This is a genomic window from Endozoicomonas sp. ALB091 (assembly GCF_049310265.1).
GTDB lineage: Bacteria > Pseudomonadota > Gammaproteobacteria > Pseudomonadales > Endozoicomonadaceae > Endozoicomonas.
In genome coordinates this window covers 115,343-173,013 of sequence record NZ_JBLYNQ010000003.1, presented here as the reverse complement: position 1 = coordinate 173,013, position 57,671 = coordinate 115,343, and the positions used below count along the sequence as shown (strand labels likewise).

Annotated in this window: 49 protein-coding genes, 4 tRNA genes and 1 pseudogene (2 of these 54 running past the window's edge); 31 read left to right on the top strand and 23 right to left on the bottom strand. The window is 48.5% G+C overall.

The window, feature by feature from the left end; all coding sequences use genetic code 11:
- Together ACO6UX_RS03715 and ppsR are read right to left on the bottom strand one after the other, a co-directional pair.
- Window positions 1–1,881: the 5' portion of a hypothetical protein gene (locus ACO6UX_RS03715; RefSeq protein ID WP_422444978.1), read on the bottom strand. The gene continues 1,482 nt to the left of window position 1, outside the view; 1,881 of the gene's 3,363 nt are visible here — the first part of the coding sequence; the start codon lies at window positions 1,879–1,881; its stop codon lies off the left edge, out of view.
- Between the two features lie 151 nt (window positions 1,882–2,032).
- Window positions 2,033–2,854, bottom strand: a complete 822-nt coding sequence (gene ppsR, locus ACO6UX_RS03710; protein ID WP_269674394.1) for a posphoenolpyruvate synthetase regulatory kinase/phosphorylase PpsR — start codon at window positions 2,852–2,854, stop codon at window positions 2,033–2,035.
- Window positions 2,855–3,144: 290 nt separating this feature from the next.
- On the opposite strand from ppsR, the gene ppsA reads away from it, so the two are divergent.
- Window positions 3,145–5,532 carry a phosphoenolpyruvate synthase gene (ppsA, locus tag ACO6UX_RS03705; protein ID WP_422444976.1) on the top strand — a complete coding sequence of 796 codons (2,388 nt, stop codon included), beginning with the start codon at window positions 3,145–3,147 and terminating at the stop codon, window positions 5,530–5,532.
- Here the strand turns inward: ppsA and ACO6UX_RS03700 are convergent.
- A complete protein-coding gene (locus tag ACO6UX_RS03700; RefSeq protein ID WP_422444974.1) occupies window positions 5,517–7,649 on the bottom strand; it encodes a hypothetical protein in 2,133 nt (710 codons plus the stop codon). The genes ppsA and ACO6UX_RS03700 overlap by 16 nt on opposite strands.
- A gap of 183 nt (window positions 7,650–7,832) precedes the next feature.
- On the bottom strand, window positions 7,833–9,923 hold the full coding sequence (locus tag ACO6UX_RS03695; RefSeq protein ID WP_422444972.1) for a WD40 repeat domain-containing protein: 2,091 nt from the start codon (window positions 9,921–9,923) through the stop codon (window positions 7,833–7,835).
- 331 nt (window positions 9,924–10,254) lie between these two features.
- On the opposite strand from ACO6UX_RS03695, the gene rraA reads away from it, so the two are divergent.
- Together rraA and pykF are read left to right on the top strand one after the other, a co-directional pair.
- Window positions 10,255–10,734: a ribonuclease E activity regulator RraA gene (gene rraA, locus ACO6UX_RS03690; protein WP_269674391.1), complete on the top strand. Its 480-nt coding sequence runs from the start codon at window positions 10,255–10,257 to the stop codon at window positions 10,732–10,734.
- Between the two features lie 315 nt (window positions 10,735–11,049).
- Window positions 11,050–12,489: a pyruvate kinase PykF gene (gene pykF, locus ACO6UX_RS03685; RefSeq protein ID WP_422444969.1), complete on the top strand. Its 1,440-nt coding sequence runs from the start codon at window positions 11,050–11,052 to the stop codon at window positions 12,487–12,489.
- Window positions 12,490–12,622: 133 nt separating this feature from the next.
- On the opposite strand, the gene ACO6UX_RS03680 is transcribed toward pykF, so the two are convergent.
- Complete coding sequence (locus ACO6UX_RS03680; protein ID WP_422444967.1) at window positions 12,623–13,624, bottom strand: threonine ammonia-lyase; 1,002 nt, start codon at window positions 13,622–13,624, stop codon at window positions 12,623–12,625.
- Between the two features lie 231 nt (window positions 13,625–13,855).
- Between ACO6UX_RS03680 and ACO6UX_RS03675 the strand changes: the two genes are divergently transcribed.
- A complete protein-coding gene (locus ACO6UX_RS03675; RefSeq protein ID WP_422444965.1) occupies window positions 13,856–14,611 on the top strand; it encodes a hypothetical protein in 756 nt (251 codons plus the stop codon).
- Window positions 14,612–14,653: 42 nt separating this feature from the next.
- Here ACO6UX_RS03675 and aceA read toward each other — a convergent pair whose 3' ends face one another.
- Window positions 14,654–15,970, bottom strand: coding sequence for an isocitrate lyase (gene aceA / locus ACO6UX_RS03670; protein ID WP_422444963.1), 1,317 nt, complete (start codon window positions 15,968–15,970; stop codon window positions 14,654–14,656).
- A gap of 138 nt (window positions 15,971–16,108) precedes the next feature.
- Between aceA and ACO6UX_RS03665 the strand changes: the two genes are divergently transcribed.
- The 4 genes from ACO6UX_RS03665 (at window position 16,109) to ACO6UX_RS03650 (ending at window position 21,047) form a co-directional block, all read left to right on the top strand.
- A complete protein-coding gene (locus ACO6UX_RS03665; RefSeq protein ID WP_422444961.1) occupies window positions 16,109–17,041 on the top strand; it encodes a LysR family transcriptional regulator in 933 nt (310 codons plus the stop codon).
- 185 nt (window positions 17,042–17,226) lie between these two features.
- Window positions 17,227–17,358, top strand: a complete 132-nt coding sequence (locus ACO6UX_RS03660) for a hypothetical protein (RefSeq protein ID WP_269674385.1) — start codon at window positions 17,227–17,229, stop codon at window positions 17,356–17,358.
- Window positions 17,359–17,529: 171 nt separating this feature from the next.
- Window positions 17,530–18,705 (top strand): alpha-hydroxy acid oxidase, encoded by a 1,176-nt coding sequence (locus ACO6UX_RS03655; protein ID WP_422444959.1) that lies wholly within the window; start codon window positions 17,530–17,532, stop codon window positions 18,703–18,705.
- Between the two features lie 158 nt (window positions 18,706–18,863).
- Entirely contained in the window at window positions 18,864–21,047 is a 2,184-nt protein-coding gene (locus tag ACO6UX_RS03650; RefSeq protein WP_422444957.1) for a malate synthase G, read from the top strand.
- Between the two features lie 133 nt (window positions 21,048–21,180).
- Here the strand turns inward: ACO6UX_RS03650 and purB are convergent, their stop codons facing one another.
- The 3 genes from purB to mnmA form a co-directional block, all read right to left on the bottom strand.
- Complete coding sequence (gene purB / locus ACO6UX_RS03645; protein ID WP_422444955.1) at window positions 21,181–22,551, bottom strand: adenylosuccinate lyase; 1,371 nt, start codon at window positions 22,549–22,551, stop codon at window positions 21,181–21,183.
- Between the two features lie 174 nt (window positions 22,552–22,725).
- Window positions 22,726–23,337, bottom strand: coding sequence for a high frequency lysogenization protein HflD (gene hflD, locus ACO6UX_RS03640; protein WP_422444953.1), 612 nt, complete (start codon window positions 23,335–23,337; stop codon window positions 22,726–22,728).
- Between the two features lie 57 nt (window positions 23,338–23,394).
- Window positions 23,395–24,513 carry a tRNA 2-thiouridine(34) synthase MnmA gene (mnmA, locus tag ACO6UX_RS03635; protein ID WP_422446127.1) on the bottom strand — a complete coding sequence of 373 codons (1,119 nt, stop codon included), beginning with the start codon at window positions 24,511–24,513 and terminating at the stop codon, window positions 23,395–23,397.
- 313 nt (window positions 24,514–24,826) lie between these two features.
- Between mnmA and icd the strand changes: the two genes are divergently transcribed.
- The 3 genes from icd (at window position 24,827) to clpA (ending at window position 29,158) form a co-directional block, all read left to right on the top strand.
- Window positions 24,827–26,083, top strand: coding sequence for an NADP-dependent isocitrate dehydrogenase (gene icd / locus ACO6UX_RS03630; protein ID WP_422444951.1), 1,257 nt, complete (start codon window positions 24,827–24,829; stop codon window positions 26,081–26,083).
- A 388-nt stretch (window positions 26,084–26,471) separates the two neighbouring features.
- The gene (gene clpS, locus ACO6UX_RS03625) at window positions 26,472–26,828 is read left to right on the top strand and encodes an ATP-dependent Clp protease adapter ClpS (RefSeq protein WP_101748546.1); all 357 of its coding nucleotides are present in this window, start codon (window positions 26,472–26,474) and stop codon (window positions 26,826–26,828) included.
- 20 nt (window positions 26,829–26,848) lie between these two features.
- On the top strand, window positions 26,849–29,158 hold the full coding sequence (gene clpA, locus ACO6UX_RS03620) for an ATP-dependent Clp protease ATP-binding subunit ClpA (protein ID WP_422444949.1): 2,310 nt from the start codon (window positions 26,849–26,851) through the stop codon (window positions 29,156–29,158).
- A 37-nt stretch (window positions 29,159–29,195) separates the two neighbouring features.
- On the opposite strand, the gene infA is transcribed toward clpA, so the two are convergent.
- From infA to aat, 3 genes are all read right to left on the bottom strand, one after another.
- A complete protein-coding gene (infA, locus tag ACO6UX_RS03615; protein ID WP_020583463.1) occupies window positions 29,196–29,414 on the bottom strand; it encodes a translation initiation factor IF-1 in 219 nt (72 codons plus the stop codon).
- Between the two features lie 102 nt (window positions 29,415–29,516).
- Window positions 29,517–30,224, bottom strand: a complete 708-nt coding sequence (locus ACO6UX_RS03610; protein ID WP_422444946.1) for an arginyltransferase — start codon at window positions 30,222–30,224, stop codon at window positions 29,517–29,519.
- A complete protein-coding gene (aat, locus tag ACO6UX_RS03605; RefSeq protein ID WP_422444944.1) occupies window positions 30,224–30,940 on the bottom strand; it encodes a leucyl/phenylalanyl-tRNA--protein transferase in 717 nt (238 codons plus the stop codon). Before aat ends, ACO6UX_RS03610 begins: the two co-directional genes overlap by 1 nt.
- Window positions 30,941–31,314: 374 nt before the next feature.
- Here aat and ACO6UX_RS03600 point away from each other — a divergent pair, with 374 nt between their 5' ends.
- Entirely contained in the window at window positions 31,315–31,710 is a 396-nt protein-coding gene (locus ACO6UX_RS03600; protein WP_066016598.1) for a hypothetical protein, read from the top strand.
- Between the two features lie 34 nt (window positions 31,711–31,744).
- Here the strand turns inward: ACO6UX_RS03600 and ACO6UX_RS03595 are convergent, their stop codons facing one another.
- Window positions 31,745–31,870, bottom strand: a complete 126-nt coding sequence (locus ACO6UX_RS03595) for a hypothetical protein (RefSeq protein WP_422444942.1) — start codon at window positions 31,868–31,870, stop codon at window positions 31,745–31,747.
- Window positions 31,871–31,955: 85 nt separating this feature from the next.
- On the opposite strand from ACO6UX_RS03595, the gene ACO6UX_RS03590 reads away from it, so the two are divergent.
- Window positions 31,956–32,234, top strand: a complete 279-nt coding sequence (locus ACO6UX_RS03590; RefSeq protein WP_422444940.1) for a 4a-hydroxytetrahydrobiopterin dehydratase — start codon at window positions 31,956–31,958, stop codon at window positions 32,232–32,234.
- A 528-nt stretch (window positions 32,235–32,762) separates the two neighbouring features.
- Here ACO6UX_RS03590 and ACO6UX_RS03585 read toward each other — a convergent pair.
- Window positions 32,763–33,698, bottom strand: a complete 936-nt coding sequence (locus ACO6UX_RS03585; RefSeq protein ID WP_422444938.1) for a YiiX/YebB-like N1pC/P60 family cysteine hydrolase — start codon at window positions 33,696–33,698, stop codon at window positions 32,763–32,765.
- 182 nt (window positions 33,699–33,880) lie between these two features.
- Between ACO6UX_RS03585 and ACO6UX_RS03580 the strand changes: the two genes are divergently transcribed.
- A complete protein-coding gene (locus ACO6UX_RS03580) occupies window positions 33,881–34,474 on the top strand; it encodes a DUF1285 domain-containing protein (protein WP_422444936.1) in 594 nt (197 codons plus the stop codon).
- A 22-nt stretch (window positions 34,475–34,496) separates the two neighbouring features.
- Here ACO6UX_RS03580 and ACO6UX_RS03575 read toward each other — a convergent pair whose 3' ends face one another.
- Window positions 34,497–36,155 (bottom strand): electron transfer flavoprotein-ubiquinone oxidoreductase, encoded by a 1,659-nt coding sequence (locus tag ACO6UX_RS03575; protein WP_422444934.1) that lies wholly within the window; start codon window positions 36,153–36,155, stop codon window positions 34,497–34,499.
- Between the two features lie 427 nt (window positions 36,156–36,582).
- On the opposite strand from ACO6UX_RS03575, the gene ACO6UX_RS03570 reads away from it, so the two are divergent.
- The 9 genes from ACO6UX_RS03570 (at window position 36,583) to ACO6UX_RS03530 (ending at window position 42,438) form a co-directional block, all read left to right on the top strand.
- A complete protein-coding gene (locus ACO6UX_RS03570) occupies window positions 36,583–37,332 on the top strand; it encodes an electron transfer flavoprotein subunit beta/FixA family protein (RefSeq protein ID WP_422444932.1) in 750 nt (249 codons plus the stop codon).
- Window positions 37,332–38,261 (top strand): electron transfer flavoprotein subunit alpha/FixB family protein, encoded by a 930-nt coding sequence (locus ACO6UX_RS03565; RefSeq protein ID WP_422444930.1) that lies wholly within the window; start codon window positions 37,332–37,334, stop codon window positions 38,259–38,261. Before ACO6UX_RS03570 ends, ACO6UX_RS03565 begins: the two co-directional genes overlap by 1 nt.
- Before the next feature lie 159 nt (window positions 38,262–38,420).
- The gene (uvrY, locus tag ACO6UX_RS03560; protein WP_422444928.1) at window positions 38,421–39,062 is read left to right on the top strand and encodes a UvrY/SirA/GacA family response regulator transcription factor; all 642 of its coding nucleotides are present in this window, start codon (window positions 38,421–38,423) and stop codon (window positions 39,060–39,062) included.
- Window positions 39,063–39,231: 169 nt separating this feature from the next.
- On the top strand, window positions 39,232–41,076 hold the full coding sequence (gene uvrC / locus ACO6UX_RS03555; protein WP_422444926.1) for an excinuclease ABC subunit UvrC: 1,845 nt from the start codon (window positions 39,232–39,234) through the stop codon (window positions 41,074–41,076).
- Window positions 41,077–41,231: 155 nt separating this feature from the next.
- On the top strand, window positions 41,232–41,795 hold the full coding sequence (gene pgsA, locus ACO6UX_RS03550; protein WP_422444924.1) for a CDP-diacylglycerol--glycerol-3-phosphate 3-phosphatidyltransferase: 564 nt from the start codon (window positions 41,232–41,234) through the stop codon (window positions 41,793–41,795).
- A gap of 141 nt (window positions 41,796–41,936) precedes the next feature.
- Window positions 41,937–42,012 (top strand) — tRNA-Gly (locus ACO6UX_RS03545).
- A 108-nt stretch (window positions 42,013–42,120) separates the two neighbouring features.
- A tRNA-Cys gene (locus ACO6UX_RS03540) sits at window positions 42,121–42,194 on the top strand.
- Window positions 42,195–42,254: 60 nt separating this feature from the next.
- Window positions 42,255–42,341 (top strand) — tRNA-Leu (locus ACO6UX_RS03535).
- Between the two features lie 23 nt (window positions 42,342–42,364).
- A tRNA-Cys gene (locus ACO6UX_RS03530) sits at window positions 42,365–42,438 on the top strand.
- Window positions 42,439–42,455: 17 nt separating this feature from the next.
- Here the strand turns inward: ACO6UX_RS03530 and ACO6UX_RS03525 are convergent.
- The 5 genes and pseudogenes from ACO6UX_RS03525 to ACO6UX_RS03505 all read right to left on the bottom strand — a co-directional run bounded on the left by ACO6UX_RS03525 (window position 42,456) and on the right by ACO6UX_RS03505 (window position 46,491).
- Complete coding sequence (locus ACO6UX_RS03525) at window positions 42,456–43,070, bottom strand: protein DA1 (RefSeq protein ID WP_422446125.1); 615 nt, start codon at window positions 43,068–43,070, stop codon at window positions 42,456–42,458.
- Window positions 43,071–43,283: 213 nt separating this feature from the next.
- Window positions 43,284–43,412: pseudogene (locus tag ACO6UX_RS03520) on the bottom strand (LIM domain-containing protein); the annotation flags it as partial.
- Window positions 43,413–43,584: 172 nt separating this feature from the next.
- Complete coding sequence (locus tag ACO6UX_RS03515; RefSeq protein ID WP_422444922.1) at window positions 43,585–44,697, bottom strand: tyrosine-type recombinase/integrase; 1,113 nt, start codon at window positions 44,695–44,697, stop codon at window positions 43,585–43,587.
- Window positions 44,694–45,773 carry a hypothetical protein gene (locus tag ACO6UX_RS03510; RefSeq protein WP_422444920.1) on the bottom strand — a complete coding sequence of 360 codons (1,080 nt, stop codon included), beginning with the start codon at window positions 45,771–45,773 and terminating at the stop codon, window positions 44,694–44,696. Before ACO6UX_RS03510 ends, ACO6UX_RS03515 begins: the two co-directional genes overlap by 4 nt.
- Before the next feature lie 388 nt (window positions 45,774–46,161).
- Window positions 46,162–46,491 carry a MarR family winged helix-turn-helix transcriptional regulator gene (locus ACO6UX_RS03505; protein WP_020583484.1) on the bottom strand — a complete coding sequence of 110 codons (330 nt, stop codon included), beginning with the start codon at window positions 46,489–46,491 and terminating at the stop codon, window positions 46,162–46,164.
- A 572-nt stretch (window positions 46,492–47,063) separates the two neighbouring features.
- Here ACO6UX_RS03505 and xthA point away from each other — a divergent pair.
- From xthA to ACO6UX_RS03475, 6 genes are all read left to right on the top strand, one after another.
- Window positions 47,064–47,882, top strand: a complete 819-nt coding sequence (xthA, locus tag ACO6UX_RS03500; RefSeq protein ID WP_422444918.1) for an exodeoxyribonuclease III — start codon at window positions 47,064–47,066, stop codon at window positions 47,880–47,882.
- 148 nt (window positions 47,883–48,030) lie between these two features.
- A complete protein-coding gene (locus ACO6UX_RS03495; RefSeq protein WP_422444916.1) occupies window positions 48,031–49,215 on the top strand; it encodes a hypothetical protein in 1,185 nt (394 codons plus the stop codon).
- Window positions 49,216–49,492: 277 nt separating this feature from the next.
- Window positions 49,493–50,602: an efflux RND transporter periplasmic adaptor subunit gene (locus ACO6UX_RS03490; protein WP_422444914.1), complete on the top strand. Its 1,110-nt coding sequence runs from the start codon at window positions 49,493–49,495 to the stop codon at window positions 50,600–50,602.
- A 6-nt stretch (window positions 50,603–50,608) separates the two neighbouring features.
- Entirely contained in the window at window positions 50,609–53,707 is a 3,099-nt protein-coding gene (locus ACO6UX_RS03485) for an efflux RND transporter permease subunit (protein WP_422444912.1), read from the top strand.
- A gap of 92 nt (window positions 53,708–53,799) precedes the next feature.
- Window positions 53,800–54,060 carry an AbrB/MazE/SpoVT family DNA-binding domain-containing protein gene (locus tag ACO6UX_RS03480; protein ID WP_269674359.1) on the top strand — a complete coding sequence of 87 codons (261 nt, stop codon included), beginning with the start codon at window positions 53,800–53,802 and terminating at the stop codon, window positions 54,058–54,060.
- Window positions 54,060–54,389: a type II toxin-antitoxin system PemK/MazF family toxin gene (locus tag ACO6UX_RS03475; RefSeq protein WP_269674358.1), complete on the top strand. Its 330-nt coding sequence runs from the start codon at window positions 54,060–54,062 to the stop codon at window positions 54,387–54,389. Before ACO6UX_RS03480 ends, ACO6UX_RS03475 begins: the two co-directional genes overlap by 1 nt.
- A 45-nt stretch (window positions 54,390–54,434) precedes the next feature.
- Here ACO6UX_RS03475 and ACO6UX_RS03470 read toward each other — a convergent pair whose 3' ends face one another.
- Complete coding sequence (locus ACO6UX_RS03470) at window positions 54,435–55,232, bottom strand: MOSC domain-containing protein (RefSeq protein ID WP_422444909.1); 798 nt, start codon at window positions 55,230–55,232, stop codon at window positions 54,435–54,437.
- Window positions 55,233–55,374: 142 nt separating this feature from the next.
- Between ACO6UX_RS03470 and ACO6UX_RS03465 the strand changes: the two genes are divergently transcribed.
- Window positions 55,375–56,205: a TatD family hydrolase gene (locus ACO6UX_RS03465; RefSeq protein ID WP_422444907.1), complete on the top strand. Its 831-nt coding sequence runs from the start codon at window positions 55,375–55,377 to the stop codon at window positions 56,203–56,205.
- Here the strand turns inward: ACO6UX_RS03465 and ACO6UX_RS03460 are convergent.
- The gene (locus ACO6UX_RS03460; RefSeq protein WP_422444905.1) at window positions 56,162–57,046 is read right to left on the bottom strand and encodes a cation diffusion facilitator family transporter; all 885 of its coding nucleotides are present in this window, start codon (window positions 57,044–57,046) and stop codon (window positions 56,162–56,164) included. The two genes, ACO6UX_RS03465 and ACO6UX_RS03460, sit on opposite strands and share 44 nt — an antisense overlap.
- Window positions 57,047–57,171: 125 nt before the next feature.
- The gene (locus ACO6UX_RS03455) at window positions 57,172–57,420 is read right to left on the bottom strand and encodes a glutaredoxin family protein (RefSeq protein WP_101748540.1); all 249 of its coding nucleotides are present in this window, start codon (window positions 57,418–57,420) and stop codon (window positions 57,172–57,174) included.
- A 137-nt stretch (window positions 57,421–57,557) separates the two neighbouring features.
- On the opposite strand from ACO6UX_RS03455, the gene ACO6UX_RS03450 reads away from it, so the two are divergent.
- Window positions 57,558–57,671, top strand: the 5' portion of a protein-coding gene (locus tag ACO6UX_RS03450; protein WP_422444902.1) for a cation:proton antiporter. The gene runs 1,854 nt beyond the window's last position; 114 of the gene's 1,968 nt are visible here — the first part of the coding sequence; its start codon is at window positions 57,558–57,560; its stop codon lies off the right edge, out of view.

Genomic DNA, 57,671 nt, shown 5'->3' with positions numbered 1-57,671 from the left:
GACGACTTTGCTATAGGCTACCAGTAGCTCATCTGATGCTGAGTAGGCCAGTCGCTCATCTATTGGAACCTGACTATGTGGATCCGGCCACAGATCCGGGCGATAACTTTTTTGGCGAGTGGTAAAGGCTGCCTCTTCCTTCCGGTATTCCGGCTCCATTCGAACCAGTGACAGGCCATCGATCAACAGCCAGTCCATGAATTTCATAAAATCATCAGGATGGGTAAGGCCATTACAGCATTTAGCCCTGCTGATCAGGATGTTCCATGCCTCACAATAACGAGGATCTTTCTGTAAAAGCCCCGTAATGTTGGTAGAAATAGTATCATCCAATACCGTAAAAATTTTTGTCGCCCACAGGCTTACATCGCCCAGACGCAAATGTTTGGTATGATCCGGGCCTGACCATTTTTTCGATTCATGATTTCCCTCCTGGTAAATGGACGCTTGCTTCATGGCAAGATGGATAAACGAATGTCCTTTCTTATTGGGAAAAATTGTATCCTTGTACCACTGTAGCCCATCATTATCGGGCAAGGTCCATAAAAATGGAGCTACCCGATTTACTGTATTGATAAATAATCGTTCATTGGTCAATCCAGCCTCTTTGGCCATAAGAAAAGGAGAATTTTTTAAATTAACGGATGCTTCCTTAAACGGCTTGCTGGCGACGGTAATACCCATTCCACATAATAATTCGGTAGATTGATGCAGTCCTCCCAAAAGAGCTGTCATTGCCATCACTTGCTGTTCACGCTGAGAAAATGAACAAATAAGGGTACGGGCTTTATCCGGTGATTGTTGTGCAATGGCTTCAAGAACAAAAAGCAATATTATGCTGTCTTTGTATCTATAAATCTCGCGAAGATTTGAAGTTCGGTGGTTGCTGAACTTATGCCTAAATAAGTCTTCAATCATATCTCTGGCATTACATTTTTGACGGAGGTAATTGAAGAACACCATTAACCTTGTATGTGAAACGGTTGGTATTGATTTAGCGATTGTTTCCTGAAACAGTCCATCATTCATGCGTCGAGTTAAAATCGTCTGGGTAAGAACGTCAAATTGAGGGTCCGCACCAGCGAAAATAGCCTTAACAAATAATAGGTCCGGGCAATACGGGTTGCAGTTGTCTACCAGTTTCATCATTGTATCAAAAGGGAGGTAAACGATAGATTCAGGATTCGGATCCATCCAGGCAGGGCCGTTAATGATGGGAAACCCTTGTTCAATAATATAGGTCAGTACTTTCAGGTTGCTGGTGTTGATCCCTGCCCAAATAGCGATATCCCGAAGTACTCCTTGAATGCCATCCGCTATTATTTTTCTTAATTGAATATCCTTTGAGTAAAAACGTTTACCCACAAGGATTAAGTCCTCATCAATGTATTGCCAGATATTTCTTTTAAGGTTATAGACTTTACCCCTTAAACTGACACCGACGTGTAATTCATCAAGCTGTTGAACAAGTTTCTTCAATTCTTCCTTAACATATTGTTTTTCAACATCTTTTAAGGTGAGCAATGCCTGCAAACCCGTTTGGTTTACCAAGTGAAGGCCAGCGCTGGAAGTCACATTCTGACTGCCTTCGGTGCTTCCTGTAGAACTTCCTGTAAAGCTTCCAGTAGCTTTCGGACCACAAGGTTCAGAATGACTGACTTTGCTGCCAGTAAGGGTAAACAACCTGTTAGAACCTGCTGCACTGGTTTCAGATTCTCCAGTGTTGTCGGAGCCAGAATTGACAGGGTTGAGGTGTACCTCCTTGTCTTCAGTTTGTCGCACTGTCAGAGATTTATAATTTCCTGTCTCGTCGCAATAGCTGGCTTCTGAAGTTAAGTCTGATGCATTAGTCGTATCGGTTTTTATGCCTGTTACATCCACGTTTTCTTCCTCTTGTCAAAGATGCCTTTCCAACCATTCGACAAGGGGAAGGAAAAAAAATTCAATTCCGCGGGCCACAAGGAAAAAATAACTGTTATGCAACAATTTAATTAAGGGCAGTCCTCAGGGCCTGATGAGTTTTGAATGATGGTTATTTCAGCCTTCTTGTCAGATTGGCCTGATCCATGATCCGTGTTGCAATCTCTTCGACAGAAAATTCAGTGGTATCGATATAGCTGATCTGCTCCTGGTTATAGATCTGTTCAACCATCTGTATTTCATATTGACATTGCCTGACTGATGAGTAGCGGCTGTTTGGACGGCGCTCATTTCTGATGCCTGAGAGCCGGGCCGGATTGATGGTCAAACCAAAAAGACGTTCTTTGTGCGGGCGAAGAAAATCAGGCAGCTTGATGCCCTTATCAAAATCATCCTCGGTAATGGGGTAATTGGCGGCATAGATACCAAACTGTAAACCAAGATAGATGCAGGTGGGTGTTTTGCCCGAACGGGAGGCACCCAGCACGATAATATCGGCCTTTTCATAGTGTCGGATGCGGGCACCATCATCATTATCAAGGGCAAACTGCACCGCTTCGATGCGACGGTGATAGCTGGCACTGCTGGTTGTGGAACGCTTCTTGCCAACGGTATACAACGGGTGTGAGCCTAACTCCATCTCCAGGCCGGGAAGGAAGGTAGCAAAGAGGTCAATAATATAAGCCCCGCTGGTGTGCAGCAGTTTGCTGACCTCTTCATTCAACACCGTCATAAAGAGGATAGGTTGAATCACCTCATGCTGATGAGTCTCTTTAATCAGGGTCAGTGCCCGAACGGCTTTTTCGGGGGTATCAATATAGGGCAGGGTGTGGTGACGGAATGTAGGCCCCGAGAACTGGGCCAGCAGACTTTGGCCAAAGGATTCAGCGGTAATGCCAGTACCATCAGAGATAAAAAATACCGATCGCTCCATTTTATCGACTCCAGCAGCATAAATTCAGGGGGTAATAGCTTGAGATCACCTGTTTCTGGTACAGGTAGATCAAAATGATGTGATCCAAAGTAAAAAACTCTTCCAATCAATAACATTTTCAAACAAACTATACCGAAATCTTCCCGGTGAGGTAACCGGTGTCGTCTTATTGGCAGTACTATGACAGCTTTATTTATGGCCCTGGCAGAGTGGAACTCTGACAGCACGGTCGGTGAATTCTCAGCGGTGAAACCCATGGTAATCCTTTGGAGTACAGGCAGGAGAGTGGCTTGAACAGTTCATCTTTACCAGAGTTTGTTGTGGGCCTGGATGCCCTGGGCAATAGTGATGTGGAGAGGGTTGGTGGCAAGAACGCCTCGCTGGGAGAAATGCTCAGCCACCTTGGCAGGGCAGGGGTTCGTGTACCCGGTGGCTTTGCCACCACGGCAGAGGCCTATCGAGACTTTCTGGATGGCTCAGGGTTATATGATCGAATTCATACCCTGCTAGATGAACTGAATATTGATGATATTCAACAGCTCACCCGGGCGGGTGCCAATATTCGTCAATGGATTATGGATGAGCCATTTCGACCGGAATTTGAACAGGCCATTGTCAACAGCTACCGTGAACTCTGTGGTGATCAGGAGGATCTGGCTGTGGCAGTGCGGTCATCGGCAACGGCGGAAGACTTGCCCGATGCCTCCTTTGCCGGGCAGCAGGAAACCTTTCTGAATATCCGTGGTGCACAGAATGTTCTGCGAGCGGTTCGGGAAGTCTTTGCCTCTCTCTTTAATGATCGTGCCATTTCATACCGTGAGCATCAGGGCTTTGACCATCGGGATGTGGCGCTGTCGGCCGGAATTCAGCGGATGGTGCGCAGTGAAACTGGGGCTGCCGGGGTGATGTTTACTCTGGATACCGAGTCGGGTTTCCGCGATGCGGTATTTATCACCTCCTCCTATGGCCTGGGAGAGACCGTGGTTCAGGGGGCAGTAAACCCGGATGAATTTTATGTTTACAAGCCCGCACTTGAAGCAGGGCGCTCTGCCATTCTCAGGCGGAATATGGGCAGCAAGGCGATTCAGATGGTTTACGGTGATGCTCCAGAGACCGGAAGATCGGTGCAAACCGTGGACGTTGACCTTAAAAAGCGCCAGCAGTTCTCCATCAATGATGCCGATGTGCTGGAACTGGCCCGTCAGGCCATGGCCATTGAAGCCCATTACGGCCGACCCATGGACATCGAGTGGGCCAAAGATGGCGATGACCAGCAGCTCTATGTGGTTCAGGCCCGGCCTGAGACAGTACAAAGTCGAACTGAGTCCAGGACGCTGGAACGTTATCGCCTGTTGCAACAGGGTAATGTTCTGGCAGAAGGCCGCAGTATTGGCCAGCGCATTGGTCAGGGGCGTGTCTGTCTGGTGGATGATCTGGCGGATATGGACCGGGTTCAGGATGGCGATGTGCTGGTTACCGATATGACTGATCCGGACTGGGAGCCGGTTATGAAACGGGCTTCAGCCATTGTCACCAACCGGGGTGGGCGTACCTGTCACGCCGCTATTATCGCCCGAGAGCTGGGTATTCCAGCAGTGGTCGGGTGTGGTGACGCTACCCGCCGACTGAAAGATGGTCAGGCGGTAACGGTTTCCTGTGCCGAAGGGGATACCGGCTTTATTTATCAGGGTGAGTTGCCGTTTGAGCACCAGAAGAAAGATCTGGATCAAATGCCTGAGTTGCCCTTCAGGATTATGATGAATGTGGGGAATCCTGACCGGGCTTTCAGTTTCTCCCGACTGCCCAATTCGGGTGTGGGGCTTGCTCGACTGGAATTTATTATCAACAAGATGATCGGTGTTCATCCCAAGGCTTTGCTGAACTATCAAACTAATCCGGACAGCGTCCCCGATGCTGTCAGACAGCAGATTGATGAGCGAATGGCGGGCTACGGCAATCCTGTCGACTTTTACGTTGAAAAACTGGTTGAAGGCGTCGCTTCTATTGCTGCCGCTTTTGCCCCGGAAAAAGTTATTGTCCGACTCTCAGACTTCAAGTCTAACGAATATGCCAACCTGATTGGCGGCAAGATCTATGAGCCCCATGAAGAGAACCCGATGCTGGGCTTTCGTGGCGCTTCCCGCTATATCTCGGAATCCTTCAGGGACTGTTTTGAGCTTGAATGCCGGGCCATGAAGCGGGTCAGGGAGGAGTTCGGTCTGACCAATGTTGAATTGATGGTGCCATTCGTCCGAACGCCGGATGAAGCCCGTCAGGTCATCAACATTATGTCTGACTTTGGACTTCGTCGTGGTGAACATGGCCTGAAGATTATTATGATGTGCGAACTGCCATCCAATGCGCTGCTGGCTGATGAGTTCCTGGAATATTTTGATGGCTTCTCCATTGGTTCCAACGATATGACTCAGCTGGCCCTGGGGCTTGATCGGGATTCCGGCTTGATTGCTCACCTTTTTGATGAGCGTAATGCCGCCGTCAAGCAGTTGTTGTCCATGGCGATTCAGGCCTGTCGCCGACAGGGGAAATACATCGGTATTTGCGGCCAGGGGCCCAGTGATCATCCTGACTTTGCCCGCTGGTTGATGGAAGAGGGTATTAATACCGTTTCCCTGAACCCCGATTCGGTTCTGGAAACCTGGCTCTATCTGGCGGAATGACTTGATAGTCCCTGTGTAGGGTTGTGCAAAGATTGCCCTGGGGGGCTGACAGGAATCTTCCAGAGAAGTACTGTGTCCCCTTTGGGTACCCCCCCGGGGTTCTTTTTGCAGTGGATTATTAAATGACCACCATCGGGGCTAAAATCGGCCACTTTAACGGGATGATCCAGTTTTATCATCTCTCTTTCTGCCCATTTTCCATCATCACCGATACTCCAGAGTTGCACAAAGCCCGGCTTGTCATGATCTTTGTAATCTTTGCCAAAGATCAGGAAATGGTTCTCCCATTTATTAAACTGGGCGCATTTGATCAAATAGGGACCGGGTTTTGTCAATGCCTGTTGTGTCCATTTGCCCTTGTCGTCTCGCCCCATGATGCCGGCGGTACTGTCCTGGCTAACGGAAAATGCCAGACGGCCTGATCGGGAAAATTGGGCAACATCAATTGGTTTTTGATGCTTAACCTCCAGCTGCTCCAGCCATTCATCGTCTGTGTCAAGCCCCTGAATTTTCACAGTGCAATCATGACCGACGGTCAGTACACTGTCTTCCTTAAGATTGAAGTGAGCAATGATAATCCCTCCCTGATGACATGCCCGTGCTTTCTCAATCAGGTTACCTTCCCTGTCATCACCCCAAATGCAAGCGTAATTTGTTTCATTGCCATAGCTCAGGAGCTGTTTTTCTGAACGACTGAAGATAGCTCTGTCACTGCCGGGGTGCTCAAGGATTTGGGGTTTGTTCAGATTGCCTGAACCGCAATCCCAGATTTTAAAAGAGCCACCACCGAAGTCGGCCAGTACTTTGTACCCCGAGGTGCTGAAGGTGGCATTATCACAACTCGGGATCTCTATTTTTTCTACCCAGTCAACATTAGCGTTATAACCGGAAATTTTTGTTTTTCTGGCTAAATCACGGGTAAGTGCAAATGTCGCTGAGGGATTGAAGGAGGCTGAGCAAATACGGTTGGTCCCTCTAACGCCCTGGTTAATTTCTACGGGTTGCTCAGAATGATGGACCTCTCCGACCTGCGACCATTTGCCGTAGGCATCGTGAGCCAGAAAGAAAACCCGGTTATCCAGGAGGACAAGGGCATGGCTCTCATCCCAACTCAACTGACAATCAGAAATTACACGGTCGCAAGCCTTGACAAATACACGAGCAATACAGTTGCGCTGCTCATTAAGGTGCCAGATGGTCGCTTTTTCAACATTGTGAGTCATTAAAAAAGTATTCGTGGGGACGAAGTTCAGTGCTCTTGGCCCACATTGTCTGATCTTTACTGGCTGGTCTAGCAGAGTCCACCGGCTGCCATCCAATCGCAAAACATTGATGCTGCCGGCGCACTGATCGTAGGTCATAATCTTGTCCTGCACCGGGTTGAAGCTTGCCATCACTGGTTCGTAGCCATCTTCAAGTGGCGAGTGCTCAAGCACCCGCGACTCCACCCAATGGCCATCACTATTGAGTGTACTCACCTTGACCTTGCCATCCTCGCTGCAGCAAGTCAGAAGCGTGTTTTCCGACCGGTTAAGCTGGGGAATAATCTGCTGGGCCCCAACCCTGCTCCTGCTGTTCTCCAACCAGTTACCATCCGCGTCTTGTCGCCAGCTTACCAGGCTATGATCTTTCAAACTGTCGCAACCGCTGATGAAGAGGTGCTTACCCGAAGGGCTGAAGTAGGTTTGAACAATATAACAACTGAAGTGGGCCTTCTTTTGGAACGTAAGATAATTGGTCTGGCACTGGAAAATTTCACTCGTCGCCGGGTCAATATTGCCCGGCTCAATACGACTATCGCACTGTATCGTACTGATACCAGGCTGTTGCGATGTGCTGCCTGGTGATAAACGATTCGTGGACAAATGCAGCCCGACAATTTCCAGCTTACGATGCTCAATATCTATATCTATGCTGGTCGTCCATTCGGAGGGTAAATGCTGTTTCAGTCGTTTGAGCGATTGATCCTGACCCTGTTCAGAGGCTTCTCTGATACGTTTATTAAAGTTAGCCACTAACCCGGATATTGGCTTCAGGCCGTTAATTAACGCCTCTTCATCTTTTTTCAAGCCGCTTCCATCTAAACTTGTGAGACAACTCTGCTCTATTGGTTGCATGGTTACTCCTGCCTTATTGGTACATAGATGGTTAATTTATACGACCATTGATCATTAGCATCCTTTGGGTCTTGGTCTCATCCTGCTATTACCTGTCTAAACATTCAGGAACTGAGCTGTAGATTATTGAATTTGGCAAAAGTTCCTGCTCTAAGGTTTGTTTAAGTAGAACTGGCTATTTTTTCATGCTGAGAGGCTGGCAGGAATCTTCCAGAGTAGCGCGGTAGCACCTCTGGGTAAGGTGGCACTCCCGGAATTATTCTGGCAGTGGATCATTATATGATCACTATCAGGGCTGAATTTGGCAATTTCAACGGGATGAGCCAGTGTTATCAGTTCTTTTTCTGCCCATTTGCCATCATTACCAATGCTCCAGAATTGGACAAAACCCGACTTGTCATGATCTTTGTCACTGCAACCAAAAGTCAGAAAATGGTTATCCAATTTATTAAACAGAGCGCCCTGGATCACATAGCCATCATGCCTTGTTATGGCCTGTAGCGTCCATTCGCTATTATCGTCACGCCCCAGGATGCAGGCGGTGCCGTCCATGCTAACGGTAAAGGCAAGGCGACCGGAGATGGAAAAATCGGCAAAATCGATTCTTTTTTGATGTTGAACCATCAGCTGTCCCTGCCATTTGCCATCTCTGTCAAGCCATTGGACTTTCACAGTGCAATCACGGCTGATGCTCAGCACACTGTCCTCCTGACCATTGAAGCGAGCAAAGTTAATCCCCCTCTGATGACATATCCTTGCTTTCTCAATCAGGTTACCGTCTTCGTCATCACCCCAAATGCAAGCGTAATTCGTCAGATTGCCAAAGCTCAGGAGCAGATTCTCTGAGGGACTGAAACAGGCTCTGTCACTGCCGATGTGCTCAAGGGGCTGACCTTTGTCCAGACGGTTACCGCTATGGCAACCCCAGATTTTAAAAGAGCCTCTGCCGAGTCTGGCCAGTACTTTGCGCCCGGAGATGCTGAAGCTGACAAGATCACAACTCGGAATCTCTCTTTTTTCTACCCATGCACCATTATCGTCATAACCGGAAATTATACATTTCTTAGCTAAATCATGGGTCAGTGCATACTGCCCTGAGTTATTGAGGTAGGCTTTACAAATACGGTTGCAAACATTTTCGTTGCAGTGATTTACTATCTGCGCGGAATGACGAACCTCTCCGACCTGCGACCAGTTGCCGTCGACATCGCGAGCCAGGAAAAAAACCTGGTTGCCCCGGGGGAAGATAAGAGCGTGCTGCTCATCATCACTCATCTGGCAATCTTCAATTGAACTGTCATAATTTTTTTCAAATTTATTCTCAAGGCAGTTGCTCTGATCATCACATCCCCAGATGGTCACTTTTGTGCCATTGTAAGTTATTAAATAATTATTCGTGGCATTGAATTCCGGTGCTGTTAGCCCAACTTGCCTGATATCCCCCAGCGGGTTTAGCAGGGTCCACTGGCTGTTACCATCCACGTGCAATACGTTGATTTTGCCGGTGAGCGGATTGCAGGACATAATCTTGTCCTGCAACGGACTGAATCTTGCCTTCACCTGCTCATCGCCATCTTCAAGTGGGGGGTGCTCAAGCACCCTCGTTTTTTTCCAATGGTCATAACTATTTAGCGTACTCACATTGAGATGGCCTTCGGGGGTGATACTCAAGAGCGTATTTTCTAACCGGTTGAGCTGGAAAAGAATCTCCTCGGAAGCTTCGACCTTACTCCTGCTCTTCTCCGACCAGTTGCCATCGGCACCTTGCCGACAGGTTACCGGGCTATGATCATTCAAACTGTCGCAACCACTGATCAAGAGGGTCTTTCCTGTCGGGCTGAAACAGGCATCAAGAATATAACCACCGAAGCTGGCCATCGTTATGAATTCAAGATTATTGGCCTGGCATTGAAAAATTTCACTCTTCGCTGGGGCAATATTGCCCGGTTCAATACGATTATCGCACTGTATCGTACTGATAGCAGTCTGTTGCGATGTGGTGCCTGGTGATAAACGATTCGTGGAAAGATGCAGCCCGACAATTTCCAGCTTACGATGCTCAATATCTATGCTGGTCGTCCATTCGGATGGTAAATGCTGTTTCAGTCGTTTGAACGATTGATCCTGACCCTGTTCAGAGGCTTCTCTGATACGTTTATTGTAGCTGGCCACTAACCCGGATATTGGCTTCAGGCCCTTTATTAACGCCTCTTCGTCTTTTTTCAAACCGCTTCCATCTACACTTCTGAGACTACTCTGCGCTATTGGTTGCATGATAACTCCTGCCTGATTGGCTCATAGATGGTTTATTTATACGACCATTGTTAAGTAGCACCTTCTGGATCCTTGTCCCATCCTGCTATTAACTGTCTGAGCATTCAGGAACTGAATTGTAGATTGCTGAGTCTGGTAAAAGTTCCTGCGCTGAGTTTTTGGTTCAGGTTGATAAAACCACTGGGAAAATGCCGAGCGATAGTGGGCATTGCACGTTTATGGTGTGGCATTTAATTGTGCAGAGAAGTAATCCGCATTTCACAGAGGAAAAGCTTTTCCCGGTGTTTTTTTTGGTTATCATGCCAGTATGAATTGTCATGGGAGAATAATAATGAGTTTTACCACCCCCGATTTGTGTGATGATTTCCCGGGAAGCCTTCAGGTCGTTGACCCGGGTTTTAACAGCTTTGGTGGCAGGGATATTTTTGGTGGCGAAATTGTCACCATTAAATGCCATGAAGATAATTCCAGAGTTCGGGAGCAGGTGTTCAGTGACGGTCACGGTAAAGTGCTGGTTGTTGATGGCGGCGGTTCCCTGAGAAGGGCCTTGTTGGGTGATATGCTGGCAGAACAGGCCGTAAGCAATGGCTGGCAGGGTATTATTGTTTATGGCTGTATTCGTGACGTTGAAGTGATTTCACAACTGCCGCTGGGGGTTCAGGCTCTTGCTGTACACCCGATGAAAACGGATAAAAAAGGGCAGGGAGAAGTCGATATTCCTGTTCGGTTTCATGGCGTGGACTTCATTCCCGGCCATTTCCTGTATGCCGATTTGAACGGGATTGTCGTTTCTGCTGAACGACTGGTTTGATGCCTGGTCCTGTTTCTTTCGATCCTGGCATTGTGGAAGCAGGGCAATCCCAGTCCTTCATAAATAACGAATCTTTCTATAATAAGTCACTGTTTCACAAGCATTTTCATAAGTTATTATGGTTGGTGATTAATTAAACATATTTTCGGAAAATACTGATCTAAAACAACGGATTTATTGTAAAAAGGCCAAGGTTTTCTTTCGTTTTTGCGGTAGTATCCGCACCCACCAAAGTGTCGGGACTTCGTATACCTGACCGTCAATCACACTGGGAGACTCTCGGACTTATGCCCGACAGGCTCCCGGAAATCCCCTATGACGGAGAAAACTCCAGTGAGAAAGACTAAGATCGTCTGTACCATCGGCCCAAAGTCTGAATCCCATGAGATGCTGACCAAACTGGTCGACAATGGCATGAATGTGATGCGACTGAATTTCTCTCATGGTGACTTTGACGAGCATGGTGCCCGTATTGCCCGTCTGCGCGAAGTCATGGCTGAAACCGGTAAGCGTGTTGCCATTCTTCTGGACACAAAAGGCCCTGAAATCCGAACTGTTAAACTGCACAGTGGCGACGAAGTCATGCTGAGCGCAGGACAGGAATTTACTCTGACTACCGACGCGTCTGTTATTGGTGACAGCACGCGTGTAGCGGTTACCTACGCCGGCCTGACCGATGACCTGAAGCCGGGTAACACGGTTCTGCTGGACGATGGCCTGATTGAACTGACGGTAAAAGAAGTCAAGGCTCAGGAAATCGTCTGTGAAGTCAAGAACAACGGTGAACTGGGTGAAAACAAAGGCGTAAACCTGCCAGGTGTTAAAGTTAACCTGCCAGCCCTGTCAGAAAAGGATAAGGCTGACCTGGTCTTCGGTTGTGAGCAGGGCGTTGATTTTGTAGCGGCTTCCTTTATTCGTAAAGCCAGCGACGTTAACGAGATCCGTGAACTGCTGGATGCCAACGGTGGTAAGGAAATCCAGATCATTTCCAAGATCGAGAACCAGGAAGGCGTTGATAACTTCGACGACATTCTGGCCGTTTCTGATGCCATCATGGTGGCCCGTGGTGACCTGGGTGTAGAAATCCCGGTTGATCAGGTGATCTTTGCCCAGAAGATGATGATCAACAAGTGTAACCATGCCCGTAAGCCGGTTATCACGGCTACCCAGATGCTGGATTCGATGATCAAGAATCCCCGTCCAACCCGTGCAGAAGCCGGTGACGTAGCAAACGCTATTCTGGACGGCACCGATGCCGTTATGCTCTCCGGTGAGAGTGCCAAAGGTAAGTACCCGGCAGAATCTGTGGCGGTTATGGCAACCATCTGTAACAGCACGGATGGCAGCATGGAACTGCGTGTTGAAGAGTTCGATGCGGAGATCGACAACTATCGCAGTATCACGCAAGCGGTCTGCCGTGGAGCAGTCAAGACGGCAGATATTCTGGCTGCCAAGCTGATTATCGTTGCCACTGAGCAGGGTAAGTCTGCACGTTCTCTGCGTAAGTTCTTCCCTAAAGCCCAGATTCTGGCGTTGACTTCTTCCGAGAAGACCGCTAACCAACTCAGTCTGAGCAAAGGGGTGACCACCAGCCTGGTCTCACAGCAGGAAAACACCGATGCATTCTACAAGCTGGGTAAAGAGCTGGCGGTGAAGCACAACTTTGTTCAGTCTGGTGATCTGGTTGTCATGGTTTCCGGTGCCCTGGTTGAGTCCGGTACTACCAATACTGCTTCTGTGCACGTGATCGATTAATATCTGAGCTCTTTTTGATTACACCCTCTTGCCTGTCCTTCCCACTGCGGGGGAGGGCTGGCAGGCATTGCTACAGATTGGATATATTTTCACCAGTTATGCCTGCCCAACGACCAGCCGGTCAATCGGATACTCAGACAGCCTCTAATATTGCAGCGTACTTATCCGGATCAACGTTACCTCCACTGCCAATCGCCACTACGGTTTTATTTTCAAACAGTGCCGGGTTATCCATAATCGCGGCAATGGCCACCGCACCGCTGGGTTCCAGCACCAGGTTCATCTCCTGAAAACCGAGCCTGATGGCGTCATGGGATTTTTGCGGATTGACTGTTATACCCCTGACACCGGTTTGCAGAACGATGTCCAGGTTGGCAATGCCAGGCTCAAGGGCCAGTAAAGCATCACAGTCACACAGGATATGACCTTTGGCTCGAGAGCGCCTGCCGTTTTCAAGGGAAATGCCCATGCCCTGGTAACCATCCACTTCTACGGCCCATACCTGGGTGTTGCTGCCAAACACCAGGCTGGATCCTGCCACCAGGCTGCCACCACCAACGGGGCAAAGAATGTGGTCACAGGATTTCCCGGACATCGCCAACTGCTCCTGCAGCTCCAGCGCTACAGATGCCTGACCAATGATGATCTCGTGGTCATCGAAAGGGTGCAGCAGAACTGCGCCGTGGTCTTTGGCTATTTGCCTGGCCATAGCGCTGGCAGCTTCCTCCCTGGAAGGTTTATTGCATTGGCAGAGAATAATCTCTGCGCCGTAACGTCTGGCATTATTGACTTTTGATGTGGGTGCATCATGGGGCATTACCAGCCTGACCGGTATGTCCAGAAGCTGTCCGGCGGCTGACAGGCCTGCTGCAAAATTTCCTGAAGAATAGGCTGTAACACCTTGTTTTTTCTGGCCATCCGTTAAATTTAACAGTCGGTAGAAGGCCCCCCGGAATTTAAAGGCCCCGGTAATTTGCAGAGACTCGGCTTTGATCAGCACTTCCCCGCTGATCAGTTCACTCAAGACATCGGATTTTAACAGCGGGGTGGTGCGCACATTGTTTCTTATTTGCTGAAAAGCATGGTTTAACTTCAGATAATCAGGAAGCTGGTTAACATTGGGTACTGCTGACATAACCTCAACATCTGTAACTTATTTAAAGGCAAACTGGCTTTGGTGCTACCATCGCCTTTAAAAGATAGTCAAGATTGGCTGTGAGGTCTGAAAAGTTCAGTGCCGGGCGGTTTTCCCGGGCACCGGGATAGCGTGGGCTGTGACAGTTATCACTTAAAAATTGAACTTATACATAAAGAACAAGTCTATGTAAATGATGCAGTTATAATAATTATCTAAAGGATTGTGTGAATGTTTCCGAAGATTCCCGGGGTACCAGCCTTCGTATCATCTGAACGGGCTAATCAAGGTTCAGGTGCAAGCAAAGGAAATAGCTCAACAACAGCAAAGGATTTTTACTCGAAATTCAGTTCGCCTTATGCATATCAACGTGCTGTCTGGATTCTTGATGATATAAAAAACTTCATTAATTCCACACAGTCAACACTCAAAGATGTGCAGGCACTTCGGAGGGCAATACATGAAAGAAATTTTTCACCCTCTGCCATTGGTAAAAAGTTTGTTCCTAAACAACCCTGCACGCCATACGCAGAGCAGCAGACAGCAGAAATCCTTACAGACTTCGATTCTTTCAGGTGCTCCCGATACACAACCCTTGGGGATGGTGCCGCCCTGCGTCGATTAATCAATGCTAAATTTCGGAACAACGAATTATCAAAAAGTGGCACTACTGTTTACCACACTGCACATTCGGAGTCGTCAGACTATCAAAAATTAGTGGAGAACTATGATAAAGCGGTGGATGGCCTGTTTGCTCATCAGGTATCAATACTGACCAACAATCTGGCGCATAAACTTACTATTTCCAGTGCTGAGCTTGAGAGTATCCAGCGTAAAAGTAACAAGTCAGCGAAAGTCAGGTCACTTCTCGATACGTTAATAACGCCCAGTAAGCTCAGGAAGTCACAGGAAAAAACAGCTCTCAGTTTTAAGAGTGCGCTAAAGAGAGTGCATCCTGAACTGGCCAGAGATATGTTTCATCGCTAAAAATGAGCCCCGTCATCCATCAGGGGCTCAAGCATTTACGATCTAGAACTGCTCTTCTTCAGTAGAGCCGGTTAATGCTGTTACTGAAGACTGACCACCCTGGATAACCGTTGTCATATCATCAAAATAACCGGTTCCGACTTCCTGTTGGTGGGCAACAAACGTGTAACCTTTTTCCGCAGCACCAAACTCTGGCTCCTGGACCATCTCGACATAATGCTTCATACCTTCGCCCTGGGCGTAGTTATGAGCCAGTTCAAACATGTTGTACCACATGTTATGAATGCCTGCGAGGGTGATGAACTGGTACTTGTAGCCCATATCACTCAGTTCCTGCTGGAATTTGGCGATGGTTTCATCGTCCAGGTTCTTCTTCCAGTTAAAGGAGGGTGAGCAGTTATAAGCCAGCAGCTGATCCGGGTACTCAGCTTTGATCGCTTCTGCAAATTTACGGGCTTCATCCAGGTCTGGAGTGGCGGTTTCACACCACAGCAGATCCGCGTATGGCGCATAGGCAAGACCACGGGCAATTGCCTGATCAATACCGGCCTTAGTCCGGAAGAAACCTTCAGGGGTTCTTTCGCCAGTCAGGAATGCTGCATCGTAAGGATCGCAGTCAGAGGTAATCAGATCAGCAGCGTTGGCATCGGTACGGGCCAGAACAATGGTCGGTACATCGGCAACGTCAGCAGCCAGTCGGGCCGCAATCAACTTCTGAACAGCTTCCTGGGTGGGAACCAGCACCTTGCCGCCCATATGGCCACACTTTTTAACGGAAGCCAGCTGGTCTTCAAAGTGCACTCCGGCAGCACCGGCTTCAATCATGCCCTTCATCAATTCATAGGCGTTCAGTACACCACCAAAGCCTGCCTCTGCGTCCGCCACAATCGGGGCAAACATGTCAACATAGCCTTCATCACCCGCTTGCTTACCGGCTTTCCACTGAATCTGATCAGCACGACGGAAACTGTTGTTGATGCGCTTGACTACTGCCGGCACGGAGTCAACCGGGTACAGAGACTGGTCAGGATACATGGTGCTGGCGGTATTATTATCTGCCGCAACCTGCCAGCCGGAAAGGTAGATCGCTTCAATACCTGCTTTAACCTGTTGTACTGCCTGGCCGCCAGTGAGGGCACCGAGACAGTTGACATAACCTTTTTTAGACTGGTTGCCATACACCAGGTCCCAGAGTTTCTCGGCACCCTGTCTGGCAATGGTGTTTTCGATTTTCACCGAACCTCTCAGACGGACGACGTCTTCTGCACTGTAGGTCCGTTTGACATTTTTCCAGCGTGGGTTCTCCGCCCAGTCCTTTTCAATGCGGGCAATTTCTTCAGAGCGGTTATAGCGAGCCATGTTATTTTCCTCCCCCGGACAGCGAGGTGTAGTTATGCGACTGTTGAAATTCAAACAAATGTTTGATTTACGTCGCACATCCTAAACACCTGAGAAAGATTCTGGTAATTTATAAGAGTTATCTCGGGTATTTATAGAATGAATATTGCACGCGTTGATCTGAATTTGATGGTTTACCTGGATGTTCTGCTCAGGGAGCGCAACGTAACCCGTGCCGCGGAACAGTTGGGAATTACCCAGCCCGCCATGAGTAATGGGCTGCGCAGACTGCGGGAGTTGTTTAATGATCCTCTGTTGATCCGGACCAGCGAGGGGATGACCCCAACAGAGCGTGCACTTGAACTCCAGCCACTGATTCGTGAGGCATTACTGGCCATGGAGAAAACGATTCAGCCAAGAGAGAAGTTTGATCCTGAAACCAGTCAGCGGGTTTTCCGGATCATGGCTTCTGATTATGCTGAATCAACCCTGATCCCTCTGGTGTTGAAGCAGGTTCGCTCACTGGCTCCGAATGTGACGCTGGATGTCCTGACGCCCAGTGATGTGAGCTTTCATGACGTGGAGCAAGGTTGGGTGGATATGGCCATTAACCGTTTTGACAGTCTGCCTCAGTCGTTTTATCAGTCGCGGATCTGGCAGGATGATTTTTCCTGTGTGATGAGCAGGGAAAACCCGATACTGACTGATTTTACCCTGGACACCTATCTTCAATCCCAGCATATCTGGGCCAGCAAAACCGGAATGGGGATTGGCGTAGGGGTTAATCCTGAGGATGTACAGCGACTGGGCTGGGTCGATGAAGCGCTCGCCGCTGTTGGCAAAAAACGTAAAATCAGTGTTTTTACCCGTCATTATCAGGTGGCGATGCTGTTGTCTGTCCAGAATGATCTGATCGCTACGCTTCCCAGTCGGCTTGCAGATATTGAACGATTCAGTACCAGGCTCGCTGTCGTCAGGCCCCCGTTTGAAATTCCATCATTTGACCTGTCCATGGCCTGGAGCCCTTTGCTGCATCACGACTCTGCCCATCAGTGGCTGAGGCAGATTATTAAATCCGTGGCGGGAAAGTGACCTTGTCGTTTGTTTTCACACAGGCCAACAAATAACACCATAAACTAACAGTCGCGACTGTTATTCTTTGTTTATCTGTGTTCTAATTTGCCTGCTTTCGCTGATTTGCGCGAAACAGAAGAGGAAAATAAGACATTATCCTCCGTTAAAGAACTACAAAATCAGTTGGATTATTGGAGATAAAAATGGATTGGCTGAGTGATCTGGAAGCAGAGCATGCACTGTTTGATGTTGCCGAAGAGTGCAAGGAATTTATCGCCGAGTCATACTACTTGTTAATCTCTGAGCAGCAGCAGGGTGTTGTCCTGGACGACTGATTGACCAGAGCAGACGTTATTGAAAAAGCCCTTTTCTTTTTCCCAAAAGAAAAGGGCTTTCTTTTTTCCCTTCACAGAATTTGAAGCCGGACCAGACAGAACTCCCGGATTTTGCACATTTGTTTTTGCCCGCTAGATTTAACAGACTCCTACAAAATTTGGGCAGATCCTATGTTTGCCGCTCACTCCAATCTTGCACAAATATGCTCTATTCATGACTTACAGGCTCTGGCCAGAAAACGTGTGCCAAAAATGTTCTATGACTACGTAGACTCAGGTGCCTGGTCTGAAAGGACTTATGACAGTAATCACTCTGACTTTAACCATTTACTGTTTCGACAGCGGGTTGGGGTGGATGTAGCCCAGAGAAGTACCGCATCTCTTATGGCGCAGACTCCGGTGACAATGCCGGTGGCGCTGGCTCCTGTTGGGTTGGCAGGGATGCAGTATCCTGATGGTGAGATTCTGGCTGCCAGGGCTGCAGAAGCATTTGGTATTCCCTTTGCACTGTCCAGCTTGAGTATTTGTTCAATTGAAGACGTTGCCCGGCAGACCCATCAACCTTTCTGGTTTCAGTTGTATGTATTTAAAGACCGGGATTTTACCCTGCAACTGATGGAACGAGCCAGAAAGGCAGGTTGTAAAACACTGGTTGTCACCATGGATCTGCCCATCATGGGGCAAAGGCATAAAGATGTTAAAAACAGGCTTTCAGCCCCGCCCCGGATAACCGCCACATCGCTGATTCAGTTCCTTAATCGCCCGGTCTGGTGTTTGAAGATGGCTTTCTCATCACATCATACTTTCGGGAATATTGTCGGTCACGCAAAAGGAGTCAACAATCTGAGCTCTCTTGCCATGTGGACATCAGAGCAGCTGGATGCCTCATTAAGCTGGAACGATATACAGTGGATTCGTGATCACTGGGATGGTTATTTGATCATTAAGGGAATACTGAATGCCGAAGACTTATATCGCACCATTGATGCAGGTGCCCAGGCCGTGGTGGTCTCTAACCATGGTGGACGCCAACTGGATGGTGCTCCGTCAACCATCAGAACTGTGGCAGGTCTTGTAAAAGCGGCAAACCAGCAGGTTGATGTGTTGCTGGATAGTGGTGTGCGCAGTGGCCAGGATGTACTGAAGGCGATTGCGCTTGGCGCTCAGGGGGTTCTTGTTGGGCGAGCCTTTGCTTATGGGCTGGGGGCTGCCGGTGAAGCTGGTGTAAACCGTGCTCTGGAGATCATTTATAAAGAGCTTGAGTCCACCATGGCACTGATTGGCGAGACGAAAATCTCCAGCCTGGGCGCTCATAATTTGATTATTCCCGATCAATTTTCCATTTAACAGCCACCATTCACAGGATAAATAGCCGTCATTGCGGGCGTTAATTGGACATACCTTCTCGCTTCGATAACATTGACAGTTGGATTGTTGTGCTTGTACATGGTTGCAGCATAATGTATACGTCAGTTGCATAATAATGATCAGGAAGTGAGGTTGAAATGACTGAACGCATCCAGAAAGGCGGCCTGCAAATCGCCCCGGTACTCCATGATTTACTGGTAAATGACATTGTTCCGGGAACTGGTGTGGACCCGGAGAAGTTCTGGCTGTCCCTCGAAGCGTTGGTTAATGACCTCGCCCCTGAAAACAAAGCGCTTCTGGCTCGTCGGGATGAACTTCAGCAGAAGATTGATGCATGGCACCAGCAAAACCGTTATACCGAAGAAACTAAGTCTGAGTACAGGTCTTTCCTTGAGGAAACAGGATATCTGCTGCCTGAAGGGGATGACTTTGCCATCTCCACCAGCAAGGTCGACAGCGAAATAGCTCGTCAGGCAGGGCCCCAGCTGGTAGTTCCTGTTATGAATGCCCGCTTTGCCTTGAATGCAGCCAATGCCCGCTGGGGCAGCCTGTATGATGCGCTGTATGGAACGGACGCTATTCCGGACAGCGAAGGAGCAGAAAAGGGCAAAGGGTATAACCCGGTTCGTGGCAGAAAAGTGATTGAGTTTGGTCGTGAATTGCTGGATACCGCGGCTCCACTGGCTTCCGGTAGCCACAAAGACGCCGTTCGCTATCAGGTGTTGGAGAACAGTCTGGCCATTTCACTTGAGGATGGTTCAATCACATCCCTGAAAGAGCCGGAAAAGTTCTGTGGCTATACCGGAACACCTGAAAAGCCCGACTCAATACTGTTGAAAAATAATGAGTTACACATTGATATTCAGATGGATCCTGAAGGTGTGATCGGCAGGGATGACGCTGCGGATGTACAGGATCTGATCGTTGAGGCTGCCATTACCACCATAATGGACTGCGAAGATTCCGTGGCGGCAGTGGATGCAGACGACAAGGCCCTGGTCTATCGCAACTGGCTTGGACTGATGAAAGGTGATCTGGAAGATACTTTCGTTAAAGGTGGCAAGCCGGTGACCCGAAAGCTGAGTTCTGACCGGATTTACACGGCACCAGACGGCAGTGAGCTGATCTTGCCCGGCAGAAGCCTGATGTTTGTCCGAAATGTCGGTCACCTGATGACCAATGATGCCATTCTTGATGCTCAGGGTAATGAAATACCGGAGGGCATTATGGATGGTATGTTCACCTCCCTGATTGCCATCCACGACCTGAAGAAAAAAGCAGGTAATCAGCAGAACTCCCGGGAAGGCAGCATTTATATCGTCAAGCCCAAGATGCATGGTCCCGAAGAAGTCGCCTTTACCTGCAAGCTGTTTTCACGTATCGAAGCGGCGCTTGATCTACCTGCCAACACCTTGAAGGTGGGCATTATGGATGAAGAGCGCAGAACTTCCATAAACCTGAAAGCGTGTATCCGTGAGGCCAGAGATCGTATTGTCTTTATCAACACCGGTTTCCTGGACCGTACCGGGGATGAAATACACACCAGTATGGAAGCCGGACCTGTTATTCCCAAAGGGGAGATGAAGCAGTCGACCTGGATCCAGGCCTATGAAGATCAGAATGTTGATATTGGTCTCCATACAGGACTGCCCGGCAAAGCCCAGATTGGTAAAGGCATGTGGGCAATGCCGGATGAGATGGCCAAAATGATGGAGCAGAAGATTGCTCACCCCCTGTCAGGGGCCAACACCGCCTGGGTGCCGTCTCCCAATGGCGCAACACTTCATGCCGTTCATTATCACAGAGTTAATGTTCTGGCCCGTCAGGAAGCGCTATCCCGTCGTCAACAAGCCAGTGTTGATGACATTCTGCAAATTCCGGTAATGACCGATCCGGGTAAATTATCCGCAGAGTTGATCCAGAAAGAGCTGGACAATAACGCCCAGGGCATTCTTGGCTATGTGGTGCGCTGGATTGACCAGGGTGTTGGCTGTTCCAAGGTTCCGGATATCAACGACGTTGGTCTGATGGAAGACCGTGCCACGCTGCGCATTTCCAGTCAGCACATTGCCAACTGGCTTCGTCATGATATCTGTTCAGAAGCGCAGGTAATGGCAACCATGAAGCGTATGGCTGTGATTGTAGACCGACAGAATGCCGCTGATACCGCTTACCGGCCCATGGCACCAGACTTTGATAAGAGTATTGCCTTTGCTGCGGCCTGCGACCTGGTTTTCAGGGGTTGTGAGCAGCCTAACGGTTATACCGAGCCTGTACTTCATCAACGGCGGAAAGAGTTTAAAGCGGCTGGTTTGGCTTAAAGACTGGCTGCCCGGGCGAATAAAAACGCTCTCAATCAACCGGTTAGCTGGTTAATTGAGAGCGTTTTCTCTATTGGGTCAACGATTCTCCCTGATCTTCTTTAACATTATTTTTGATGACTATTTGTCAGTGTTAAATAGCCAGAGCCTGCTCTACCGCATTACCAACATAGGTGGCTGGTGTCAGCGCTTTTAGCTCGGCCTTTACATTGGCAGGAAGCTCCAGACCATCAATAAACGTTGCCAGAGTCGCTTTGGTAATGCCTTCCTGACCACGGGTCAGTGCTTTCAGCTTTTCATAAGGCTGTTCGATACCATAGCGGCGCATGACGGTTTGAATGGGTTCTGCCAGCACTTCCCAGGCGTTATCAAGGTCTTGCTGAAGACGGGCAGGGGAGGCTTCCAGCTTGCCAATGCCTTTCAGGGTCGCCGCGTATGCAATCAGACTCTGACCCAGACCAACGCCCATATTGCGCAGCACGGTGGAGTCCGTCAGATCGCGCTGCCAGCGGGACACCGGCAGTTTGGCAGCAAGATGCTGCATAATGGCGTTGGCGATGCCCAGGTTACCTTCAGAGTTTTCAAAATCAATCGGGTTGACTTTGTGGGGCATGGTGGAAGAGCCTACCTCACCGGCAACCGTCTTCTGCTTGAAATACCCCAGAGAGATATAGCCCCAGACATCCCGGTCAAAGTCGATCAGAATGGTGTTGAAACGACAGATGGCATCATAAAGCTCAGCAATGTAGTCGTGGGGTTCGATTTGGGTGGTGTAGGGGTTCCACTCCAGACCCAGACTGGTAACAAACTGCTCGGCATGTTCAGCCCAGTCCACTTCCGGGTAGGCCGACAGGTGGGCATTGTAGTTGCCGACAGCACCATTGATTTTTCCCATGGGGACAATGCTTTCGATGTGTTTCAGCTGACGCTTCAGGCGGTAAGCCACATTGGCCATCTCTTTGCCCAGGGTGGTCGGGGAGGCGGTCTGGCCGTGGGTTCTGGACAGCATGGGCTGGTCGGCATGGGTCCTGGCCAGCTGTTCAATGGCTGTGATGATGTTACGCATCTCAGGCAGCACGGCTTCGCTCATACCGGTTTTCAGCATCAGGCCATGGGCGAGGTTATTGATATCTTCCGATGTGCAGGCAAAATGGACAAACTCACTGATCGCTGACAGCTCATCATTACCCTGAAAGCGCTCTTTGATCAGGTATTCCACCGCTTTCACATCGTGGTTGGTGGTGCGCTCAATCTCTTTCACCCGCTCAGCTTCGGCCATGGAGAAACTACTGACCAGACTGTTCAGCAACTGGCTGGCTGGTTCAGACAGTGCCGGAACCTCGGTAATGGCAGAATGGCTGGCCAGAGATTGCAACCAGTGAACCTCCACCGCAACCCGAAAGCGGATCAGTCCATATTCACTGAAAATGGTTCTGAGGGATTGGGTCTTATCACCATAACGTCCATCAATGGGAGAGACGGCGGTCAGTGCATTCAGCTCCATGTTTTATGCCTTAAGCTCGGGGGAAAAGGGCGCATGATAACGGATCCCTCTGTCAGATTCTAATCATTGGCCGGTTGGCCTGAAGCAGAATGCTGATCAGGAGGGAGATCACAGGCAGTTTTCCGATGCAGTGGATGGGTCAGGCACCGGGAAGTGCCCTTTGAAATTCAGCTATTACAGTCGCTTGAGGCCATCAAGTAACTTGCTTCGGCTGATGAACAGGTGCCAGCGACTGCCACCACACTGACGCCAGAGGGCGGCAGAGCGGATACCGGCTAGCAGGATGGCTCTGATCCGGTTAGCGTTAACCGGGTTCTGCAGGTGACGCATATCGCCAGCCACCTGTATCCGGGTTTTAAAGGTGCTGATGGTATCCAGGTAGATGCTGGCCAGGCTGGCAATCACATTGTCATGCAGCATGCCAAAATGTTCGACCTGTTCTTTGGTTCTGTTGAGACGCTCACCGATGGTGTTCAGCATCTTCCGGTTACGACTCAGCTTTTTCTCAATGTGAATCAGGGCCAGGGCATAGCGGATAACATCCCCCTGAATCGCGGAGCTGTCCCTGCTTAACACGGACTCCAGGGTTTTTCGCCCCTTGGACAGACCATTGAAACCACCGTAAACTTGGGAGACATCATCCGGTGAGGTGACAAAAATACTGTGGATGGATGGGGTCAGAGCCTCTTCACTCCATTGCCCGGTCCTGGCCAGCTTGTCTACCAACTCTGCGGCCTGGAACACGCCAGATAATGCCGCCGCCTGGTCCTTTGTAGAATATCGCACCAATCTTCTTCTCTGGGATTTCCGTTGTCGTTGATAAGATTTTCAGGTTCGTGAAGGTCAAGCTGACGCTTGTGTTCGTGTTTCAATAACACCGCCGCCAAGGCAAACATTCTCACCATAAAGGTCATCATAAAAGACCACCGACTGGCCCGGGGTAACTGCCCGTTGCGGCTGATCAAAGATAACCCGGTAATCACCGCTGGCTTCCTGGGTAAGCGTGCAATCCTGATCCTGCTGGCGATAACGCACTTTTGCCTTGAGCTGACAGGGCATCTGTGGCGCTTTTCCTGAAACCCAGTCGATGTGCGAGCAGGTCAGGCTATCTGAGAAGAGCAGGGGGTGATCCTTGCCCTGGCCAGCGATTAGCACATTTCTTTCAAGGTCTTTATCAAGTACATACCAGGGCGCTTCATCGGCATTTTTCAGTCCGCCGATCCCAAGCCCCTGTCTCTGGCCAATGGTGTGGTACATCAAACCCGAGTGTTCACCAATCACCTTGCCATCTTCCGTTTCAATAACGCCAGGTTGTGCTGGCAGGTACTGCTGCAAAAAGTCCTTGAATCGGCGCTCGCCGATGAAGCAGATGCCGGTGCTGTCCTTTTTGTTATGGGTGATCAGACCGTGCTCTTCGGCAATGCGTCGAACTTCAGTTTTTTCCAGGTCACCGACCGGAAAGAGAGTGCGGGCAATCTGTTGTTCGCTTACCGCATGGAGGAAGTAGGTTTGATCTTTACTGTTATCAACCCCTTTCACCAGATAGCTATGACCATCACGATCCACACGACGGCAGTAATGCCCCATCGCTATGTAATCGCTGCCGAGGGTGAATGCGTAATCCAGAAAGGCTTTGAACTTGATCTCTTTATTGCACAGGATATCCGGATTCGGAGTTCTGCCGTTTTTGTATTCATTGAGAAAATGTTCGAAAACATTATCCCAGTATTCAGCGGCAAAATTGGCTTTATGTAAATGAATGCCAAGTTTGTCACAGACGGCCTGGGCATCGGCCAGATCGGTCATTGCGGTGCAGTATTCAGACCCGTCATCTTCCTCCCAGTTCTTCATAAAAAGTCCTTCCACCTGGTAGCCCTGCTGTTGCAGAAGCAAAGCGGATACGGACGAGTCAACACCGCCGGACATGCCAACAATCACTTTGGTTTGGGAGGGATGTTTTATCACTGGGGTATACTGCCACCTGTCAAAAATAGCTGGCCATTTTACCTTTCCCGCTAAATAAGCGCCATACCGATGGAAATTTATAGTGGTAAACGCAGATGGCGGTTTCGCTTTTGTAACAAAACTTCGTTTATTCCTGGCTAAGGATGGTATATGGTATACGCGTTTTTGTGCGGTCAGCTTGCCGTTGTCAGCAGTGCTTTTATCCTGCTGACACTGCTGTTGGATATGGCTGCATGCTTTAAATAACGACAAGAAGCGTTGAACCAGTCTTTGATCTGGCTAAACCGATGATTAGAGAACGGAGTTGATAATGGGATACCAAAAGATCAAGGTGCCTGCCAACGGTGACAAAATCACTGTCAACGAGGACCTCTCCCTGAATGTTCCCGATACCCCTGTCATACCTTATATTGAAGGTGACGGTATTGGTGCTGACGTTTCACCAGCAATGCTGAAAGTTGTTGATGCTGCTGTGAAGAATGCCTACAAAGGGCAGCGCAAAATCGAGTGGATGGAGGTTTTCTGCGGTGAGAAGGCTACTCAGGTTTACGACGATAACACCTGGCTTCCGGAAGAAACACTTGAGGCTCTCAAAGAGTATGTTGTCAGCATTAAAGGCCCACTGACAACGCCGGTTGGTGGTGGTATTCGCTCGCTGAACGTGGCTCTTCGTCAGGAGTTGGATCTGTTTGCCTGCATTCGTCCTGTGCGCTGGTTCAAGGGTGTGCCAAGCCCGGTAAAAGAGCCGGAAAAAACGGATATGGTGATCTTCCGTGAAAACTCGGAAGATATCTATGCAGGTATCGAGTGGCAGGCTGGCAGTGCTGAAGCCGAAAAGCTGATCAACTTCCTGCGCAATGACATGGGCGTTACCAAAATCCGGTTTGAGCAAGATTGTGGTATTGGGGTCAAGCCTGTTTCAAAAGAGGGCACCGAACGTCTGGTGAAGCAGGCAATTCAGTTTACCATCGATAACAACCGTAAATCCGTTACCCTGGTTCACAAGGGTAATATCATGAAGTTTACGGAAGGTGCCTTCAAGGATTGGGGCTATCAGACAGCTGTTGAATACTTTGGCGGCCAGCCTCTGGATGGTGGTCCATGGCATACTGTCAAAAACCCGAATACCGGTGAAGATATTGTTATCAAGGATGTGATTGCTGACGCTTTCCTGCAACAGATTCTCCTGCGCCCGGCAGAGTATGATGTCATTGCCACCCTGAACCTGAATGGTGACTACATTTCTGATGCGCTTGCTGCCCAGGTAGGTGGTATCGGTATTGCTCCTGGTGCCAATATCGGTGCGCCAACGGCCGTTTTTGAAGCCACCCACGGTACTGCTCCAAAGTATGCAGGCCAGGATAAGGTAAACCCGGGTTCCGTCATTCTTTCTGCTGAAATGATGCTTCGACACCTGGGTTGGAGTGAGGCGGCAGATCTCATTATCAAGGGTATGGATGGTGCTATCGGTGCCAAGACCGTTACCTATGATTTTGAGCGACTGATGGAGGGTGCAACGTTAGTCAAGTGCTCAGAGTTTGCCGATGAAATAATTAACCACATGTAAGTTTTCAGTTAACTTTTCATCAGTTAAAGCCGGAAATTCATTTCCGGCTTTAATATTTTATCCCCCCTTTTTTTATTGTACTTTCCACGTTTATCTCCTGTTGTTGTGAGTCGCCCGATCAATTTTCGAAAGTCGGTCATTGTGATTTGCTCCAGTATCTTTAGAATGAGAAGAGAAATCCTGGCAAATTTGTCAATTTCTTAGTAGGTGTGCACTAATTTATCTTCTGTCATCAAATGTCTGTAAACCGTGCCGATCAGTATTTTGTGCTCGTTGTTTTTATGATTAGCTTTTATGATTGGCAGTAGTAAATACTTGCGGTGCCCTGAGTGTGCTGTTGGTTACCAGACAGTTAAGTTACAAATCGAAGGTTGGCAGTCATAAAACCATGAGTAATCTCGAACTGTTTCGTCTAAGCTTGCAAAAAGAGGGAGAGGAACAGGAAGGTGATCTGAGCGTTGCAGTCGTTCCGGAAAAAACCAGACTGGCTCCCCCTCCCATGTATCAGGTCTTGCTCCTGAATGATGATTTTACACCAATGGATTTTGTTGTTGAGGTACTGGAGAAGTTTTTCAGTATGCCAGAAGGGAAGGCGACTCAAATTATGCTGATGGTACATACCCAGGGAAAAGCCGTTTGTGGTGTATACAGCAAGGATGTCGCGGAAACCAAGGCTCAGCAGGTTAATGAATATTCCAGAGAAAACGACCATCCCCTGCTGTGCAAGACAGAAAAGGCCGATTAGCGTTTTCAAGGTTACACCATATGCTTAACAAAGACCTCGAAGCAACACTGAATAATGCATTTAAAGACGCCCGCGATAATCGTCATGAATTTATGACGGTTGAGCATCTTTTACTTGCTTTGCTTGATAATGAATCCGCAGCCAGAGTCCTGGTTTCCTGCGGAATTGATCTTCATAAACTTCGCCAGGACCTCACTGAGTTTGTCAGCTCAACGACCCCATTAATCCCCGGCGATGACCATGAGCGTGAAACGCAGCCAACACTTGGCTTTCAGCGAGTACTGCAGCGTGCTGTTTTTCATGTGCAAAGCTCCGGTAAAAAGGAAGTGACCGGTGCTAATGTACTGGTCGCTATTTTCAGTGAGCAGGAAAGCCAGGCTGTCTACTTCCTGAAGCAACAAGATGTGGCCCGCATAGACGTTGTTAATTTTATTGCCCACGGAATATCCAAGACGCCGGGTCAGGAGCTCGAAGAGCTTGGTCATGATCTGTCTGATGATATGGAGCCGGAGAGCAACAGTGGTGGCAGCAGCAAGAACCCCCTCAAACTGTATGCCACTGATCTGAATGATCAGGCGCGTCTTGGCAGAATTGATCCCCTGGTTGGTCGGGCTGAAGAAGTAGAGCGGGTCTGCCAGATTCTTACCCGTCGCCGGAAAAACAACCCTTTGCTGGTTGGCGAGGCCGGGGTAGGGAAAACGGCCATTGCTGAAGGCCTGGCCCGTCGGATTGTTGATGGTGACGTGCCTGAGGTTTTGTCCAAGGCTGTTGTTTACTCCCTTGACCTGGGTTCGCTTCTGGCCGGGACCAAGTATCGTGGTGATTTTGAAAAGCGTTTCAAGCAGTTACTGAGTGAACTCAAGAAACTGGATCATGCGATTCTCTTTATCGATGAAATTCATACCATCATTGGTGCAGGTGCAGCTTCTGGCGGAGTGATGGATGCCTCAAACCTTCTGAAGCCAATGCTGACTTCCGGCGAGCTGCGCTGTATCGGTTCTACCACATTCCAGGAGTTTCGTGGGATCTTTGAAAAAGATCGGGCACTGGCAAGAAGATTCCAGAAAGTGGATATTGTCGAACCCAACGTTGAAGACACCTTCCAGATACTGCTGGGACTGAAGAAGAAATTCGAAGAGCATCATGCTATCAAGTATCAGGATGAAGCCCTGAAAGCGGCGGCCGAACTGGCAGACCGCTACATTAATGATCGTCATATGCCCGATAAAGCCATTGATGTTATTGATGAAGCAGGGGCGTATCAGCGGCTTCAGCCTGAGTCCGAACGGAAAAAAGTTATTGATGTCGATGATGTGGAAAGGATTGTCGCCAAGATGGCCAGGATTCCGCCAAAGTCTGTCTCTTCCTCTGACAAGGAATTGCTTGGCAAGCTTGAGCGCAATCTGAAAATGGTGGTGTTCGGACAGGACGAGGCGATCACTTCATTATCCACTGCTATCAAGCTTTCAAGAGCAGGCCTCAAGGCACCTGAAAAACCCGTTGGCTCCTTCCTGTTTTCCGGACCAACCGGTGTCGGCAAAACAGAAGTTTGTCGCCAACTGGCAAAGGCCCTGGGTATTGAGCTCGTGCGCTTTGATATGTCTGAGTATATGGAAGCCCACACTGTCTCACGCCTTATAGGGGCACCCCCGGGTTATGTCGGGTTTGACCAGGGCGGTCTGTTAACAGAGGCCATCAATAAAACGCCGCACTGTGTGCTGTTGCTCGATGAAATAGAGAAAGGCCACTCCGATGTGTTTAACCTGTTACTGCAGGTTATGGATCATGGCACCCTGACGGACAACAATGGTCGTAAGGCTGATTTCAGAAATGTGATTCTGATCATGACCACCAATGCCGGTGCTGAAAACATGACCAGAAGCTCCATGGGCTTTCTTGAGCAGGATCATACCACTGACGGCAATGAGGCCATTAAGAAAACCTTCACGCCTGAATTCAGAAATCGTCTGGACGCCATTATTCCTTTTGCCTCACTCAATGATGAAATTATCAAGCATGTGGTTGATAAATTCCTCACTGAACTCCAGGCTCAGCTGGATGAGAGGCGCGTGCAGCTGGATGTTGATGACAAGGCTCGCAGCTGGCTGGCGGAGAAAGGGTTTGATCGCCAGATGGGTGCAAGGCCTATGGGGCGGGTTATTCAGGAACACTTGAAAAAGCCCATGGCGGAACAGATTCTGTTCGGAAAGCTTGCCGAGCATGGTGGTAATGTAAAAGTAACCGTTCGCAAGGGAGAGTTGTACCTCAAGTTTGAGGCAGCGAAAAGCCGTGCTTCCGATCTGGAGGCAATTGATGGTGGGGCAGGTTAGAAGACAGCGGGTAGGTGCTCAGGGGTGAGCACCGCTGTTAGCGAGAACGGTAAGTGATACGGCCTTTCGTCAGGTCGTATGGCGTCAGTTCTACCTTTACCCGGTCGCCAGTCAGAATGCGGATGTAGTTCTTGCGCATTTTTCCGGAGATGTGCGCGGTAACAACATGGCCATTTTCCAGTTCTACACGAAACATCGTATTAGGAAGGGTGTCAATAACGACACCCTCCATTTCCAGACTCTCTTCTTTTGCCATTAAATAACTACCTCAAAGGGGTTGGTACGGCTTGGTTAAATTTGTTGGGCATTCTGCCTGAAAACAATTGGTAAAGCAAAGCACCCTTTACTGTCAGTCGTATTATTTCAGTTGTCGCCATTCCTGACTGACATAAAGCTCCAGAGGGCGGTATTCGATTTTGTAATTCATTTTCTGGCATTTCCGGATCCAATAACCCAGATGGAGATAGGGTAGCCCGAGTTTTCTGGCATGATCGATAAGCCATAAAATACAATATCGACCAGGGCTGCGTTGTGAGCAATCCGGATCGTAGAAGGTGTAAATTGCGGAAAGACTGCTGCGTAAATGATCTACCACCGATACTGCAAGCAGTTGTCCGTCCAGACGGAACTCATAAAATGCGGTAAATTCGGTGCTTTCAACCAGAAAAGAGGTGTACTGGTCAATCGTTGCAGGATACATATCACCATCCTGGTGGCATTGATTGATATACTTTTCATAGAGCAGATAATGCTCATCCTGAAAGTCAGCAGACACCTTGGCAACCCTGAGTGCAGAGTTGCGATTCCAGGTCTTTCGCTGCGTTCTTCTCATTTGAAAGGCATCTACAGGGATTCTTGCCGGTATGCAGGCCCTGCAGCGGTTGCAGTGTGGGCGGTAAATATGCTGGCCACTTCGTCGAAACCCAACGTCGGCAAGATCACTGCACAACTCTTTGTTCAGCGGAATTTCCGGATCCATAAATAGTGTGGTTGCCTGCTCCTCTGGCAGGTAACTGCATTCATGGGGTTGTGTGGCATAAAATTTGATATTTTTGTACTGGCTCATTATCGAAGGTCATTCCATTGCCATTCCTGTTTCCAGTCTGAACAGGAAGGTGTCTGTGAGCAATAGCGGTCCAAATAATCTACAAATCTGGATCTTGAAATCAATTTTGCCCCAAGAGAGTCCAAATGGTCTGAATAGACCTGACAATCAATCAGTTCAAACTGCCAGGCTAAAAGTTGTTCAGAAAGGGCTGCCATGGCGATTTTGGAAGTATTGCTCTCTCGGCTGAACATGGATTCCGCGAAAAAAATTCGCCCTTGAGCTACCCCATAAAGCCCTCCAACCAGCCTGTCTTCTTGCCAGACCTCAACAGAGTGTGCATGCCCGGCATCATGCAAAGCTGTGTAGGCGTCAATCATCTCATCGGTAATCCAGGTTCCTTCTGAGTCCCTGCGGATACTTGAGCAGGCCGTTATAACCGCTGCAAAGTCGTCATCAAAAGTAACCCGGTAGAGCTCTTTTCGCAGCAGCTTGCGTAATGATCTGGATAAATACAGCTCTCCCGGTTTCAACACCATTCGTGGGGAGGGTGACCACCATAAAATAGGATCGCCCTCATTAAACCAGGGAAAAATGCCTTGCTGGTAAGCCATTACCAAAGTGTCCACCGCAAGATTGCCCCCAATAGCCAAAAGCCCGTCCGGCTGTTTAAGCGCATGCTCAAGGGGAGGAAAGCTGATAACATGGTCCGGCAAAAGTGTTATTGTCTCAGGCATTGTCTAACGTGTTGTTTTATCAAGCTGTTGAGTGCATTGGTGCGGTATCAGGATTACTGCTCCCATCAGAATACCCTATAACCCGGGCTTAGCCCATGAATTTGCAAGTTGGCCATGTATGGCTGCAATTTGGTAAAAAATTCCCTGGACAGGCAAAGTTATCTGTTCATTTTTCAGATAAGCCTTTCAATATGTCTTTTTATGTATTAGACTCCGCCACCTAGTCTACTGATATTCTGCTTTTAACCAGCCGCTTAATGAAGAATAACTCATATCTTCTTAATATTTCTCTCGCTTCAGTGCGTAACTCTCGCGCTGGTGGAAGCTTTTTATTAATTCCTATCTTATAAAACTCCCCGGAGGTAATCGAATCTATGGGTACCCTGAGCATGGGCGGAAGCATTGATACAAGCAGTGAAATGGATATCATTGAACAGCAACGCCTGGCAGCTCTTATTGAAATTACAGAGCAACACAATCGGGAAGTAAGCCAGCTCAAATCGCGCCTGGAAACTGCCGAGAAGAAAGCTGAAAAAGCTGCTGCCCAGCTGAAAAACATGGAAAATGAACTGAAAGATCTGAGAGCCAGCAATCCTGATCGAATGAAGAAGCAGATCAAGCGTCTTCAGGAACAGAATCGCACGCTTACTGGTGAAAACAGTGGTCTGAAAACCAAACAAAAGCAGCTTACCCAGCAGCTGAATACTGCAACTCAGGAGCTTGAGCAGCTGAAGTCTGAAGAGGCTGAAGCAGAAACTGAGAAGGCGTAATTCCTAACCTGGATTACTGGTGACTCCTGGCAGTTCAGTAGGCATCCGGCAACCGCTTACCCCGTGCTTTGGGTTGTTGCCGGTAAGGCACCGCAAGCTTCTTGCAGGTATAGACTGCCTCGCAGGGTCTGTGCACTTTCTCCACAGCATGACCAGACAATTTGCATACCTGCATTTCTGATGCCATCCCCTTATATTTGAATTAGACTGAATTTCGGTTTTTATTCAATAACAGGAGTGCACGTATGAATGACTGGGTTTCCTGTCAGTATGACAGCATTGATCATATTGAAAAATCCTTCGACTTTAAAAAATACTCTCGAGCTTTGGCATTCTGTAACGCCATTGCCTGTCTGGCCGAATCTCATGTCCACCATCCGCGAATTGTTATTGAGTGGGGCAAGGTAACTATTGCCTGGGGAACCCATCAATCCGATGAGGGCAGTGGCGTTCTGGCTATTGATCGGGCATTGGCACAGCGTTGCGATACTTTATATGAACAGATGAATACCCCTGTTTCCTGATTCTTATAGCTCTGGGTATTCTGCCCAGAGTTCGCTCCGTCTCAGTTCATGAATCGGTGCCTGTGTCCTCATGTTTTGAGAGTGGTTCTCCTTGCTTAAAATCACACGCCCAAATGGCGAGTGTGAGCCGTGAGCTATTGATTTCTTTGAATTTCTCTTAATATTATAAAATGATCTTAATCTTCAATGGACGTATTTTGATTCTGAATCATACTTACGATGCTGGTTTGATCGACTTCCCCCTACGAACAGATCAGTCTAGGTCAGTAATGACCTTGGTACTTGGATTGTGTACCTATGTTTCACTCCTAATGGTCTTAGCCCGTGTCTTCTTCCCCCAGAAGCGCGGGTTTCTTTTTGGTTGCCTTTTATGTTTCAGCTCTTGATCCTCGTGGCTCTTAAAGATCTTTAGTTGGTCAGGCGAAGAGTAAGTTGGCCGTGTCTACTTTTGTCTGCATGAACGGCTTTTCGTTTGTTATGCATCAAAAACCTGGAAAATGATTAAATGGCAGCATGCGCCTGGAGTGATCAGTGAGTTGAAACAGAGCCGCTCTCACCACTGTTTTTCTTATCAGGAGAGAGGGGAGCCGCATCACCCAAAACCTCATGATCCACAGTGCTTTCTTTCTGTAGCTGCTCAATTTGCTGGGAAGACATATAAAAATCCGCTTCTCGACCCTCCAGAACCCGCTGACCATGCCAGGGCAATAGTCGATAATCTGCGTGATGACTGTAATCGAGAAATGGATACTTGATAATCTGAAAGTAGGGGGAGTAATCAAAGTCACGGGGCGTGCACAGCTTTGGATTTCGTTGAAAGAGTTGTACGCCGGCATCGCCATCGTGTTTAACCAGGGGCAGGATGGGAAAGTGGATAAAACTAAAAGCTTCAGCAATCATGGTTGAGCAGACGGTTTTTGTTTCCTGACCCGGAGAATGCTGAAATAACGAGGAGCCAAGTCTTCTGGGCAGGAAAGAGTAGGGGAAGAAGAACCGGGCAAGATCAAGAATCTGCCTGACATTGTAATCCATACCCAGGCGGCTGGTTGCGTAGTGTATGACTTTCTGGCTGTCACTGTAGCTCAGACCTTTAGGTCGGCATATCCGCAAATGCTCCCCTTCATAGTTTTTCAGGGGCTGGATGGCGGTACCGATTCCCAGTTCACTCTCAATAATCAGTTGTTCATCAGGGGAGCCGCCATAGGATTCACTGACAATCTGGCGAATTCTGTCATCCTCAATGTCGTGTAGTCGGCCAAGGTAGAGCATGGCATGGGACCAGGGGCTTTGAGTTGTTTGCTTAATAACCCGGCTGACTCTGGATCTTCCTTCAACCAACAGAACATCGCAGGGCTTAATTTCATGCCTGACACGTTCAAAATCACACAGGGGGCTTGTTCTTTCCTGAACGTTGTGGCTTAGCCAGTCTGTAAGGCATCCCGCAACCATTTTGAAGAGTTCCATACTCCAGTCCTGAGCCAATCTTTATTTCTTTATGTTAGCATTGGTTATTCTTGACATTATGAATTGAGATAAAATTGACATTTTTTCATGAGTACATCTGCTTGATGGCAAGCACCCTGAAAAACATCAAAAAGCTGTTATTACCAAATAAGGCATAATAATGGGCTGAATAGCCAGCAAGCATGGGAGTATGCTTTGTGAACAATGGATCAAAGCCGGAAAATATTGTGGCAAATCTGCAGTTTTTGAATAAGAAAAAAGGATTGCCTCCTGTACACAGTTGGAACCCTCCTTTCTGTGGTGATATTGATATGCGCATCAGTCGGGATGGCCGTTGGCACTACAATGGCTCCCCCATTGGCAGGGAATCAATGGTGAAGCTGTTTGCTTCAGTTCTCAGGCATGATGATGATGGCCATTACTACCTGGTTACTCCGGTAGAAAAAGTAAGAATCCAGGTGGATGATGCGCCATTTGTCGCGGTTTCTGCAGAGGTTCGTGATGGTGCGAATGGTCCTGAATACCTTTTTACCACCAATGTTGGTGATGAGGTAGTGCTAAGCAATGAACACGATCTGAAAATGATCAAAAGTATGAAAACCGGAGAATTTGTGCCTTATATCCGGGTTAGAGATCGACTGGATGCATTGGTAAATCGCAATGTGTTTTACCAGTTAGTGGCAGAGGCCGTTGAAACCCGGGTGACTGAGGGGATAGAGTTAAGCATTCGCAGTCAGGGGCAAAACTATTCCCTGGGAGTTGTTGAGGGTGGCTGAGCCACCCTCATTGCAGGAAAACTCACATGTTTGGATAATTCGGGCCGCCAGCACCTTCCGGGGCAATCCAGGTGATATTCTGAGCGGGATCCTTGATGTCACAGGTCTTACAGTGAACGCAGTTCTGGCTGTTGATCTGAAACCGGTTTTCTCCGCTATTCTCGTCCACCACAATCTCATAAACCCCGGCAGGGCAGTACCTTTGTGCTGGCTCATTATAAGCCGGAAGGTTTTGCTTAAGCGGAATGGTTGCGTCTTTAAGCTTCAGGTGACAAGGCTGATCCTCCTCGTGATTGGTATTCGAGAGGAACACTGAACTCAACCGGTCAAAGGTGATCACACCATCAGGTTTTGGATAGTTGATGGGGCTGGACTCTGCCGCTGGCTTGAGCTGGGCGTAATCCGCAGTGGTATCGTGCAGGGTGAATGGCAATTTGCCATTGAAAATATTGAGGTCTGCAAAGGCAAAGGCAGCACCAAAGATGTTACCAAATTTATGCATGGCCGGACCGAAGTTCCGCTGTTGATGCAGTTCTTTATAAAGCCAGGACGCTTTGAATGCCTCATCAAAGGATTCCAGTTTATTGCCGCCCTCAGAGCCTGCACTCACCGACTTGAACACTTCTTCTGCCGCAATCATGCCGGACTTCATGGCGGTATGGGAGCCTTTTATTTTGGCACCATTCATGGTTCCAGCGTCACAACCAATCAAGAGTCCGCCCGGAAAAGTCATCTCAGGTAATGACTGTGGCCCACCTTTGGCCAGTGCTCTTGCACCATAGGAAACCCGTTTTCCACCTTCCAGGTATTGTTTGATAACAGGGCTCTTTTTGAACCTCTGGAACTCTTCAAAGGGGCTAAGATGCGGATTTGAATAGCTCAAATCGGTAATAAGGCCCAGTACTACCTGATTATTCTCCAGATGGTAGAGGAATCCGCCACCGGTAGACCCGCTTTCAGCCAGTGGCCAGCCGGCAGTATGAACCACCAGGCCCTGTTGATGCTTCTCGGGTGCGATATCCCACAGCTCTTTAATGCCGATGCCGTAATGTTGAGGATCACGCCCTTCATCCAGCTTAAAATGGCTGATAAGTTGCTTGCCCAAATGCCCGCGGCATCCTTCGGAAAAGAGTGTGTATTTGGCGTGCAGCTCCATACCTGGCATAAAGCTGTCTTTCTCGTCACCGGAAGCTGAAATCCCCATATCTCCGGTGGCAATGCCCCTGACACTGCCATCGTCGTTAAACAGCACTTCCTGGGCGGGGAATCCCGGGAAAATTTCCACCCCAAGTGACTCGGCCTGCTCCGCCAGCCAGCGGGTGAGATTGCCGAGACTGATGATGTAATTGCCTTCATTGTGCATGGTTTTAGGCACAAACAGGTTGGGTACTTTTATGGATTTTTCTTCAGAACGAAGTACATAAATATCATCGGATGAAACCGGGGTATGTAACGGCGCACCCAGCTCTTTCCAATTGGGAAACAACTCGTTAAGCGCCGTTGGTTCAAAAACTGCCCCCGAGATGATATGAGCGCCAACTTCGGAGCCTTTTTCGACAACGCAGACACTGAGTTCTTTATCCTGCTCCTGAGACAATTGCATCAGCCGACAGGCGGCTGACAAGCCGGAAGGGCCTGCACCCACGATAACGACATCAAATGCCATGGATTCGCGTTCCATGATGAGCTTCCTCCCTGTCGGAGTGTTATTTTCAGAACGGTATTCAAACAACTGTTTGAAATTGCTTGGCATTATACTCAGTGTTTCCCCGAATGGACAACACGTCATTAGTTATTAATACCTATACCCGGAAATGTTCCGGCTGCTGAACAGCTGCTATCTTGTCCTCAACAGCTATTCTGCCATCAGCAGAATCAGGTGTATTTCCGATGATGCATAGTAACAGACACCTGTCTTAAATAAGAATATCTGAGTGAACTGACTGAAACATACGTTTGAACCCTTATTGACGTACTGGTAGACTGCGCTCCAGCAGATGTGTGAACACAGGTTTCTGAATGATAATAAAATTTGTCTGTCCGGTTGTTCGTTATCTGCTCGACAATTCAAGACCAAGCCAATAACGAGAAGGGAAGGCTGCGAACTCATGAAAATATTAGTAGCCGTCAAAAGAGTCATTGACTATAACGTCAAGGTTCGAGTGAAGGCGGATAACACTGACGTCGATCTCACCAACGTCAAAATGGCAATCAACCCTTTCTGTGAAATTGCTGTTGAAGAAGCAGTAAGACTCAAAGAGAAAGGTGTCGCTACAGAAATCGTTGCCGTATCCCTTGGTGCCAAAGAGTGCCAGGAGCAGATACGAACAGCGCTGGCTCTTGGTGCAGACCGAGGCATTCAGGTTCAGACTGATCAGCCCCTGGGTTCCCTGGCAGTTGCCAAACTGCTTAAGGCCATTGTGGATGAAGAAAAGCCTGACCTTGTTCTTTTGGGTAAGCAATCCATCGACAGTGACAATGGCCAGACCGGTCAGATGCTTGCGGCACTTGCCGGTATGTCTCAGGCAACCTACGCCTCAGAAGTCAATGTTGACGGTGATAACGTTAATGTTACCCGTGAAGTGGACGGCGGTTTACAGACGTTAAGCCTGAAGCTGCCCGCAGTGATTACCACGGATTTGCGTCTGAATGAGCCGCGTTACGCATCACTGCCCAACATTATGAAAGCCAAGCGTAAGCCTCTGGATGTCAAATCACCAGAAGATCTCGGTGTATCAGTGTCGTCTACTTTAACGACGATCAAAGTAGAACCACCGGCTGAACGACAGGCGGGTATCAAGGTGTCCAGCGTGGATGAGCTGGTAGAAAAATTAAAAAATGAGGCGAAGGTGATCTAATGGCCATATTAGTCGTTGCTGATCATGATAACAGCACGCTCGGAGCGGGAACTCTGAACACGGTTGCAGCTGCCACCGCAATCGGGGGAGAGATTCACCTGCTGGTTGCAGGGTCCGGGTGTAGCGGAGTTGCAGAGCAGGCCTCCGCAGTAGCGGGTGTATCAAAAGTCTTGCTGGCCGAGAATGCTGCACTGGAAAACCGACTGGCAGAAAATGTCAGCCTGCTGGTTGCTGAACTGGGCAAGGATTACTCTCACGTACTGGCATCCACCTCAACCGATGCCAGAAATATGATGCCACGGGTGGCAGCTTTACTGGATGTTGATCAGATATCTGACATCATCCGTGTGGAAAGCGAAGATACCTTTGCTCGTCCGATCTACGCCGGTAATGCCATTGCCACGGTTCAGTCCAGTGCATCTATCAAGGTTATTACCGTTCGGAACACAGGTTTTGACCCGGTTTCTGCGGAAGGTGGATCTGCCAGTGTAGAAACCGTCGCCAGCAGTCATGATGCGGGAGTGTCGAGCTTTGTCAGCGAAGAGCTGGCTCAGTCTGACCGTCCTGAGCTGGCGGCTGCGGACATCATTGTGTCCGGTGGTCGTGGCATGGGTAATGGAGAGAACTTCGAGTTACTTTACAAAGTAGCGGACAAGCTTGGCGCTGCAGTCGGTGCTTCCCGTGCTGCCGTGGATGCTGGCTATGTACCCAATGACATGCAGGTCGGACAAACCGGTAAGATTGTTGCTCCCAAGCTGTACGTCGCCGTTGGTATCTCCGGAGCCATTCAGCATCTGGCTGGAATGAAGGACAGTAAAGTCATTGTTGCTATCAACAAAGATGAAGAAGCGCCCATATTCCAGGTTGCAGACTATAGTCTGGTAGCAGACCTGTTTGAAGCTATTCCGGAACTTGAAGGCAAGCTCTGATCAATAGGGCAGCTGCCTTTTAAAAAAAATACCACTTTCTTTGAAAGTGGTATTTTTCTACTGGTTTTATGCCTTTTTTTTCTCCCGGGGTTTTAAGCCCCATCAACTCTGTGCATAATCTTTCACAATAAAACGATAAGAAACATACCGGAGTAGATTTTGATACGAGTTCTGGTTGCGGATGATCATGATTTGGTGAGAACTGGAATTTCTCGCATGTTAGCTGATGTTGAGGGTATTGAAATTGTAGCCCAGGCTGTCAGCGGTGAAGATGCTATCAGCCTTTATCGGGAACTCACTCCGGATGTCACGTTAATGGATGTCAGAATGCCCGGCATTGGCGGGCTCGAAGCCACCCGGAAAATCTGCCAGATCAACCCTCATGCAAAAATCATTGCCGTAACCGTCTGTATGGATGACCCATTTCCCACCAGGCTGCTTGAAGCCGGCGCGTCAGGTTACGTCACCAAAAGTTCAAATATTACCGAAATGGTTACAGCCATTCGCACGGTATTTACCGGAAAGAAATACATTTCCCCGGAAATTGCCCAGCAAATGGCTTTGAAAGCTATAGAGCCAGACAGCGCGTCACCCTTCAATCAGCTCTCTCATCGCGAAATGCAAATAGCTCTTATGATTGTTAATTGCGAGAAAGTACAGACCATATCCGATAAGTTATGCCTTAGTCCCAAAACGGTGAATAGCTATCGCTACCGGATGTTTGAAAAGCTGAATATCACCAGTGATGTCGAGCTGACACACCTGGCTATTCGCCATGACCTGGTAGATACCATAGAGTGAACGCTGCCTTACAGGCTCTGATGAACCTCTTGTTGAGTTCCTTTCGCTACTCCCGGTGCTGATGCCCGAAAATCCTGTTACCTGTACTGAAAAATGCAGGCTTATTCGTTTCTACCGCGCTGTGAAGATATAATGAGCAGGTGATTTGATAACCGTTGTCTGGTGGTTCATGACAGGTAGTGAAGAAAGCAAAAAGTTTGATCACAAATCATTTCTGGAAAAGGTGTCGAGCCGTCCGGGGGTCTATGATATGCGTGATCACAGTGGCAAAACACTCTATATCGGTAAAGCGAAAAATCTTAAAAATCGTCTCTCAAGCTACTTCCGGGCAACCGGCCTTACCACCAAAACCATGGCTTTGGTAAGCAAGATTGCTGATATTCAACTGACGATTACCCACACTGAAACTGAGGCGCTGCTGCTTGAGCAAAACCTGATAAAAGACAGAAAGCCACCCTACAACATTTTGCTGAGGGACGATAAGTCATACCCCTATATCTATATTTCCGGAGATGATGATTTCCCCAGGATGGACTCCTGTCGTGGACGTAAACGACAGAAAGGCCAGTATTTTGGGCCTTACCCCAGTAGCGGAGCGGTTCGGGAAAGCCTGCACCTGCTGCAGAAGATTTTTAAGATACGTCAGTGTACTGACATCTATTTCAACAATAGAACCCGGCCCTGCCTGCAATATCAAATCAACCGTTGCAAGGCCCCCTGTGTTGGCCTGGTCTCAAAAGAAGAGTACCAGCAGGATCTTGAGGATACCCGGCAATTCCTGGATGGCAAAAACCAGCAGTTAATTCGTTCGCTGATAAAGCGCATGGAAGATGCTGCGGAATCCCTGGATTTTGAAGAGGCGGCGGCAACCCGGGATAAAATCAACCACCTCCGGGCTGTTCAGGAACAGCAGACGGTGACCAAATCGGCCGGTGATATTGATGTGATCGGGTTTGCCCAAATGGGTGGCAATACCTGTTTTGACGTGCTCTTTGTTCGTTCTGGCAGGTTGCTTGGCCATAAATATTACTTTCCTGATTTTAAGCTGGAAGCTGAACGGTCTGATTACCTGGAAGATTTTATGGCCCAGTTCTATGTCAGGCTGTTTGCCAGTCGTGATTTTCCCGAGGAGATCGTGGTTCCGTTTGAGCTGGCCGGTGCAGATACTATTGAGGACGCGATCCAGGCTGTTTCTGGCAAGAAAATCAAGATCAAGGACAAGGTACGTTCTGAACGGCACGATTGGTTAGGCCTGGCCAATAAAAATGCGCAGCAGAATCTTGAAAGTCACCTGGCGAGCAAGAGCCATTTAAACCAGCGATACGCACAACTTAAGGGTTTACTGGACATTGAGCAACCCATCCTGCGTATGGAGTGTTTCGATATCAGCCATACCATGGGGGAGGCAACTGTTGCATCCTGTGTGGTATTTGGTCCGGAAGGGCCGGTGTTCAGTGAATACCGTCGTTACAATATAACTGGTATAGAGCCCGGGGATGATTATGCCGCCATGGCGATGGCTCTTGATAAGCGTTATCAGAAACTGGCGGAGGCAAATGCAGGGGAGGGGGTCAGGCCGGATCTTATCATTATTGATGGGGGTAAGGGGCAGTTAGGAAAGGCGTCGGAGGTGATGACCAGGCTGCAATTGCCCATTCCCCTGCTTGGGGTTGCCAAGGGAGTAACCCGAAAGCCCGGGCTTGAAACACTGATTTACCAGGATCAGGAGCTCAACCCCGAAGGTGCTGACGCAGCATTGCTGTTGATACAACAGATCCGGGATGAAGCACACCGCTTTGCCATCACCGGGCATCGACAGCGCAGGCAAAAGGCCAGAAACCGTTCCGTGCTGGAAGATATTCCGGGTATTGGCAGCAAAAGGCGATCAGCTCTATTGAAGTTTTTTGGTGGTCGTGAAGGCGTGAGTGGTGCAACCATCGAAGAATTGAAGAAAGTTGAGGGTATCAGTCTGAAGCTGGCGCAGCAGATACATGAATATTTTCATAATGACTAGCACCGAAGAGCAGGACTGTGTACCGTATGCCCTGCTTTGATTTCTGGGATCATCCCGAAAGAGTAAGGCGATATGTCAAACCGTCCCAATAACGTCCCAAGGCTGCCAGCTGAATGCTTTATGGCCTTACAGCACAAGGGCTTAATTAAGTAGTTATGAACGTCCCGAATTTTCTAACACTAACACGAATTGTTCTGGTCCCATTTCTCGTCGTTATTTTTTATCTCCCATTTGAGTGGAGTTACCTTGCCTGTGCTGGAATATTTGCTTTCGCTGCCGCAACGGACTGGTTTGATGGGTATCTTGCCCGTCGGCTCAATCAGACAACCCCTTTCGGGGCATTCTTTGACCCGGTTGCTGATAAAATAATGGTTGCCACGGCGCTGTGCCTGCTGATTGATGAGTTTCGTGCCTTCTGGATGACGGTGCCGGCTCTGATCATTATTGGTCGGGAGATCGTCATCTCGGCCCTGAGAGAGTGGATGGCTGAACTGGGTAAGCGGACCAGTGTTGCCGTGAGCATGATCGGTAAGGCGAAAACCATGGCTCAAATGGCAGCCATTACCTTACTGCTATTATCACCAGTGCCTGTTGATTCCTGGATTGGTTTACTTGGTATTGTTTTGCTGTACATTTCAGCAATTCTGACACTATGGTCCATGTATATTTATCTGAAGGCTGCCTGGCCAGATCTTTCTCCGTTCAATAAGCCTGACTGATGTGACGGAAAGCGGTTGACATCAAAGCAAAAAAACCTAAAATACGCTTCGTGTTCGGGCGCTGGCAGGCAGTTAGCCAAAGTCGTCTAGCACTGGTTCTTGATTATCGATTGCCGATTGTTGATTATCAAAAAAAAGCGTGCGGGAATAGCTCAGTTGGTAGAGCGCAACCTTGCCAAGGTTGAGGTCGCGAGTTCGAACCTCGTTTCCCGCTCCAATTATTCCGTTTATGTGATTCAATTGCATAAATACGAGCACGATACATTGATGCTTTCAATGTTCAGGTTTGTCTCTTGCATCAAGAACAAGCCAGGCTCAAGATTTTGGCGAGTTAGCAAAGCGGTTATGCAGTGGACTGCAACTCCATTTAGACCGGTTCGACTCCGGTACTCGCCTCCAGAATAAAATTGCAGGCTGAGCCTGTTTTTTTATGCTTTTACTCTGTACTATTCAAGTACTGCCCGAGTGGTGAAATTGGTAGACACAAGGGACTTAAAATCCCTCGATCGCAAGATCGTGCCGGTTCGAGTCCGGCCTCGGGCACCATCCATATTTCTTCTTTTTAGAAGGGCGAGTTAGCAAAGCGGTTATGCAGTGGACTGCAACTCCATTTAGACCGGTTCGACTCCGGTACTCGCCTCCATTTCTTTTTCCCTTCTGTTAAAAAAAGAAAGAGCTCCAGCGACCGGGGAATTTCTTTTTATCCCTGATAAATTCCAGAAGTGTGGTCAGTGGCATGTGCTTCAATGACTCTCTGGCCTCCCGAAACCCATCGCCATAAATTGGGTCAGCACTTTGCTCTAGCTGCTTTTTTCTGAATTCAGCATCTTTGGTATTAAGGTTTTTTAACCAGATATACTCCATTAATACGCACATTCCTTCCTCTACCTTCAGTGGCAGATTTTCATAATAATTGTAAAAAAACCAGGCATGGGTGAGTTCATGAATCATGACGGTTCGGAAATGTTCTTCCGGCAGATTGATCTGGATTAAAATGCAGTCAAAATTTCTGGCTAATATCTGTCCTTTCCGGTGGGTTGTTGTGGTTCGGGTAACTCCCAGAATGGGGTGATTATCATGAAAGTCGTGATGACTGGCGTCATTTAGCTCATCGCGGCCGCAGAGTTTTACAGGCGTCTGTGTCGAGTTCAGGCTAAGTCCAACCGATGCCAGGGCTGAGCGCATTTCAATAGCAATGCGGTCGGCGCGCTCCTGGGTGGAAACGCCATTGAGGCTGCATTTGTTGCAGATAACAACCCCGTCGGGATACTGCATACCGCCATTGGTGAGATTGTCACAAACAAGCCGGCTGCAGCTGGAACACTCCGGATGCCCATCATGGTTATTGCAAAAAGCATTGCCCCAGAAATCCACAAAGTAGTTTCTGGTGAGAGGGTTCCGACAGACAGAGCAGAGTGGGGCGGTCTGCTTTTGGGCACAAACCGGGTGCCAGGCCATTTTATCAAGTTCTACATAGTTTCCCTTGACGGGCTTTCTGCAACTCGGACACCTCAGGCAGTCAGGATGAAAGGCCTGGTTCCGGAATACGACAAAAGCCTTTCCTGCAAATGGCTTCCTGCAGCCACTGCACCTGAAACACCCCGGGTGCCAGCGCATGCCCATTGCCTTAACGCATTGGCCCTTGAGTGGTTTTTTACAGCCCTGGCAATAGTTCATGACCTTCCCTGATGTATGAGTAATCAGTCCCCAGACCATTTACGGAAGAATTCCTCCTTTATTACTGGTAAAAACAATTCTTCATGGTGATATGGTCTTCTTTTCAGCGTAATCAGATATGATGATCGGCAGCCATCTTTTTCAGTCTACTTGCTTCTGCATGGTAGTACTGGCTTGTGGTATTGATTGAATCATGACCTGCAAATATAGCAAGGTCTTCGATATCCATTGTTCGAGCCAGGTGCGTCAGTGCTGTGTGGCGCAGCGTGTGAAATGGCAGCCCCTGTAATCTGTGCCTGATATCCGGTGAGGCCTTGCTCTGGCAATTTTCCATAAAGGATCGCCACCAGAATCGAAGCCCCCGGGCTGAAAGCGGGGTGATCAGCCCCCCGGTTTTGCGTGTTTTTGGTGCCAGGGGAAAAGGGTCTCCGTACAGGCCTGAGAATCCATTCATGCGCCTGTATTCAATGATTTGCTGTTGAAGCACTCTATTCAGGGGGACCTGCCTTCTTTTTCTGCCCTTACCCAAAACACTGAGATAAAAACCGTTGTCATTATCGGGGTGTATATCTGAACAGGTATGCCCGGTCAGCTCAGATTCCCGTAAAGCCAGCCCATAACTTAAAGAGAGGATAAGGCGGGTTCGGGCTGATTCCATTCGTTCTCTTTCGGTGCCCATTGGCAGGCTTGCCAGACACTCTTTAATAAATTGCCACTCATTATCATAAAAATATCGGATGATGGTGTTGCCCCGGGCTACCTTTTCACCCGAACGAATAAGTGATGCGGCTGGATTGCCAGCGGTATAGCGATTTTTCTCCAGAAAAGAGAAAAAAGAGGACAGTACATCAATAACTTGATCGGTGCTTTTTCCTGGCTTGATGGGGGATCTGAACATAATTTTCTCCGGCTGACCGGGAAGAATGCCAGGCATCAGCCAGCGCGGAGGTAAGTTCTGGATAAAGCCGACATAGGCTTGCAGGTGCTTAAGGCGCACATATTTATACCCAATTCCTAATTCAAAGTACAAAAACGCTGTCAGCCTGGTTATTTCTCGCTCATAACGGCGCAGGGTCTCTTCTGAGCGGGCTCCGGACTTGTTCAGAAAAAGCACCATTGCTTCACCATCATTGCCCGCTCCCATCATATTGTCATTTGTACCATGATGAGCGGGCAGGGCGGGGAGGGCATTCAGGAAAACAGAAGGGTGAATCGGCTGGCTCACTGCGTTACCTCAGGAGTATCGGTTTTTTTAGACAACGCTTTTTCAAAGGCCTCGGCAATACCGCGGGCTCTTTCAAGTTCAAGTCGAAGAGTGCTGATTTCATCAAGTCGCTCTTCTGTTTCCAGCAGCCGACTCTCCAGCTTTTCTTTATCTGATATTGCGGTCCTGTATTGCTCTTGCATCATATTGGATTCCCTGGCTCCCGCCAGAAGGTTGCGCACTGCACCTAATAAATTGCCCTGATCGCTGTCCAGCAGCACCATAAGCTGATTGGCAAGCTGAACCGTGGCTTCTGTCTTGCCTTTCTCTGAAGACAGATTATTTCTTTCTTCGCAAACCTGAATATATGCCTTCGATTTGCTGTCCAATCGGCTTTGCAGCTCCAGATTGTGTTTTTTTAATTCCTGCTGTTCCTGGAGTTGGTTGCTTATCTTCTTTTCCAATCCCTGCTTTAACCTTCGCTCATCATCGACCACGCCAATCCAGTGATTCAGTTGCTCCTGGCTCCGTTGGTCCATCTGTTTTTCCAGGTTGCTGATGGCTTGAAGATGAAGGGCTTTTTGCTCAGCAGCCGCAGATTGCAGTTGTTCAGTTTGTCTCTGTTCTGATTTCAGCAGTGATTCCAGTTCTTTCAGGTCCTGGTTTCTCTGCTGCAAACTGAGCCTCGTTGTCTCCAGCTCTGTACTGATATGCTGAACCTGATCCTGGAGTTCAGAGTTGCTGCGGGACAGTTGACTATTCTTTTCCAGCAGTTGATTCAGGCTTTCCTTTAGCTCATCGATCTCCTGGTTAGCGGCCTCTGCAAAATCCCGCTGCTCTTCGGATAACTGGTGCTTCCATTGGGCAATTCCTCTTTTCAGGCCTCTGACCAGATCCTCCGGCAATTCAAGCGCTTCGGCTTCGCCCAGAGCGCCTAAATATCGCCATTCATTGTAATAAGGCAGCACGGTCTGCTTCCCCATTTTTCCGATGCGGGCGACTTTGTCGGCGTTAATTCTCTCACCTTTCTCTTTCAAGTCATCAAGGATGCTGAAAATGTGCTGCCTTCTGACTTTGTCCTGCTCTGAGTTCTTCATATTCGCTGTAGTATCCCAAAATATAGAACCAATAATACCGGTATTGTAATACCAGTATTATCAGTCTCACAATATAAAACTTTACTGCCGGTAACTGAACTTACCGGCAGTAATTTGTATTTGATAGCGGATATGGGTAGCCATAGGCAGAGGGCAGAGCCTGTTGGTGATTTATTGGGTAATTCGACGTGTCGGTGCGCCCCTAAGACGAAACCGGTTTACTTTAGGAATAAGAGAGGAAGGTCCGGGTTTCTCGACAGCCTCAAAATGCCGAAGAAAAATGAGAGGTGGATATAGTGAGGATAAGAATAGAGGAGGGTTAGGGCCCTAAAGAGTAACTTCTACAATACTCCCACAACCGTGTAGAGCCCTGGTGATACTGGCTTGTTCATTTCAGATATCGAGCTTTCTGCTTGATTTTTTCCACCAGTTTTTTGCCTTTGGCCGTCAGGGTCAGCTTGAAATAGCGACCATCATCTTCGTGCTGGACCTTTTTGATCAGACCGAGGCCAGGCCTGTCGTGCCGTCCTTCACCCAGACGTTTCACGCTGACCGCGATATCACTTGGGGTACCACAGGTGAGCTTTTCAGCATTGACAAGATCTGTAATGGTTTCCCCGGGGTTTTCTGCAACCACGAGCAGAATTTGCCATTGGATAACCGTCAGTGGTTGTTCCTGCATCAACTGGGTTAATTTGATAAGACCTTTTAAAGTCATTGGCAGTTACCTTTCTCTAGTTAGTTATGAGGTTTGTTGTGGACTAGTAGCGTCGTTTACTTTCCATGCTATTAGGCTTAAGCCTAGTCTGTACAACTGTTACGGCGACTGCTATACCAGAGTAAATGTTAGACAGTTTTCTACTGTTATAGCAAGTTTCCGTTCACAGTCGTTAAACATTTCGGCAATGAGTAACAAAACTGTTACGTCAGGAAACAAACGCTCAGAGGGTGATCCTTTCAGTCATGGAGCATCCAGATCGTCATTCAGCCCGCCAATTATTACGACTGAAGGCGGATAGAGCTCAATGACGTCTAATGAGCAGTGTCTCCTTAATATTGGTAAAGTGTTAGACAACGATTTTTGGAAAAAATTCTCTAAAAAAATACATTACGCATATTTTGTCGTGAATAAAGCCCATGACAGGTGTTTTTTTTCTGAGAGACAGTGTTTATATCGATGATATTAATGTTCGCATAATATATATTATGTTAAATTAGTGATATTGGTTACATCCTCTCGATGGCAACACCCAGACAACCCTGAACCTGCCCTAAGGTGATGATAAAACGATGAAAATAGTCAGTTTTAATGTAAATGGCGTGAGGGCGCGCTTACATCAACTCTCCCGGGTAATTGATGACCATAGTCCTGATCTGATAGGCCTTCAGGAGATTAAAGTATCTGATCAAGACTTCCCGGTGAAAGCCATTGAGGATCTGGGCTACAGCGTCTTGTATCATGGCCAGAAAACCCATTACGGCGTTGCATTACTCAGTAAGACGCCTGCAGTGAGTGTTCAAAAAGGATTCCCTACGGACCTGCCTGACGCCCAGCGTCGCGTTATCATTGGCGACTATGAGTTGAACGGGCAAATGTTGAGAGTCATTAATGGCTATTTCCCTCAGGGAGAAAATCGCAGCCACGAGACCAAATTTGCCGATAAAACCAGGTTTTACAATGATCTGCAGACTTATCTGCAAAACTCCTGTTCCCCCTCCTCCAATATTCTCGTGATTGGTGACTTTAATATCTCTCATACAGACCTGGACATTGGCATTGGTCCCACTAATGCCAGACGATGGCTAAGAACCGGCAAATGCAGCTTTTTGCCAGAAGAACGGGAATGGTTTGACCGACTGCTTGGCTGGGGGCTAACTGATTGTTTCAGGAAGCTATATCCTGATGAAGACAATCTCTTCAGCTGGTTTGATTACCGTAGCCGTGGGTTTGAGAGTGAGCCAAAGCGTGGCTTGAGAATAGATTCTATTCTTGCAACCAACTCTTTAATGCAGATATGCCAATCCATTTTTATGGATTATAAAATCAGAGCCATGGAAAAGCCCTCTGATCATGCCCCCGTCATCGCTGAATTTTCTGAGTTAATATAAATTCTTTTTTATAAGATATTGATAATCTTTACTCTATTTATCATGTGATAATCATTCGTATTTGCATCTTTGCAAAGCCTGACTATTCTAACTCCATTCAATAACAAATGATTGGGATATAAATATGACCGCTTTGCAAAAAAGCAGAATGCTTTTTATCATTCTCTTTGCTTCTCTTCCCGGGTATTGTCTGGCAGGACTGGATGACGGTGTAAAAAAGCATGAAATATCATTAAATTATCTGGGTAAGGGAACATTTAAAGGTCATATTTGTGTGCAATGCTCTGACCAAAATAATGCTTGTGAGTCTGTCCTGGAATTTGAACAGGATGGTGATTTTCCATACCTGCCCTCTTTAGCAGAAATGAAGTTTCAGGGGCACTTTCAAAGAGATCTAAATGACTTATCAGAGCTTGGTTCAATCACCGTACAAAAAGACAGCAGGGAAACCAAAATTCCGTTAGGTATTGATTATGATGAACTGTCGCTTGGTGATAAAGACAATCCGACCACCAGGGCTGTGATTGCGCATCTACACCCGTCCTTATTCCATCATGCCAAAAAAGAATTAGACAACATTACCGAGGCTGCGGACTACCTGACGGGTACAACCAGGAACTCTCAAACCCTGCACTTATTTAAGCCGGAACCACACAACCTTTCATTCAAAGATTCAGAGAACCTTGCAAGCGCTGTCCATGACGATTTTATGGTGCTGGATATTGGTGAAAGTTACTCGATGGTCCTTATATTCAACCAGGAAAACATTCCGGAATTTATCTACGTACTTGATCGCTGGAAACTGTACAGAGATCCAATATTCAAAACCATCATCGGCTATGGTGATCTGGTTGGCCTGGTGTTGCACGGCATGGACTTTATCAAATACAGCGGCTCATTGCTGGGCATAACAAGCCATGGTCATCATCATTCACACTTTGCCTTTTTGAAAAATCTTGCCGGTTCTGTTGGTATTGGGCCGACGGCGTATCACACCTTGACCAGTCTGATAAGTTCCGGTTTCCATATTGCCGAGATAATTGACCATAGCCATGGTGTCAGTGAGTTTATCAGTGGTGGTCAGAAGCACTACCATGATCACCATCATGGTGCATGGGAAAACCTCTTTGGTCACATGCATTTAGCGCATACAGTTGTGGAAATGATTGCCGAGCCTTCTCTTGCCCATGGGCTTCAAACGGTTTTAACCTTTGCCAGCTTTGGCTATCACCATGTGCCACATCATTATTATGAACACCCAATGTCGGATGTTCTTCGTCCGGTAATATATTCCCGGGGTCAATCTACTCCTGATGCTAAAACCGTGAACTAACGCATTCCATTTACTCAGAACTCTGATCACTTCAGAAATGGTGGTCAGATTCTCCCTTTTCCTTTCATCACCTGGTTGAACTATAAGAAACTGGTCGTATTTCCTATGGGATATTGCGAGAACTCCGGATCTTATGGATACTAATACGCGTCCGGCGTTGTACTTTTTATAAATGATTCTTATCTAATGCTTCGGTAACTCGCCGGATAGACGATGAAATACGTCAGGGCAATGACTGCCAGCTCAGAATAAAAATATGATACTGGGGTAAACAAGAGTGCAAAAGTTAGTCAATGTGAACGGCTCATGGTTAGCCGCCAGTGTTATAGCGGTTGGCATTGGTATCTACCTGCTGACTGCGGATGTCGTTAATATTAACGACGCTGAAAAAGTCAGCCCGCCTTCCAGGGATAGTCAGGAAAATACGGTTATTCCCGTTGTCCAGGCCTCTCACTTTGAGCAATCACCGGTCAATCGCACACTGACACTTTATGGCACCACGGAAACTGACCGGACCGTCACAGTCAGTGCTGAACTGGCAGCCCGGGTTATTAATATCAGTGCTGAACGTGGTCAGCTGATGGCATCGGGCGACGAAATTATCCGGCTACGTGAAGGCAGTCTGAAGGCTCAACTGAAGTCTGCTGAAGCTCGTGTCAGACAAGCTGAGCAGGATTACCAGTCAGCCCTTATGCTGCAAAAGAAAAAACACATTGCTGATAATCAGATTACTCAGCTAGAGGCTTCCCTGGCTGAGGCGCTGTCGCAAAAAGAGCAGCTCCAGACGCACTGGGACAATACCCTGATTAAGGCCCCTGTTTCCGGCATTCTTAACAAGCGCTATGTGGAAATTGGTGACTTTATTGATAAAGGAAAACCGGTGGCTGAAATTCTCGACCTTGACCCACTGGTGGTCCATGTCGATGTTCCCCAGAATCACATTAATTATTTTACCTCCGGCCAGAAAGCGGTTGTCCGGTTTCTCGACGGAGCAACCAGCGAAGCCACTATTCGCTTTATTGATCGACAGGCTGATCCATCAACCCGGACATTTTCTGTTGAGCTAACCATCCCGAACCCTGATATGAAAGTTCCCGCAGGCCTCAGCGTTGAAGCCGACCTGTTGATGGAAGCAGTTATGGCACTGGAAATAAGTCCTGCATGGCTTGCGTTGAGTGAAGAAGGCGAACCGGGGATTAAATGGGTGACAACGGGCAATCGGGTCGAGTTCACCCCCGTCGATGTCGTCAAGTCGGAAAGTGACCGCCTCTGGGTGACAGGCATTCCCGAACAGGCCAGGGTCATTACCCGTGGTCAGGGCTTTGTTCGGTCCGGTGATCAGGTTGATGTCATCAACCCTGATGTTTCTCTGGTTGCCGGGGAGTAATGGCCAATGCAAAGTCTGATTGCTGCATCACTCATGCGGACCCGTACGGTCATGATGCTGCTGGCGTTAATCCTGATGACCGGGCTGGCCAGCTATCTTACGATTCCCAGGGAGTCGAACCCTGATATCACGATTCCAGTCATTTATATCTCCGTATCACACGAAGGCATCTCGCCGGAAGATGCCGAACGGCTGCTGGTACTTCCCCTGGAGAATGAACTCAGGGCGATAGAAGGTGTAAAGGAACTCAAAGCAACTGCATCCCAGTCCCATGCCTCCATTACCCTGGAGTTTATCGCCGGACTGGATACGGATGAGGTCCTTGCAGACGTCAGGGATAAGGTTAACCTTGCCAAAAGTAAGCTGCCACAGGATACCGATGAGCCCATTATCAACCAGATTTCCTTTGCCAGTATGCAACCGGTGATTACGGCGGTACTGTCTGGCAATTTGCCCGAGCGCGCACTGGTGAGAATCGCCCGGGAACTTAAGGATGTGCTGGAATCCAGAAAGCAGATTCTGGAGGTGGATATCGCTGGTGATCGGGAGGAAGTGGTTGACGTTATTATTGATCCACTCAAGCTGGAAAGTTACGGGCTGGTGCCTGCGGATGTGATCAATCTGGTCTCCCGGAACAACCAGCTGGTTGCTGCCGGCAACCTGGACAATGGTAAGGGACGGTTCTCGGTCAAGGTCCCTGCTGTCTACAAAACCGTGGCTGATATCCTCTCCCAACCCGTCAAGGCGGACGGTGATCGGGTAATTACTTTTGGTGATATTGCCAGCGTTCTCAGTACCTTCAAGGACGGTGGCGGTTACGCCAGAATGAACGGCAACAACAGTATCGCCCTGGAAATCAAAAAGCGCCCCGGGGAAAACATTATTGAAACTGTGATGCTGGCCAAAGCCATTATTGCTGAAGGCCAGAAACTGGCACCGAAAACCCTGAAGGTTGACTATGTGGGTGATCAGTCAGTGGATGTGGTGGATATGGTCAACGACCTGCAGAACAGCGTTCTGGCGGCCATCACTCTGGTGGTAACGGTGATTGTCGGGGCGCTGGGCCTGCGCAGCGCCGTGTTGGCAGCCATCGCCATTCCCGGCTCTTTTCTGACCGGTATTCTGATCATCGCCATGATGGGCTTAACCATTAATATGGTGGTTCTGATCTCGCTGATGATCGCCGTTGGCATGCTGGTTGATGGTGCCATTGTGGTCACTGAATATGCTGACCGGAAAATGAGTGAAGGGGTTGCCCGCAGGCAGGCCTATCAGGAAGCCTCGTTACGCATGGCATGGCCAATCATCGCGTCCACAGCCACTACACTTGCGGCCTTTTTCCCGCTGATGTTCTGGCCGGGCATTATGGGTGAGATGATGAAGTACCTGCCATTAACCCTGATTGCTACCCTCTCCGCATCTCTGGTGATGGCGCTGATTTTTATCCCTACCATCGGTTCCCTGATTGGTAAGCCCAGAAAACTCAGTGAGCTGGAAAAAAGGTCCATCGCCGAAGCGGAAACGGGGGATTTAAACAATGTTCCAGGTTGGGCCGGTGTGTATATACGCACGTTGTCCAAAGCAATCCAGCACCCTTTAAAAATATTGTTCTCTGGCATGGCGATGGTGGTGGCTATTTACTTTGCCTTTATCAGTTTTGGCAAAGGCATTGAGTTCTTTCCTGATGTTGACACCAATAACATCATGATCAAGGTGCGCGTGAACTCCAGCAACCTGTCCATAGATGAAAAGGATGAGATTCTGCGACGGGTAGAAGCGATCCTGTTGCAACAGCCAGAATTAAAAACGCTGTATGCCCGAACCGGTGATAACCAGGAAGTGGGGACCATCCGCCTGAATATGGTGGACTGGAAATATCGCCGCAAAGCAGCCCTGGTGGCAGAAGAGATTAATGAGAAACTTGCCCATTTCGCCGGTCTCGACATCACCGTTGAACGAAGAAAAGATGGCCCTCCCCAGGGTAAACCCCTGGAATTGGTGGTCAGTGCCAAAGACCTTGATGTCCTCCACGAGACCGTGGGCAAAGTCAGAACGATTCTGACCGGCATTGATGGCTTTACCAATCTGGAAGACGACGGCCCTACTTCCGGCTATGAATGGCGCATCGATGTAGACCGTGCCGGAGCTGCCCGCTATGGTGCCGATGTCAGCAGTGCCGGTGGTCTGGTACGGATGGTGACCTCGGGTTTAACGGTGGGCGGTTACCGTCCGGATGACAGCAGTGATGAAGTGGATATTCGTATTCGTTTTCCTGAGTCAGACCGCCACCTGGAGAGCATTGATCAGCTCCGGCTGATGACCCCGGCGGGCCTGGTCCCCATCAACAACTTCACGACCCGGGAGATTGCCCCCAAGGTTGACAGTATCAAGCATCTGGATGGTAAACGAACCGTCAAGGTCAGTGCCAACCTGGCCGAAGACATTCTGCTCAATGACCTGCTGCCCGAGTTGCAGGCGCAGCTTGATGCATTGGAGGTGCCACAGGAAGTCAGCTTTACCATCAAAGGACAGAATGAAGATCAGCAGGAAAGCGGTCAGTTCCTGATCAAGGCATTTGCGGTTGCCCTGTTTGTGATGGCCATGATTCTGGTGACTCAGTTCAACAGCTTCTACCAGGCATTCCTGATTATGTCAGCGGTGGTACTGTCTACCGGAGGTGTGTTGTTTGGCTTGCTTCTGGCTGGAAAACCCTTTGGCATTGTGATGTGCGGTATTGGGGTTATTTCCCTGGCGGGTATCGTGGTCAACAATAATATTGTGCTGATTGATACCTACAATGTGTTACGCAAACAGGGTATGAAGGCTGAAGAAGCGATTCTTCGCACCGGTGCCCAGCGTCTGCGACCGGTGATGTTGACCACTGTCACTACTATTTTGGGTCTGATGCCAATGGTGCTCTCCACCAATATTGATCTGTTCAACCATCGACTTGAGATTGGCGGCCCAACTGCCCAGTGGTGGCATCAGCTATCAACGTCCATTGCCGGGGGATTGGCCTTTGCCACTCTGCTGACACTGATTCTGACGCCCTGCCTTCTGGTGATCGCAGGTCGTAGGCAAGATAGAAGGATGGCACAGAAATGATCTTCAAGAAGGAGCGAAAGGTATATACACTTGTTGACACTTTTCTGACTACTATCTAGTATCTACATAGATAGATACTAAAAAGGTTTTACATGGAAACTGAAATCAAGCGATGGGGTAATAGCGCGGCTGTGCGATTACCCGCTAAGGTTCTCGCCAAAGCTGGCCTTGAGGTAAATAGCAGTATCAAGATTGAAGCACTTGATGGTGAGATCGTTATCAAACCTGCCAGCTCCCATAAAGAGTACACAATGGACGAACTGCTATCAGCCAGTCCTGCCAGTGCCTTCATTCTGGATGAAGAAGACCGGGAATGGCTCAATGATGCACCAAAGGGAGAGGAGCTTCTGTAATGGCGTATATTCCCGAGCGTGGCGATGTGATCTGGGTTGACTTTGATCCAACGCGAGGCGTGGAAATACAGAAGACTCGGCCTGCACTGGTTTTATCTCCAAAAGCATTTAACCAGAAGACAAAGCTGGTTCTGGTAGCACCTGTCACCTCCACTGCCCGTGGTCATGCCTTTGAAGTTTCAATAGCGGGCAATCAGGTTTCCGGGGTTGTAGTGTGCCAGCAGGTCCGGACGGTAGATTACCAGGCAAGACACATAAAAAAGGTGGAAAGGGCTTCAAAATCGGTCGTTGATGAGGCTTTGGCAAAGGTCAGGGCTATTGTGGCCTGACGAAAAAAGACATCAGGCAATAGCATCTGCTATTACCTGAATAACTCAATATTCCAGAATCGTAACCTTATCGCCTATCCGGATAATACCTTCCTGGTCCGGAATAAGGTTCTGGCCAAAGATAACCCCCATTTCCGTTCGACGATATTGCGCCAGCGTAAATAGTGGTTCCCTCCCCTCTTTCTGTCCGGTTTCAGGGTTGACGGTGGTCATCACACACCGTGAACAGGGTTTGGCTACCCGAAATGTGATCTCTCCTACCCTGATCACTGACCAGGTGTCTTCTTCATAGGGTTGTTGACCACTGATAACAATATTGGGCCGGAAGCGAGACATCGGCACTGCATCAGTCAGGCGTTGATTCAAATCAGCCAGAGATGCTTCATTGGTGAGCAGGAAAGGAAAACCATCGGCAAAACTGGTGTGATCCTCTGGTCGGGAGTATCTGGCATCGGTTGGTCTGATTGATCGTTCCGGCTGATAAAACAGCCTGCATTTTATAGCCAGGAAATCGCTGAACCACCGGGCAGCAGCATCCCCGGCATCCAGTGCCTGACAATCGTCTTTCCAAACCGTTACTGTGGAAGAGCAAGCGCCCTCCTCCGGTATCGCTACATAGAGGTTCTCGACCGCTGGCCGGGTAATCAGTAATCCCCCATCAACAATGGATGTGACCACGGTTGCCAGCTCTGGATATTGCCGTTGAGTGATAAACTTGCCATGTTCATCCGTCAGCAGCCAGCGGCGATCATGCTCAAAACCTCTTCGAGTGACATGGGCGCTTTCCAGGGGTATTCCCCTGGTTGATTTGATTGGGTAGATCGCCAGCCCGGTGACTTGCATCCGCCATTGCTCCTGTAAATTTTTTAGACTGAAAATATTAGCGCCTAAGGATACGGCTATTGCCTGTTGATGAGAACCTTGTTTATAAGAAGAATCAACAGCAAAATATCCGGCAAACATACGGGTTATAACGGGATTCTCAATGACACAGCAGCTGGTGGATATAGGCGTTAACCTCAGTGATAAGGCTTTTGACCAGGATCGTGATGGAGTTGTCAGCCGTGCTGTTGAGCACGGTGTTACTACCATGATCCTCACCGGTACTTCTTTGACAGAGTCACAGAAGGTACTGGGGCTGGCCAGAAAATATTCAGAACACTGCTTTTGTACCGCCGGTATCCATCCGCATGGAGCCAAAGATGCCAATACCCAGACCTTTAAAGAGCTGAAAGCCTTATACAGTGAACCAGTGGTGGTGGCCGTTGGCGAAACCGGTTTGGATTTTAACCGTGACTTTTCCCCACGGCCTGTCCAGGAGAAAGTATTTGAGCGTCAGTTAGAGCTGGCTATTGAGTCTGGCCTGCCACTGTTTTGCCATGAGCGGGATGCTTCAGAGCGCTTTGCGGATATCATCAGAAACTACCGGGATCAGGTCAGCAAGCTGGTTGTACACTGCTTCACAGCCGATAAGAAAGCCCTGTATCGATATTTGGACCTGGACTGCCATATTGGCATTACCGGTTGGATCTGTGATGAACGACGGGGAACCCATCTTCACCCGCTGATGAAGGATATTCCTGTAAACCGATTGATGGTGGAAACTGATTCACCATGGTTGCTGCCAAGAACATTGGCGAAAAAGCCGAAAAACCGGAGAAATGAACCGGCCTTTCTCTTTGAGGTTGTGCAAATGATTGCCACGCACACCGGGCAATCCCCGGAAGAGGCTGCCCGGAAAACCAGGGCAACATCACTGGAATTCTTTAATCTCACGGCTCCTCATCATGACCTTCAGGGTCAAGATGGACAATAACATCCGCTTCGGGCAGGTATTCAAGCACTGCTCGCTTGGCCTGAACGCCGAGATCGTGGGCATAGATCAGCGGCGTATGTGGTTCAAGATCCAGATGCATCTGAATAAACGGGGTTGAGCCGGACATCCGGGTTTTGACGTCATGAATACCCAGAACACCGTCAACCGAGAGGGCCCGTTTCTCAATTTCCTGAAGTTCTTCCTCAGGCAGAGCCTTGTCCATCAACTGCTCGATGGATTCCCAGGCAAGACTCCTGACACTGAACAACATATAACCGCCAATCAGCAGGGCAAGAACATTATCTACCTGGTGATAGCCATAGCTGGTGCCAATCAGCGCAGCCAGCACCGCAATATTGGTCAGAAGATCGACCTGATAATGCAGTGAGTCCGATTTTATAGCCGCTGAGTTGGTTTTTCGGATGACATAGCGCTGTATGGATAACAGGATCAGTGTGGCAATGATGGAGAAGACCATCACCATAATACCGGCGCTTTCATTTTCCAGCATCACGTCCTCACCGGTTATCCGGTCAAGCGTGTTAAGCAGCAGAACAATGGCCGAACCACCAATAAAGGCTGACTGAGCCAGAACGGCAAGCTGCTCAGCCTTGCCATGGCCAAAGTGATGGTCTTCATCCGCTGGCGCAATGGCAATCCTGACGGCAAATAATGTGATCAGGGAGGCCAGAATGTCCATGGTGGAATCCAGCAAGGTAGCCAGCAGGCTCATGGAGCCGGTCATAAACCAGGCAATAAGTTTGGCAATGATCAGCAGGCTTGCCGTTGCCACTGAGGCATAGGTTGCCAGTTTGAGGAGGCGGTTTTTGTCGTCAGACACGTTCTTTCCAGTGTTACTGTCATTAAGCCCGGACGATGCCATCCTGGCACGCGATTCTCGTCTTTGAGCCAGAGCGTAGTTAATCATGCGATCCCTGCCAATTAACAACCGTCGATATTGCTATCCTATCCTGAAACGGGGGTTATCAGCCACTGATTCAACGCCTCAAGGGTAAATGGCCAGCCAAGTTCCCTGCCCTCTGCTGACGCGATGACCGGAATCCGGACACCATAACGATCAACCAGACGATCATCCTCACTGATCTCGACAGCTACCCATCGGCAAACCTGCTGCTTTTGCAGAAAATTGAGCATTTGTTCAGCTTGTTCACACAGGTGACATCCGGACGTGGTATATAAAGTCAGTTGAATCATAAACTATTCCCTAAAAAGGGTGTCTATCATAGCGATAATATAACCGTAGAGTTAGTAAAGATTACGTAGATATAACTACAATATGATGTTTTTGCTTATACTCTCTCTGGGCATTAATAAATTCAGCTGGCGATCCCATGGACTTTACATTTTTCAATCAACTCATGCTTATTCTGGCTCTGTCAGCCGTCACTATTGCCTTTTTCAAGCGATTTCAACTGCCGGAAAGCCTGGGTTATTTATTTGTCGGC

Coding starts and splice junctions, on each gene's coding strand:
- ppsR (WP_269674394.1), bottom strand. CDS start 2,854: ATGGAGCGATCGGTATTTTTTATCTCTGATGGTACTGGCATTACCGCT.
- ACO6UX_RS03700 (WP_422444974.1), bottom strand. CDS start 7,649: ATGCAACCAATAGAGCAGAGTTGTCTCACAAGTTTAGATGGAAGCGGC.
- ACO6UX_RS03695 (WP_422444972.1), bottom strand. CDS start 9,923: ATGCAACCAATAGCGCAGAGTAGTCTCAGAAGTGTAGATGGAAGCGGT.
- rraA (WP_269674391.1), top strand. CDS start 10,255: ATGAGTTTTACCACCCCCGATTTGTGTGATGATTTCCCGGGAAGCCTT.
- pykF (WP_422444969.1), top strand. CDS start 11,050: ATGACGGAGAAAACTCCAGTGAGAAAGACTAAGATCGTCTGTACCATC.
- ACO6UX_RS03680 (WP_422444967.1), bottom strand. CDS start 13,624: ATGTCAGCAGTACCCAATGTTAACCAGCTTCCTGATTATCTGAAGTTA.
- ACO6UX_RS03675 (WP_422444965.1), top strand. CDS start 13,856: ATGTTTCCGAAGATTCCCGGGGTACCAGCCTTCGTATCATCTGAACGG.
- aceA (WP_422444963.1), bottom strand. CDS start 15,970: ATGGCTCGCTATAACCGCTCTGAAGAAATTGCCCGCATTGAAAAGGAC.
- ACO6UX_RS03665 (WP_422444961.1), top strand. CDS start 16,109: ATGAATATTGCACGCGTTGATCTGAATTTGATGGTTTACCTGGATGTT.
- ACO6UX_RS03660 (WP_269674385.1), top strand. CDS start 17,227: ATGGATTGGCTGAGTGATCTGGAAGCAGAGCATGCACTGTTTGATGTT.
- ACO6UX_RS03655 (WP_422444959.1), top strand. CDS start 17,530: ATGTTTGCCGCTCACTCCAATCTTGCACAAATATGCTCTATTCATGAC.
- ACO6UX_RS03650 (WP_422444957.1), top strand. CDS start 18,864: ATGACTGAACGCATCCAGAAAGGCGGCCTGCAAATCGCCCCGGTACTC.
- purB (WP_422444955.1), bottom strand. CDS start 22,551: ATGGAGCTGAATGCACTGACCGCCGTCTCTCCCATTGATGGACGTTAT.
- icd (WP_422444951.1), top strand. CDS start 24,827: ATGGGATACCAAAAGATCAAGGTGCCTGCCAACGGTGACAAAATCACT.
- clpS (WP_101748546.1), top strand. CDS start 26,472: ATGAGTAATCTCGAACTGTTTCGTCTAAGCTTGCAAAAAGAGGGAGAG.
- clpA (WP_422444949.1), top strand. CDS start 26,849: ATGCTTAACAAAGACCTCGAAGCAACACTGAATAATGCATTTAAAGAC.
- infA (WP_020583463.1), bottom strand. CDS start 29,414: ATGGCAAAAGAAGAGAGTCTGGAAATGGAGGGTGTCGTTATTGACACC.
- ACO6UX_RS03610 (WP_422444946.1), bottom strand. CDS start 30,224: ATGAGCCAGTACAAAAATATCAAATTTTATGCCACACAACCCCATGAA.
- aat (WP_422444944.1), bottom strand. CDS start 30,940: ATGCCTGAGACAATAACACTTTTGCCGGACCATGTTATCAGCTTTCCT.
- ACO6UX_RS03600 (WP_066016598.1), top strand. CDS start 31,315: ATGGGTACCCTGAGCATGGGCGGAAGCATTGATACAAGCAGTGAAATG.
- ACO6UX_RS03590 (WP_422444940.1), top strand. CDS start 31,956: ATGAATGACTGGGTTTCCTGTCAGTATGACAGCATTGATCATATTGAA.
- ACO6UX_RS03585 (WP_422444938.1), bottom strand. CDS start 33,698: ATGGAACTCTTCAAAATGGTTGCGGGATGCCTTACAGACTGGCTAAGC.
- ACO6UX_RS03580 (WP_422444936.1), top strand. CDS start 33,881: ATGGGAGTATGCTTTGTGAACAATGGATCAAAGCCGGAAAATATTGTG.
- ACO6UX_RS03575 (WP_422444934.1), bottom strand. CDS start 36,155: ATGGAACGCGAATCCATGGCATTTGATGTCGTTATCGTGGGTGCAGGC.
- ACO6UX_RS03570 (WP_422444932.1), top strand. CDS start 36,583: ATGAAAATATTAGTAGCCGTCAAAAGAGTCATTGACTATAACGTCAAG.
- ACO6UX_RS03565 (WP_422444930.1), top strand. CDS start 37,332: ATGGCCATATTAGTCGTTGCTGATCATGATAACAGCACGCTCGGAGCG.
- uvrC (WP_422444926.1), top strand. CDS start 39,232: ATGACAGGTAGTGAAGAAAGCAAAAAGTTTGATCACAAATCATTTCTG.
- pgsA (WP_422444924.1), top strand. CDS start 41,232: ATGAACGTCCCGAATTTTCTAACACTAACACGAATTGTTCTGGTCCCA.
- ACO6UX_RS03525 (WP_422446125.1), bottom strand. CDS start 43,070: ATGCAGTATCCCGACGGGGTTGTTATCTGCAACAAATGCAGCCTCAAT.
- ACO6UX_RS03510 (WP_422444920.1), bottom strand. CDS start 45,773: ATGAAGAACTCAGAGCAGGACAAAGTCAGAAGGCAGCACATTTTCAGC.
- ACO6UX_RS03505 (WP_020583484.1), bottom strand. CDS start 46,491: ATGACTTTAAAAGGTCTTATCAAATTAACCCAGTTGATGCAGGAACAA.
- xthA (WP_422444918.1), top strand. CDS start 47,064: ATGAAAATAGTCAGTTTTAATGTAAATGGCGTGAGGGCGCGCTTACAT.
- ACO6UX_RS03495 (WP_422444916.1), top strand. CDS start 48,031: ATGCTTTTTATCATTCTCTTTGCTTCTCTTCCCGGGTATTGTCTGGCA.
- ACO6UX_RS03485 (WP_422444912.1), top strand. CDS start 50,609: ATGCAAAGTCTGATTGCTGCATCACTCATGCGGACCCGTACGGTCATG.
- ACO6UX_RS03480 (WP_269674359.1), top strand. CDS start 53,800: ATGGAAACTGAAATCAAGCGATGGGGTAATAGCGCGGCTGTGCGATTA.
- ACO6UX_RS03475 (WP_269674358.1), top strand. CDS start 54,060: ATGGCGTATATTCCCGAGCGTGGCGATGTGATCTGGGTTGACTTTGAT.
- ACO6UX_RS03470 (WP_422444909.1), bottom strand. CDS start 55,232: ATGCAAGTCACCGGGCTGGCGATCTACCCAATCAAATCAACCAGGGGA.
- ACO6UX_RS03465 (WP_422444907.1), top strand. CDS start 55,375: ATGACACAGCAGCTGGTGGATATAGGCGTTAACCTCAGTGATAAGGCT.
- ACO6UX_RS03455 (WP_101748540.1), bottom strand. CDS start 57,420: ATGATTCAACTGACTTTATATACCACGTCCGGATGTCACCTGTGTGAA.